This window comes from Aeromonas enteropelogenes, assembly GCF_000819845.1.
Lineage (GTDB): Bacteria > Pseudomonadota > Gammaproteobacteria > Enterobacterales > Aeromonadaceae > Aeromonas > Aeromonas enteropelogenes.
The window spans coordinates 7464-65134 of record NZ_CDCG01000040.1 but is presented as its reverse complement, the minus strand read 5'-3'; the positions used below and the strand labels follow the sequence as shown (position 1 = coordinate 65134).

Annotated in this window: 42 protein-coding genes (1 of these 42 only partly in view); 8 read left to right on the top strand and 34 right to left on the bottom strand. The window is 60.6% G+C overall.

Annotated elements, in window-relative coordinates; all coding sequences use genetic code 11:
- The 3 genes from BN1123_RS17100 to BN1123_RS17090 all read left to right on the top strand — a co-directional run.
- Positions 1-603 carry the 3' end of an efflux RND transporter periplasmic adaptor subunit gene (locus BN1123_RS17100; RefSeq protein WP_042028505.1) on the top strand. 912 nt of this gene lie to the left of the window's left edge, so 603 of the gene's 1515 nt are visible here — the last part of the coding sequence; its start codon lies beyond the left edge, outside the window; the stop codon is at positions 601-603.
- 73 nt (positions 604-676) lie between these two features.
- A complete protein-coding gene (locus tag BN1123_RS17095; protein ID WP_042028504.1) occupies positions 677-3826 on the top strand; it encodes an efflux RND transporter permease subunit in 3150 nt (1049 codons plus the stop codon).
- Positions 3827-3860: 34 nt separating this feature from the next.
- A complete protein-coding gene (locus BN1123_RS17090) occupies positions 3861-4223 on the top strand; it encodes a copper-binding protein (protein WP_042028502.1) in 363 nt (120 codons plus the stop codon).
- Between the two features lie 74 nt (positions 4224-4297).
- On the opposite strand, the gene BN1123_RS17085 is transcribed toward BN1123_RS17090, so the two are convergent.
- From BN1123_RS17085 to BN1123_RS17060, 6 genes are all read right to left on the bottom strand, one after another.
- On the bottom strand, positions 4298-5215 hold the full coding sequence (locus BN1123_RS17085) for an ABC transporter substrate-binding protein (RefSeq protein WP_042028501.1): 918 nt from the start codon (positions 5213-5215) through the stop codon (positions 4298-4300).
- 59 nt (positions 5216-5274) lie between these two features.
- On the bottom strand, positions 5275-6078 hold the full coding sequence (locus tag BN1123_RS17080) for an ABC transporter ATP-binding protein (RefSeq protein ID WP_042028499.1): 804 nt from the start codon (positions 6076-6078) through the stop codon (positions 5275-5277).
- On the bottom strand, positions 6078-7115 hold the full coding sequence (locus BN1123_RS17075) for a FecCD family ABC transporter permease (protein ID WP_042028498.1): 1038 nt from the start codon (positions 7113-7115) through the stop codon (positions 6078-6080). Before BN1123_RS17075 ends, BN1123_RS17080 begins: the two co-directional genes overlap by 1 nt.
- A gap of 7 nt (positions 7116-7122) precedes the next feature.
- A complete protein-coding gene (locus tag BN1123_RS17070) occupies positions 7123-8139 on the bottom strand; it encodes a FecCD family ABC transporter permease (protein ID WP_042028497.1) in 1017 nt (338 codons plus the stop codon).
- Between the two features lie 71 nt (positions 8140-8210).
- A complete protein-coding gene (locus BN1123_RS17065) occupies positions 8211-10184 on the bottom strand; it encodes a TonB-dependent receptor domain-containing protein (RefSeq protein WP_042028683.1) in 1974 nt (657 codons plus the stop codon).
- Between the two features lie 281 nt (positions 10185-10465).
- A complete protein-coding gene (locus BN1123_RS17060; RefSeq protein ID WP_042028496.1) occupies positions 10466-11269 on the bottom strand; it encodes a siderophore-interacting protein in 804 nt (267 codons plus the stop codon).
- 329 nt (positions 11270-11598) lie between these two features.
- Here BN1123_RS17060 and BN1123_RS17055 point away from each other — a divergent pair, with 329 nt between their 5' ends.
- Positions 11599-13116 carry an HD domain-containing phosphohydrolase gene (locus tag BN1123_RS17055; protein WP_042028494.1) on the top strand — a complete coding sequence of 506 codons (1518 nt, stop codon included), beginning with the start codon at positions 11599-11601 and terminating at the stop codon, positions 13114-13116.
- A gap of 96 nt (positions 13117-13212) precedes the next feature.
- Here the strand turns inward: BN1123_RS17055 and BN1123_RS17050 are convergent, their stop codons facing one another.
- Together BN1123_RS17050 and dnaQ are read right to left on the bottom strand one after the other, a co-directional pair.
- Positions 13213-14463, bottom strand: a complete 1251-nt coding sequence (locus BN1123_RS17050; protein ID WP_042028493.1) for a TIGR03503 family protein — start codon at positions 14461-14463, stop codon at positions 13213-13215.
- A complete protein-coding gene (gene dnaQ / locus BN1123_RS17045; protein ID WP_042028491.1) occupies positions 14460-15194 on the bottom strand; it encodes a DNA polymerase III subunit epsilon in 735 nt (244 codons plus the stop codon). Before dnaQ ends, BN1123_RS17050 begins: the two co-directional genes overlap by 4 nt.
- A gap of 75 nt (positions 15195-15269) precedes the next feature.
- Here dnaQ and rnhA point away from each other — a divergent pair, with 75 nt between their 5' ends.
- The gene (gene rnhA / locus BN1123_RS17040; protein WP_026457477.1) at positions 15270-15734 is read left to right on the top strand and encodes a ribonuclease HI; all 465 of its coding nucleotides are present in this window, start codon (positions 15270-15272) and stop codon (positions 15732-15734) included.
- Here rnhA and BN1123_RS17035 read toward each other — a convergent pair.
- Positions 15722-16444, bottom strand: a complete 723-nt coding sequence (locus BN1123_RS17035) for a methyltransferase domain-containing protein (protein ID WP_042028490.1) — start codon at positions 16442-16444, stop codon at positions 15722-15724. The two genes, rnhA and BN1123_RS17035, sit on opposite strands and share 13 nt — an antisense overlap.
- Positions 16445-16516: 72 nt before the next feature.
- Here BN1123_RS17035 and gloB point away from each other — a divergent pair, with 72 nt between their 5' ends.
- Positions 16517-17281 carry a hydroxyacylglutathione hydrolase gene (gene gloB / locus BN1123_RS17030; RefSeq protein ID WP_042028489.1) on the top strand — a complete coding sequence of 255 codons (765 nt, stop codon included), beginning with the start codon at positions 16517-16519 and terminating at the stop codon, positions 17279-17281.
- A gap of 70 nt (positions 17282-17351) precedes the next feature.
- The gene (locus tag BN1123_RS17025) at positions 17352-18908 is read left to right on the top strand and encodes a LysM peptidoglycan-binding domain-containing protein (protein ID WP_042028488.1); all 1557 of its coding nucleotides are present in this window, start codon (positions 17352-17354) and stop codon (positions 18906-18908) included.
- A gap of 79 nt (positions 18909-18987) precedes the next feature.
- Here the strand turns inward: BN1123_RS17025 and astE are convergent, their stop codons facing one another.
- Positions 18988-20013 carry a succinylglutamate desuccinylase gene (gene astE, locus BN1123_RS17020; RefSeq protein WP_042028486.1) on the bottom strand — a complete coding sequence of 342 codons (1026 nt, stop codon included), beginning with the start codon at positions 20011-20013 and terminating at the stop codon, positions 18988-18990.
- A 253-nt stretch (positions 20014-20266) separates the two neighbouring features.
- On the bottom strand, positions 20267-20476 hold the full coding sequence (locus BN1123_RS17015; RefSeq protein WP_026458132.1) for a DUF1127 domain-containing protein: 210 nt from the start codon (positions 20474-20476) through the stop codon (positions 20267-20269).
- 513 nt (positions 20477-20989) lie between these two features.
- On the opposite strand from BN1123_RS17015, the gene BN1123_RS17010 reads away from it, so the two are divergent.
- Entirely contained in the window at positions 20990-21883 is an 894-nt protein-coding gene (locus BN1123_RS17010; protein ID WP_042028485.1) for a DNA replication terminus site-binding protein, read from the top strand.
- 90 nt (positions 21884-21973) lie between these two features.
- On the opposite strand, the gene BN1123_RS17005 is transcribed toward BN1123_RS17010, so the two are convergent.
- From BN1123_RS17005 to tssB, 23 genes are all read right to left on the bottom strand, one after another.
- Positions 21974-25789: a DEAD/DEAH box helicase gene (locus BN1123_RS17005; RefSeq protein ID WP_042028483.1), complete on the bottom strand. Its 3816-nt coding sequence runs from the start codon at positions 25787-25789 to the stop codon at positions 21974-21976.
- A 433-nt stretch (positions 25790-26222) separates the two neighbouring features.
- Entirely contained in the window at positions 26223-27590 is a 1368-nt protein-coding gene (locus BN1123_RS17000; protein WP_042028480.1) for a tetratricopeptide repeat protein, read from the bottom strand.
- Positions 27591-27855: 265 nt separating this feature from the next.
- Entirely contained in the window at positions 27856-28584 is a 729-nt protein-coding gene (locus tag BN1123_RS20485) for a hypothetical protein (RefSeq protein ID WP_052449282.1), read from the bottom strand.
- A 147-nt stretch (positions 28585-28731) separates the two neighbouring features.
- A complete protein-coding gene (locus BN1123_RS20480; protein WP_052449281.1) occupies positions 28732-29460 on the bottom strand; it encodes a hypothetical protein in 729 nt (242 codons plus the stop codon).
- A gap of 1 nt (position 29461) precedes the next feature.
- The gene (locus tag BN1123_RS16985) at positions 29462-32452 is read right to left on the bottom strand and encodes a toxin VasX (RefSeq protein WP_042028478.1); all 2991 of its coding nucleotides are present in this window, start codon (positions 32450-32452) and stop codon (positions 29462-29464) included.
- Positions 32449-33288 (bottom strand): DUF4123 domain-containing protein, encoded by an 840-nt coding sequence (locus BN1123_RS16980; protein ID WP_042028477.1) that lies wholly within the window; start codon positions 33286-33288, stop codon positions 32449-32451. Before BN1123_RS16980 ends, BN1123_RS16985 begins: the two co-directional genes overlap by 4 nt.
- Complete coding sequence (locus BN1123_RS16975; protein WP_042028473.1) at positions 33288-35330, bottom strand: type VI secretion system Vgr family protein; 2043 nt, start codon at positions 35328-35330, stop codon at positions 33288-33290. Before BN1123_RS16975 ends, BN1123_RS16980 begins: the two co-directional genes overlap by 1 nt.
- A gap of 10 nt (positions 35331-35340) precedes the next feature.
- The gene (locus BN1123_RS16970) at positions 35341-35628 is read right to left on the bottom strand and encodes a type VI secretion system PAAR protein (protein ID WP_042028472.1); all 288 of its coding nucleotides are present in this window, start codon (positions 35626-35628) and stop codon (positions 35341-35343) included.
- A 289-nt stretch (positions 35629-35917) separates the two neighbouring features.
- Positions 35918-37348, bottom strand: a complete 1431-nt coding sequence (locus BN1123_RS16965; RefSeq protein ID WP_042028470.1) for a VasL domain-containing protein — start codon at positions 37346-37348, stop codon at positions 35918-35920.
- Positions 37349-37393: 45 nt separating this feature from the next.
- Complete coding sequence (gene tssM, locus BN1123_RS16960) at positions 37394-40879, bottom strand: type VI secretion system membrane subunit TssM (RefSeq protein WP_042028468.1); 3486 nt, start codon at positions 40877-40879, stop codon at positions 37394-37396.
- 41 nt (positions 40880-40920) lie between these two features.
- Positions 40921-42360: a type VI secretion system protein TssA gene (tssA, locus tag BN1123_RS16955; RefSeq protein WP_042028467.1), complete on the bottom strand. Its 1440-nt coding sequence runs from the start codon at positions 42358-42360 to the stop codon at positions 40921-40923.
- An 8-nt stretch (positions 42361-42368) separates the two neighbouring features.
- A complete protein-coding gene (vasI, locus tag BN1123_RS16950; protein ID WP_042028465.1) occupies positions 42369-42968 on the bottom strand; it encodes a type VI secretion system-associated protein VasI in 600 nt (199 codons plus the stop codon).
- Positions 42968-44506 (bottom strand): sigma-54 interaction domain-containing protein, encoded by a 1539-nt coding sequence (locus BN1123_RS16945; RefSeq protein ID WP_042028464.1) that lies wholly within the window; start codon positions 44504-44506, stop codon positions 42968-42970. The genes vasI and BN1123_RS16945 overlap by 1 nt, the downstream gene beginning before the upstream one ends.
- Positions 44507-44508: 2 nt before the next feature.
- Positions 44509-47145, bottom strand: a complete 2637-nt coding sequence (tssH, locus tag BN1123_RS16940) for a type VI secretion system ATPase TssH (protein ID WP_042028463.1) — start codon at positions 47143-47145, stop codon at positions 44509-44511.
- 21 nt (positions 47146-47166) lie between these two features.
- Entirely contained in the window at positions 47167-47946 is a 780-nt protein-coding gene (gene icmH, locus BN1123_RS16935) for a type IVB secretion system protein IcmH/DotU (RefSeq protein WP_042028462.1), read from the bottom strand.
- A 23-nt stretch (positions 47947-47969) separates the two neighbouring features.
- Positions 47970-49304 (bottom strand): type VI secretion system baseplate subunit TssK, encoded by a 1335-nt coding sequence (gene tssK, locus BN1123_RS16930; RefSeq protein WP_042028459.1) that lies wholly within the window; start codon positions 49302-49304, stop codon positions 47970-47972.
- 2 nt (positions 49305-49306) lie between these two features.
- Positions 49307-49822 carry a type VI secretion system lipoprotein TssJ gene (gene tssJ, locus BN1123_RS16925; RefSeq protein ID WP_042028457.1) on the bottom strand — a complete coding sequence of 172 codons (516 nt, stop codon included), beginning with the start codon at positions 49820-49822 and terminating at the stop codon, positions 49307-49309.
- The gene (gene tagH, locus BN1123_RS16920; protein ID WP_042028456.1) at positions 49822-51057 is read right to left on the bottom strand and encodes a type VI secretion system-associated FHA domain protein TagH; all 1236 of its coding nucleotides are present in this window, start codon (positions 51055-51057) and stop codon (positions 49822-49824) included. The genes tssJ and tagH overlap by 1 nt, the downstream gene beginning before the upstream one ends.
- A 40-nt stretch (positions 51058-51097) precedes the next feature.
- Positions 51098-52096 (bottom strand): type VI secretion system baseplate subunit TssG, encoded by a 999-nt coding sequence (gene tssG, locus BN1123_RS16915; protein ID WP_026457015.1) that lies wholly within the window; start codon positions 52094-52096, stop codon positions 51098-51100.
- Positions 52060-53826, bottom strand: a complete 1767-nt coding sequence (gene tssF, locus BN1123_RS16910) for a type VI secretion system baseplate subunit TssF (protein ID WP_026457013.1) — start codon at positions 53824-53826, stop codon at positions 52060-52062. The genes tssG and tssF overlap by 37 nt, the downstream gene beginning before the upstream one ends.
- Positions 53827-53829: 3 nt before the next feature.
- Positions 53830-54261: a type VI secretion system baseplate subunit TssE gene (tssE, locus tag BN1123_RS16905; protein ID WP_042028453.1), complete on the bottom strand. Its 432-nt coding sequence runs from the start codon at positions 54259-54261 to the stop codon at positions 53830-53832.
- 6 nt (positions 54262-54267) lie between these two features.
- Positions 54268-55749 carry a type VI secretion system contractile sheath large subunit gene (gene tssC / locus BN1123_RS16900; RefSeq protein WP_026457012.1) on the bottom strand — a complete coding sequence of 494 codons (1482 nt, stop codon included), beginning with the start codon at positions 55747-55749 and terminating at the stop codon, positions 54268-54270.
- Between the two features lie 37 nt (positions 55750-55786).
- Entirely contained in the window at positions 55787-56290 is a 504-nt protein-coding gene (tssB, locus tag BN1123_RS16895) for a type VI secretion system contractile sheath small subunit (protein WP_042028451.1), read from the bottom strand.
- Between the last annotated feature and the right edge of the window lie 1381 nt (positions 56291-57671).

Sequence of the window (57671 nt, the reverse complement as noted above, 5' to 3'; positions counted from 1 at the left end):
TTCGCCAAGGTGAGCATCAGCACCGGCAAGGGGGAACCCCGCCTGGTGGTGCCGAGCGAAGCGGTGATCCGCACCGGCAGCCAGGACCGGCTGGTGTTGGCGCTGGGCGATGGCAACTTCAAGTCGGTGGCCGTCACCCTGGGCCCCCAGTTTGGTGACAAGGTTGCCATCGACGAGGGGGTCGAAGCCGGTGACAGCATCGTCAGCTCGGCCCAGTTCCTGCTCGACTCCGAATCTGCCATCGATTCGGACTTCCAGCGCATGACGGCAGTGCGTCCCATGCAGGTGTGGACCCAGGGCCAGGTGCAGAACATCGATCTCGCCGGGCGCACCCTCGGCATCTCCCACCAGCCCATCCCCGAGTGGCAGTGGCCCGCGATGGAGATGGACTTCACCGTGGCCGACGGTGTGGACATCAGCCAGCTGAAACCGGATCAGACCCTGCATCTGCAGGTAGAGCAGGAGGGGGACGAGTACCGCATCATCCAGATCCATGTGGAAGATAAACCGGCCGCGGGCGACGCAATGAAAGAGACCAAGGGCGAGATGACAAGCATGGAGGGCATGGATCACAGCCAGCACCAGATGGGGGATAAATCATGATCCCCACCATCATTCGCTTTGGCAGTCACCACACCCAGCGGCCGATCCCGCACCAAGAGGGAGGAGTCAAACCATGATCCCGGCCATTATTCGCTGGTCCGTCGGCAACCGCTTTTTGGTGTTGTTGCTGACTGTCATGCTCACCGCCTGGGGCCTCTGGTCGGTCAAGCAGACCCCGGTGGACGCCCTGCCGGATCTCTCCGACGTCCAGGTGATCATCAAGACCTCCTACCCGGGCCAGGCGCCCCAGGTGGTGGAAGATCAGGTCACCTACCCGCTCACCACCGCCATGCTGGCGGTGCCGGGCGCCACCACGGTGCGCGGCTACTCTTTCTTCGGCGACTCCTTCGTCTATGTGTTGTTTGACGACAGCACGGATCTCTACTGGGCACGCGCCCGGGTGCTGGAGTACCTGAGTCAGGTTGCCCCCAACCTGCCTGCCGGTGCCCAGCCCCAGCTCGGGCCGGACGCCACCGGGGTGGGCTGGGTCTACCAGTACGCCCTGGTGGACAAAACAGGCAAGCACGACTTGAGCGAACTCACGTCCCTGCAGAACTGGTTCCTCAAATACGAGCTGCAGACGGTGAACGGCGTCTCCGAAGTCGCCACCGTGGGCGGCATGGTGCGCCAGTATCAGGTGCGGGTCGACCCGGACAAGCTGCGTGCCTACGGCATCCCGCTGTCGCTCATCCAGACCGCCATCGAGCAGGGCAACCAGGAGACCGGCGCCTCCGTCATCGAGATGGCGGAAGCGGAGTACATGGTGCGCTCCAACGGCTACCTCAAGAGCATCGAGGATCTGAAACAGATTCCCCTCGGCACCAATGTGCGCGGCGCGCCCCTGCTGCTGGGCGACGTGGCGGATGTAGTCACCGGTCCCCAGATGCGGCGCGGCATCGCCGAGCTCAACGGCGAAGGGGAAGTGGTGGGCGGCATCATCGTCATGCGCTACGGCGAGAATGCCCAGCACACCATAGACGGGGTCAAGGCGCGGCTGGCCGAGCTGAAATCCAGCCTGCCGGACGGGGTGGAGATCGTCACCGTGTACGATCGTTCCGACCTTATCCAGCGCGCCATCGACAACCTCTCCGGCAAGCTGGTGGAGGAGTTCGCCGTGGTGGTGCTGGTGTGCATCGCCTTCCTGTTCCACCTGCGCTCGTCGCTTGTGGTGGTCATCACCCTGCCCATCGCTATCCTGACTGCCTTCATCGTGATGCATCTGCAGGGGATCAACGCCAACATCATGTCGCTGGGGGGCATCGCCATCGCCATCGGCGCCATGGTGGACGGTGCCATCGTGATGATAGAGAACGTCCACAAACATATGGAGCGGGAGGAGCTTACCGACAAGAACCGCTGGCGGATCATCACGGAGGCGAGCATCGAAGTCGGCCCCGCCATCTTCTTCTCCCTGCTCATCATCACCATGAGCTTCCTGCCGGTGTTTGCCCTGGAGGCGCAGGAAGGGCGCATGTTCCATCCGCTGGCCTTCACCAAGACCTACGCCATGGCTGCCGCCGCCGCGCTCGCCATCACGCTGGTGCCGGTGATCATGGGCTACTTCATCCGCGGCAAGGTGCTGCCCGAGCAAGCCAACCCCCTCAACCGCTGGCTGAGTCAGGGTTATATCCCGCTGCTCAACGCCGTGCTGGCTCGCCCCAAGACCACTCTGGCGGTGGCGCTGGCGGTCACCGTGATCGGCTTCTGGCCGCTCAAGTATCTGGGCTCCGAGTTCATACCGCCGCTCGATGAGGGGGACATCATGTACATGCCCACTACGGCGGCCAACATCTCGGTGGGCAAGGCGCGGGAGATCCTGCAGCAGACCGACAAGCTCATCCGCACCGTGCCCGAGGTACAGAATGTGTTCGGCAAGGCGGGGCGCGCCGAGAGCGCCACCGACCCCGCCGATCTGGTGATGATGGAAACCAGCATCCAGCTCAAGCCCCGGGATCAGTGGCGCCCCGGCATGACCCCGGAGAAGCTGAAAGAAGAGTTGGATTCCCTTATCCGCTTCCCCGGCCTCACCAACGCCTGGGTGCCCCCCATCAAGACCCGCATCGACATGCTGGCCACCGGCATCAAGACCCCGGTGGGGATCAAGATCGCCGGCCCCGACCTCAAGGTGGTCCAGCAGATAGGCCAAGAGCTTGAGCAGATCATCGGCAAGGTAGAGGGGGCCTCTTCCGTCTACGCCGAGCGGGTGGCGGGCGGACGCTATGTGAAGGTGGATATCGATCGGCTCAAGGCGGCCCGCTACGGCCTCAACATCGCCGACGTGCAGGCGGTACTCGCCACTGCGGTGGGCGGCATGGAGGTGGGGCAGACCATAGAGGGGCGCGAACGTTACCCCATCAACCTGCGCTACCCCCAGAGCTATCGCGACTCGGTGGCGAGCATGGAGCTGCTGCCCCTGGTCACCCCCAAGGGTGAGCGGATCGCCCTGGCTGACGTGGCCCGGGTCTACATCAGTGACGAGGCGCCCATGCTGCGCAGTGAAAACGCGCGTCTGAACGGCTGGGTCTATGTGGATATCCGTGGCCGCGACATCGGCTCCTTTGTCGACGAGGCCAAGGCCGAGGTGGGCAAACAGCTGGTGTTGCCGGCCGGCTACGCCCTCAGCTGGTCCGGTCAGTACGAATACATGGAGCGGGCCAAGGCACGCCTCGCCTACGTGGTGCCGCTCACCGTCGCCATTATCGTACTGCTGCTCTACCTGGCATTTCGCCGCTTCCAAGAGGTACTGCTCATCCTCACTACCCTGCCACTGGCGGTGGTCGGGGGGATCTGGACCGTCTGGCTGCTCGACTTCAATCTCTCGGTAGCGGTGGGGGTCGGCTTTATCGCCCTCGCCGGGGTGGCAGTGGAGACCGGCGTGCTGATGCTGGTCTACCTCAACCACGCCTGGGACGATCTGGTGGCCAGTGGCAAACCGGACAAGGCCGGCCTGCACCAGGCGGTCATTCACGGCGCCGCCCTGCGTCTGCGCCCCAAGATGATGACGGTGGTCACCATCATCGCCGGCCTTCTGCCCATCATGTGGAGCCAGGGTACCGGCTCCGAGGTGATGCAGCGCATCGCCGCCCCCATGGTTGGCGGCATGGTGACCGCGCTGGTGCTGACCCTGCTGGTACTGCCGGCGGCCTACTACCTGTGGCGCGTCCGCACCCTGAAACGACTGGAACACGCTCCTGCGCAGACAGATACTCAGGCTGCGCCCTGATCAATCAGACAACACTGACAAACAAGGAAACATCATGAACTACAAGACATTGACACTGACCCTGCTGCTTGGCCTTGCCACCCACACCGGCGCACAAGCTGAAGAGATGATGAACCACGAAGGGCACGATATGAGCCAGATGGGTGACATGAAGCAGATGGAGGGCATGAAGGAGATGGTGATGACCAAGGGGGTCATCACCCGCATCGACGAGGCAAATGGCAAGGTGGGGATCAAGCACGAGGATATAGAGAACCTCAAGATGCCCGCCATGACTATGGTGTTCACCCTGGTCGAGCCGGCCCAGCTCAAGGGGATGAAGGTGGGTGACGCTGTCAGCTTCCATGCCGAGATGCGCGATGGCAAGCTGCTGCTGACCAAGATCCAGCCGCAATAAACCGTCAACAACGGCCATAAACAGAGGGAGGCGCAAGCCTCCCTCTTTCGTTTCATCGGCTCGGGATGGATTCGTCAGCCACGCTTTTGCAGCAGGGTCTCCACGTCCGTGATCACCTTGAGCGCCGCCTGGGGGCCGCCGGACGAGGTCCAGAGCGAGCCATCCACGGCGCCAAAACGCTTCTCCCTGATCACCGGCAACTGCTGGTAGGCCGGGGTCTGCTCGGCCTGGCGCATCGCTTCCACCGCATCGCCGCTGGCACTCAGGGTGCCGATCACCAGCCAGTCTGCATCCAGCAGATTGAGAGACTCCAGACTCAAAGCCGGGGAGTGAGGCGCCCCCTTGCCCTGCTGCTGGGCCGGGCGCACCAGCCCCATCGACTCCACTACGCTGCTGGCGAAAGTGCCCGGATACATGAAGCTCGGCCCCTTGGGATTCCAGCGCACTATGCTGATGCTCTCCCCTTGATGCCTGGCCAGGGTGGTGCGCGCCTGCTGCAGGCGAGCCTCGTATTGTTGCAAGAATGCCTCCCCCTCCTGTTCACGGTTGAGGGCGCTGGCGACACGGCGCAGCAACGGCAGCCAACCGTCGGTCCACTGGCCGGTCACCACGGTCGGGGCAATCTCCCGCAGCAGCGCCAGCTGCTCCGGGGTGGTGGGACCGGTCAGGATCAGATCCGGCTCCAGGGTGATCAGGGCCTCCAGGTTGGGGCTGCCAAGATCCCCGACCACGGGGATCCCCTCTCCCACCTTGTCCAGCAGATAGCGCGGCAGGGTCGGCTGACCGCGACCATTGACGGCACCAACCGGGGTCACCCCCAGAGTGAGGGCGCTGTCGAGATCGATCTCGCTCAAGGTCACCACCCGCTGGGGATTGGCCGGTACCTGGACGCTCTGGCCAAACGCATCGGTCACCTGACGCATCTCCTGCGCCTGAACCAGGGGCGCGGCCAGCATCAGGATAGTGGCGGCCAGGGAGGCAAAACGCTTCATCATCTCACTCCTTCTCTTGAGGTACTGCGTTGGTATAAAGGGTATTCAGGGTCATGGCTTCAACTCGCCCGGCGCACGGCTTCATCAGCATAGTGACGACGCGACACTATGATGGGGGCACCATCGCCGGGGGCGTGGAGGATATCGACGCTGGTCTGGTAGAGGCGATCGATAAGGGGCTTGGTCACCACTTCGCGGGCCGGGCCCATGGCAGCGATCTCCCCGTCGCCGATGGCGATCAGTTCGTCGCAATAACGGGCCGCCATCGCCAGATCGTGGATCACCAGCAGCACCGTCTTGCCTTCGGCGGTGATGCGGTGAATCGCCTCCATCACCTCGGTCTGGTGGCCGATATCGAGGGCGCTGGTGGGCTCGTCGAGCAGCACCATGTCGCTGTCCTGAGCCAAGATCATCGCCAGCCAGGCCCGCTGTGCCTGACCGCCGGAAAGCGACGAGGCGCTCTGGTGCCAGATCCCCTCCAGCTGCATCCGCTCGCAGGCCGATCGCACCATGCGCGCATCCTCCTCGCTCCACTGATTGAACCAGCCCTGATGGGGGTGGCGGCCGTACTGCACCAGCTGTTCCACCAGGATGCCGGCGGGCAGAGTCGGCCGCTGGGGCAGATAGGCGAGCTCCCGCGCCAGCCCCTTCATGGGGTAACTGGCCAGGGGCTTGCCCTTGAGCAATATCTCCCCGCTCTGGGGGGCCATCTGCCCACAAAGCAGCTTGAGCAGGGTCGATTTGCCGCAGCCGTTGGGGCCGACGATCCCCACCAGCTTGCCCTTGGGCACGCTGAAGGAGATATCGCGCAAGATGGTGGTCTGCTGATAGGCGAAATGGAGTCGGTTTACGGTGAGCGTCATTAGTCGGCCCTCTGGCGATCGTGAACAAGGAGAAACAGCAGCAAGAGGCCGCCGAGAATGCGGGTCATGATGCCGGTCGCCACCTCGTGGGGACTGGCCAGCACTCGAACCAGGGTGTCGCTGGCGAGCAGCAGCAGGGCGCCACTCAGCGCCGCCAGCCAGAGCGGCACAACTCTGTCCTTCACCAGCCAGGAGGCGAGGATGGGCGCCGCCATGGCGATAAAGACCACGGGACCGCCGATGGCGGTGCCAAGGGCCGCCACCAGAATGGCCTGGGCCAGGATCCCCAACTGCACCCTGTCGCCATTGACCCCGAGGGCGCGCGCCATCTCGGGGCCAAAACGCAGCACCGCCAGGGAGCGGGAGAGGTAGATGATCCAGGGGCAGAGCAGCAGCAACAAGATGACGATGGGGGTGATGGTGTTGTAACTCACCGCGATGAAACTCCCCATGTTCCACAGGTAGAGGGAGCTCAAGTGCAGCAGCGCCTTGGTGGACATCACGAACTGGCCGAGGGCCTCGAGCATCTCGGACAGACCAATGCCGATCACCACGAACAGGTAACCCTGTTCACCGGGTTTGCGGCAGAGGGCATAGAGCACCAGCGCCGCGAAGATGGCGCCGAGCGGCGCAGCCCACCAGGGCCAGCTGCCCAGGGTCAGGTAGAGGGAGAAGATGATGATGCCAAGGGAGGCGCCATTGTTGACCCCCACCATATCGGGAGTTGCCAGCCGGTTGCGGATCAGGGTCTGTACCAGACAGCCCGAAAGCCCCATGGCCGCCCCCGCCACTATCACCCCCAGAATGCGGGGCAGCCGGATCTTGAACAGGGTGATCCCATCGAGGCGCGAGCCCTCCCCCAGCAAGGTGTTGAGCACGCCGGCAAAACCCAGCTTGCCGCTGCCGACACTCAAGGCCAGCAGCATCAAGGCTGCCAGGACCAGGGCCAGCAGAGCCAGCCAGCGCCAGCTCGGCAGATGCAGCAGGATGGAACGTTCGCTCGCCCGCAGGCAGAGCATATCGGTCGGTGTAAGCATCAGCGCCTCACTTGACGGTCAGCAGGGTACGAAAGCCCCCGCTACGCACGATGGCGATCAGCACGGGGGCGCCGATCAATGCCAGGATGACCCCGTTGGGCAGCTCGAACGGCTGGATCAACCAGCGCGCCAGAATGTCGGCCACCAGCAGGAACAACATGCCGAACAGGGCGGAGAAACAGACCTGCACCGACAGCTTCACCGGCTCCACCAGGCGGCCACAGTAGGCCGCGAGGAAGCCGACGAAACCGATGGGACCGGCGATAGCAATGGCGCTGGCGGTCAGCAGGGTGGCGGCCAGCAGCACGCCGATCCGCACCCGGGTCGGCCGGATACCCAGCGCCTGGGCCTGACTGTCCCCCATCTGCATCAGGGTCAGCTGGCGGCAGAGCAGCAGGGTGAGGGCGAAAGCGAGCAGCACGAACGGCAGCACGGCGATGATGGCGTCCATATCGGCCCCCGCGAGGGAGCCCAGATTCCAGAAGCGGTACTGCTCCAGCACCATCTTGTTGGAGAGCAGCAAGAAGCTGGAGAGGCCGCCGAAGGTGGCAGACAGCGCCACCCCTACCAGGATGAGCTTGAGGGGATTGGAGCGGCCTATCATCATGCCGAGTCCCAGCACGATGAGGTTGCCAAGCAGGGCACCGAGTCCGGCCCAGAGCAGATAACCGTAGGCGGACTCGACCCCGAACCAGGTGAGCCCGATCACCAGGGCGAAGACGGCGCCGGCATTGACCCCGAGCAGACCGGGTTCGGCCAGCGGGTTGCGAGTGGCGCTTTGCAGCAAGGAGGCGGCAAGCGAGAGAGAAACGCCCACCACCATTGCACACAGGGTGCGGGGCAGGCGCAGGGTATCGAGCACCATGGCCAGCTTCTCGTCGCCGGCAAAGCGGGGATCCCCCGCCAGATAACCCATCACTTCACGGGCGCCATACACCCCGGCACCAGTGGCCAGGGAGAGGCAAAGCAGCATGAACAGGAGGAACAATCCCAGCCAGAGCAGATACGTCTGGTGTCTAAGCACCCTTGGCTCCTTTTGTTGATATGTGTGGTTGAAACAGGGAACAAGGGGAGCCCGCGGGCTCCCCGAACTCATCACAGCTTGTAAGCCACGCCGGCGTAGACGGTGCGCCCGTCGAGGATCTGATCCGCCTCGGTGGCGACCCAGTCACGCTTGGTGTTGGTCAGGTTGTTGAGGCCGAACTTCACATCAAGCGCCCGGGTGGCGCTCCACACGGCGCCGGCATCCAGGGTGTGGAAGCCCGCCGTGTTTTCATAGGTGGTGCCGCTCAGACGTGGCACAGGCAGGATCTGGCTGCCGGTGTAGTTCCAGCCAAGCCGGGTGCTCAGGGTGTCGATCACTTGCCACTCCAGGGTGGCGTTGGCGGTGTGCTCCGGCGTCTTGTAGAGATCCTTGCCGGTGGTCTTGTCTTCCCCGTCAATCAGGGTGAAGTTGCCGGAGAGGCTCAGCGTATCCGTGATATCGAACCAGCCGCTCAGCTCCAGCCCCTTGATGCGGGCCTTGCTGACGTTGCGATAGGTCATCACGGAGGGGCGCCAGGTGGAGGTCCAGCCCTCGCTCTGGATCTTGTCCTTGATGTCGTTGTGGAAGGCGGTCACCCCGGCCCCCCACACGGTGGCGTCATAGGTGGTGCCCAGTTCATAGCTGACGGCGGTCTCGGGTTTCAGGTCCGGGTTGCCCACCACGGCGCAGCGACCGCGACAGGCAGCAATCCCGTAATCGGCGTTGGACTGGGCGATGGTCGGTGCCTTGAACGCCTTGCCGATCCCCCCCTTGACCACCCAGTTGTCGGTCAGGCTGTAGAGGGCATAACCGCGCGGGCTGAACTCGGTGCCATAGGTCTCGTGGTGATCGACCCGGCCGCTGAGGGTCAGGGCCAGATCGCCGAAGCCAAACTCGTCCTGCAGATAGAGGGCACTCTGATCGACGCTGACATCACTCCCCTTGAGGCTGACGTTGTGCTTGAGCTCGGTGATGCGGTATTCGGCGCCGCCGGTCAACAGGTGGCTTCCAAGGTTGCCGCTCAGCTGGCCGTCGAAGGTGTGGTTGGTCTGGGTCACATCGCCGCTCTGTTTGGTCAGGACCCTCATCAGTTCGGAGTCATCGAACAGGTCGACCTGCTCGAAGGCGTAGCCAACCCGGCTGTCGAACAGATCCCAGCGCCCGACGTGGGTCGTGTTGAGCCCCAGGCGTTCCATCTGCTGGATATTGCGCGGCGTCTGGCCGTAGTTGTTCCAGTGCGCCTCCCGATCGTCCTTGGCATAGTTCATGCCGACATCCAGATCCTGCTGCTCGTCGATGAGCCACTTGACGTTGGAGAGCATACCGAGCTTCTCGCGCTGCTCGATGGCATCTGCCTTGGGGTTGATGCTCTGCTCGCTCTGCCAGGCATCCCTGTGGTTGCCTTCCACCACGAAGTTGGCCAGCAGCTTGTTGTCGATGAGCGCGCCGCCCACATAGGCGCTCGCCTTGTTGACGTCCCCGCCGTGACCATCGGTCGGATCGCTGAAGGTGTAAGTTGCAGCCGCCTCGGTCTGCTCCTTGGGCTGGCGCAGGATGACGTTGACCACGCCCCCCAGGGCATCGGCCCCGTAGAGGGAGGAGATGGGACCGCGGATCACCTCGATGCGCTCGATGGCGGCCATGGGAATGGCGGAGAGATCGAAGTCGTTGCCGTAACCGGAAGTCAGGGCATCGCGGGAGCTGATGCGCCGCCCATTGACCAGCAGCAGGGTGTAATCCCCCTCCAGCCCGCGCAGTTTGATCTCGCTGCGGCCATAGCTGGTGGCCGGATTGATGTTGACCCCGGGCAGCTGTTTCAGGGCTCCGGTCAGGTCATTGACGTTGAGCTTGTCGAGCTCGGCACGGGTCACGACCGAGACGCTGGCGGGCGCCGTCAGTTCACTGTGACGAGTCTTGGTCGCGGTGACCACCAGGGTTTCATGGGCGGGATCGGCCGCGCCGGTTTGTGCTTGTGCCACGGCCGGCAAGGTAAAAAGGGACAACACCAGAGGATGAACTGCAAATAGTCGGGATGATGTACGCATCATCAACACTCCACATAGAACAGGAAAAGGCCAACACCACCGACATCCCTGTCTGACCTTGCCAGACCCGGCGCTGAGTGATTGGGCTGCTTATGGCACGAGCACAGGCCCATGCTTCTTCGCCCTGATATCAGTCGGCTCGGGCAGGAAACAGCCTGGCCATCCAGGGCGGTTCCTTCTCTATACGAAGGCGCCGTACCGACCGATTTCGGAACGGCGCAATACTAAATGCAAATCATTTTTATTTGCAAGAAATGAATCAGGTATTCTTTCGCGTCCGCTTAATTATCCATCACTTCGTGACGCGCTTGATGGTAAGCCTCCTCGCTCTTGCCCCTGCGCCAGTAAGGCACCGCATAAATGGCCTGGCGATCGACCTCCAGAGTTCCGCGTACATGGCGACGCAGCGGCAACACCAGCGCCTCTTCCCCTGCCAGCCAGAAGAAGCCTCCTTCCCGTTCAAGGGGCAAGCCCATGACATGCTCCAGCAGGCCGCTTGCTTCAGGTTCGCCGACAAACCAGTGGCAACGCACCCCGGTGGGCAGGGAAAGCGGCAGGGCGTCGGCCTGATCGGGTACCAGAATGGCGATCTCCCCTCTGGCATCGGCAGGCATCACTTCGCACATCGCCATGATGGCGGGCAAGGCGGTCAGATCCCCCACCAGACAGTAGTGAGCTGCCGCTGGCAACATGGGATTGGGGCCACCGGGCGCAGAGAGGATCGCCTTGTCCCCCGGTTTGGCCTGACAGGCAAAGGCGCTGGCAGGCCCGCCATCACCGTGCAGCACGAAGTCAACATCGAGCTCCAGGGACTCGCGGCGAAAGGCTCGCAATGTGTAGGTGCGGATGATGGGTTTGTCTGTCGGCTGCGGCCAGCGCGGACCGTTTGGCGTCAGGGTCGGCAGCACGGGCTCTGCCTGGTGGGATTGTGCCAGCATCACCTTGATGTGGGCACCGCCGCAGGTGTAGGGGTAGTCGGCCAGCTCACTGCCGGTAAAACAGATCCGGCGCAGATTGGGGGTAATTTGGGTAACGGCTTTGACACTCAACAGACGAGGACGGTTGGGAGGCAGAGTTGGGGACACAGATGAATTCCTCTTGCAGTAGATTACCCATGCTACACGCAAACAAGAATCAGTATCAAATGCGATTTATTCCCGTTTCATCGGTTTGTATCAGGAGTGTGCCATCATAGTCACTGGAGCCAGGCTCGCGGCGCCATGACGAAGGGGGATTTCCCCCTGCAAGCCAGCCCCTGTTCATGGCTGTACGGCGGTTTTGAGAGAGCCTGGGCAGGCTGCCATGCCACGGCGCCCGACCACAGTTTTTCGCGATCAAATTTTATTTCTCAATAAGTTTCCTATCCTTAGTGAAGCAGTTAATGTAAGCACAAGATGCCAAACAGGATTGTATGATGGATGACCAGATCCTGATTATTGATGATGACGATATCGTCCTTCCCGATAGCCAACAGGCTGGCTGGAAGGTGATGATCGTGGATGATGAACCCGAAGTTCATCGCATCACCAAGATCACCCTGAACAAATTCGAGTTTGACAATCGTCCCATCGAGTTTCTGCATGCCTACTCCGCTGCCGAGGCCAAAGAGCTGCTCGCCACAACACCTGATGTCGCCCTGCTGCTGCTGGATGTGGTGATGGAGTTCGATCATGCCGGCCTGGATGTGGTGAAGTTTGTTCGCGACGAGCTGCAAAACAAGATGGTGCGCATCGTGCTGCGTACCGGGCAACCCGGCCAGGCCCCGGAAGATGACGTGGTCACCAACTACGACATCAACGACTACAAGGACAAAACCGAGCTTACCTCCCAGAAGCTGCGTACCCTGCTGCGGGCCAGCCTGCGTTCCTACCGGGATATCCGCACTCTGGAGAGTAATCGCCAGGGGCTGGAAAAGGTCATCGAGGCCTCCAAGGGGATCTTTGAAAAGCGGGCCCTGCGCCAGTTTGTCGAAGGGGCACAGGCCCAGCTGACGGCCCTGCTTCATCTGGGAGAAACCCAGATCTATGATCTCAAGCAGTCGGCCTATGAAGTGCGGGATCAGATACTCGAACCCCTGCTGCCCGGCTTGCCCCCGCTGCGATTGAGTGACGCCCCCGAGATATTGCGCCAGGCCATGGCCAGCCGAGCCAACGTCTACGCCCCGGAGCAGATGGTGCTTTACTGCCAGAATCCGCGCCACCATCTGCTGTTTCATATCGAGACCTTTCGCCAGCTCAGCCAGATGGACACGGGTCTGCTCACCCTGTTCACCGAAAACATCATAGTGGCGCTGGAGAATATCCGGCTCAACGAGGTGATCGCCGACAACCAGCGGGAGATCATCTATCGCATCGGTGAACTGGTCGAGACCCGCTCAAAGGAGTCGGGACTGCACGTCAAACGGGTCGCGCTCTATACCGAATTGTTCTGCCTGCTGCTTGGCATGAGCGAGGAGCAGAGCGAGCTTATCAAGCGCGCATCGCCCTTGCATGACATCGGCAAAGTGGGGATCCCGGACTCCATCCTGCACAAACCGGGCAAGTTAACCCCGGAAGAGTGGGAGATCATGAAAACCCACGCCCAACTCGGTCAGGACATGCTCTCCGGCAGCGATCTGGCGCTGTTCCAGATTGGGGCCACTATCGCCGGCAACCACCATGAAAAATGGAATGGCAGCGGCTACCCTCGCGGTCTGACAGGGGAGAATATTCCGCTGGAGGGACGCATCGTGGCGCTCGCCGACGTGTTCGATGCTCTCGGCTCGGATCGCTGCTACAAGAAGGCGTGGCCACTGGATAAGGTGCTGGCCCTGATAGAAGAGGAGAAAGGGGAGCATTTCGATCCGAGCTTGGTCGAGCTGATGATGGCCAATCTGGACAAGTTCCTCGAGATCCGCGAACAGTACAAGGATGTCTATATCGGCGAGCACTAGCCGTCCCCTTCCCACATTGGCCTGCGACAGACACAGCAAGGCGCCAGATAAAAAAACCGCCCATGGAGGGCGGTTTTTTTATCCCGATGGCCTGTGTCACTGCTCCGGCAAGTTGAGATCCAGCTTGGTACTCGTGTCAGCGGACTCCGGGCTCTTAGCCTGTACTGCCGCCAGCGCCCGCTTCAGGGCCCGGCGTTTTTGCAACACCACAAACCCGACTCCACCGAGCACCAGCAGCAACACGCCTCCCCCGGCCAGCACCCAGACCAGCCAGCCCATCTCCTCTTCCTGCGGCGCTTCAACGGGCTGCGCGCTGGAGACGACAGGCGCCACCTCAACCGGCGGGGGCGGCGGGAATATGTTGAAACTCTTGCCGGGCAACAGGATCTTCACTTCGCGCCCCAGCAAGTTGGTGCCATAGAGCGTGGCTTGTACCTCGTACTGCCCTGGGTCCTTGATCATCGACAGGTCGATATTCAGCCTTGGGGCGGCCCCCGTCTGGCTAAAGGGATAACTTCCCCCCTCCTTGCTCGTTACCTTTCCCTGGATCACCACGGAGGCTGGATCCAGTTCATCCCGATCGATGAGGAATGCCATCTTGGCCCCTTGCACGTCAGAAGGCGGCTCCAGGTTATAACTGAACGGATAGGGGTAGAGCAGCACATCCTGATAACGGGCACGTTCAAACACCTGATTACCCGTGCTGAACATGGCGCGGTATTTGCCGGTCGGAATATCTTCCAAGACCGCCTCTGCGGTCATAACCCCATCCCCCGGCTCCTCGTCAAGCCCCTTGCCATCGTCATGATACTGGCCGAGCACCTTGTCCAGCACCACCTCCTGCTGTTTGTCATCGCTGTACGACTGCAACCTGACGGTCATCCCCAGCTCGGAGAGATAGTAGTTGTCTGCAGGCTGCTCCCCCGCTATCTGCAACCAGGATTTGAGCTTGATCACCTCTCCCTGATAGAGCTGCATCGGCAGCGCTTCGATATCCAGCTTGATATCGGAGAGGATGCGTACCCGATTGTCCGGATCCACCTCCCCTATCGCCTGCCAGGGACCCGGCATGGGATTGCGCAGGGTGATGAGGTCATATTCGGGCAACGCCAGCCAACCCACATCGGCAGGCTTGACCCGGCCCACGTAAAGCTTGCTGCCATCGGGTCGCACCAGGATCACCGACGGGGTGCCCGCCTTGCGCTTGATGATGAAGGTGATCTCCTTCACCCCGTAGTCGATGCGAAAGCGGTTATCCAGCAAGGGGATGTCGGAAGGCGCAAACACCTCGGTCGCCGCCGCCTCCAGCGAACAGAGCAACAGGAGAGAAACCCACCACCTGCTCATTGCCGCCACAGACAACTTCCTCCCTTCTTTTGCACCAGATCCAGCCTCGCCTCGTGCAGCGCCTGCACCTCGGCGCTGGCCCGCACCACTTTGAGGGGCGGACGATGGCTTTCCAGCCGTCGGATGCTGGTGTCCTGGTTGCTCTCGCTCTCGCTGCTTTCGGTCGCCAGATTCAGTTTGGTCTGACCACCCGTCATCAACAGGTAGACGTCCGCCAGGATCTCCGCATCGAGCAAGGCCCCGTGCAGGGTCCGGTGGGAGTTGTCTATGCCGTAGCGATCACAGAGCACATCCAGGTTGTTGCGCTTGCCCGGGAAGAGGTCCCGCGCCATCGCCAGGGTATCCGTGATGCTGCAGATATCGGCGGTTTTGAAATCGAGTCCGAGCTTGCTGAACTCGTAGTCCATGAAGCTGACGTCAAACGGCGCGTTGTGGGCGATGAGCTCGGCACCGCGGATAAACTCGATGAACTCGTCGGCGATCTGGTTAAAGGAGGGTTTGTCGGCCAGGAAGGCGTCGGTAATGCCGTGCACCTGCACCGCTTCCGGGTCCACCAGCCGATCCGGCTTGATATAGACGTGGTAATGGTTGCCAGTCAGCTTGCGGTTGATCACCTCCACACAGCCGATTTCGATGATGCGGTGACCCAGATAGACGGGGCCGCCACCTGTGTTCATACCTGTGGTTTCAGTATCCAGAATGATCTGGCGATTCAGTTGGGGTGTGTTCATGATCCAATCTATGTCAAACTTCGGCTTTACCCGCTAGTTTACCCCAAGCCTTCAGCTAAAACAGATTGATTACTCATGTTAAAACAGATTGATTTATTCACGGATGGCTCCTGCCTCGGCAATCCGGGCCCGGGCGGTTACGGTGCCGTCATGGTTTATGGCAAGCATCGCAAAGAGATCAGCGCCGGTTTTCGGCTCACCACTAATAACCGGATGGAGCTGATGGCCGCCATCATGGGCCTGCGCACCCTGAACGAGCCCTGCCAGGTTCGCCTCACCACCGACAGCCAGTATGTGCGCCAGGGGATCACCCAGTGGATCATCGGCTGGAAGAAAAAAGGGTGGATGACGGCCAATCGCCAGCCGGTCAAGAATGTCGACTTGTGGCAGGCGCTGGATGCGGAAGTGAGCCGCCACCAGATCGAGTGGCTCTGGGTCAAGGGGCACTCCGGCCATCCGGAGAACGAACGCTGTGACGAGCTGGCCAGAGAGGCAGCCTGCAGCAAGCAGTTGGCCGAGGATACCGGCTACCAGCCCTGACGCGCCATTCCCGGTGTGGCCAGCGATTTTGGCAACTGCCAGCGGCGTCGCACCGGGATGAGTGGAAAGCGCCGCTTACGGGCGGCAATCACATAGACAGAGGCAAATCCCCGGCAATAATCTCGTCCCAGGCTCTCCCGCCACCAGCTATGCCAGCTTTGTCGCCCCATGAACGAGTAGCCAAAGCGTTCATCGAACATCACCTCGCACCCCAGCAACTGCAACCAGTCCGTGACCCGTCCCGGGGTAAACATCCGTGCCGACCAGGGTAACCTGCGCCGCAGCACCGGCATGTAATGCCCGATCCCGACCAGACTCAGCGGGTTGTAGCCGCTGACGATCAGCCAGCCATCGTCGGTCAACACCCGTTCGGCTTCGCGCAATACCTGATGTGGATCGGCAGAGAAATCGAGACAGTGGGCCAGCAGACAGGCATCGACGCTGCCGGTACGCACCGGCAAGTCCAGCGGATCGCCGTACATGTCGAGCAGCCGACCTTCGGGGGCGACACCGATCTGGTGGCGAATGGAGGAGCATTTGCAGGAGAGCTCGGCGCTCAGGGCACCTATTTTCAACAGATGATAGCCAAACAGGTTCGGGCACCAGTTGTCGAGCCGCTCCTGAATTTCACCCGCCACCCAGTCCCCCATGGGCAATGCGGACCAGCTGGTCGGGATCTCGATTTGTTGTTCGGTACGTGCCACCTGCATAATAGGGCTCAACTCGGGGTTTCGAACGCCATCCTGTTATATAAGATACCCTCCCTAAAGAGAAGCAGACTCATGTATCCAGTGATCACAGTTCCAGCCTTTAACGACAACTACATCTGGTTGATCCGACACGAAAATCATTGCCTGGTCGTCGACCCGGGCGACGCGGCTCCGGTGCTGGAGCGGCTGGCCGCACTGGAGTTGCAGCTCGATGCCATCCTGCTGACCCATCACCATCACGATCACGTCGGCGGCGTTGGCGAACTACTCGGCCACTTCCCCCACGCCAAGCTGTATGGGCCCAAACTGGACCCCATGCCGGATCACCACGGCCAATGGCTGGAGGATGGCGATCAGATCAACTGGCATGGTCTCGCCCTTGAGGTGATCCATGTACCCGGCCATACCCGTGGCCACATCGCCTATTACAGCGAAGGCATGCTGTTTTGTGGTGACACCCTCTTCTCCGCTGGCTGCGGACGCCTGTTCGAAGGGACCGCGGAGCAGATGTATCGCTCGCTAAAGCGCCTTGCGGCCCTGCCCGACGACACCCTCATCTATTGCGCCCATGAGTACACCCTGTCCAACCTGCGTTTTGCCTATGCAGTCGAGCCGGACAACCCTGCGATCCAGCGCCAGATCGGGCTGATCAGCAAACGGCGTCAACAGGGACTGCCCAGCCTGCCCAGCCGGCTCGGAGACGAAAAGTCATTCAACGTTTTTCTGCGTTGCGAGGCGGACTCGGTAAGATTTTCTGCTGAAAAACATGCACTAAAATGCGTGGAAAATCCGGTAGATACCTTCACCATCCTGCGCCAATGGAAGGACGTTTTTTGAGCAAACCTTGATCAGGGGGACGTTGCCCCTTATGATGCGGGCTGTTTTTGTTACAAATGACCGGAACGAGATGAAGGTACGAACGGCCTTATTGGCAGCGCTGTTGCTCAGCGGCTGCCAAAACCTGAGCCATCAGGATGACCGGGCGCTAACGGCAATCGAGCCGCTCAAGTCCCCCCAGGTCAATAAAAAAGCGAATAAAAAACATGCTTCACGTTTCGTTTTCGGCGATGAACAGCTGGACGAAATGGAAGATACGGACAATCTGTGGGTGCGTATCAGCGATGATATGCAACTGGATACCCCGGATAACCCCCGCATCAGGAAGCAACGCGAGTGGTTGCTGCGCAACGACAAGCATCTGGCGACCATTGCCAGCCGGGCTGAACCCTACCTGTATCTGATGGTGGAGGAAATAGAACGGCGTGAGCTGCCAATGGAGCTTATTACTGTTCCGATGATCGAGAGCATGTTCAATCCTCGTGCTCGCTCCCGCAGCAATGCGGTCGGTCTGTGGCAGTTTGTACCCGCCACCGGCCGAAACTTCGGCCTGCGTCATGACAACTGGTATGACGGTCGCCGGGATGTGCTGGCGTCCACCAATGCGGCGCTCGACTATCTGGAATACCTGAACCGCTTCTTTGATGGTGACTGGCTGCAAACCCTGGCCGCCTACAATGCCGGTGAAGGGCGGGTTCGCAACGCCATCGTGCGCAACCAGCGTGCCGGTCGCCCGACCGACTACTGGTCCCTCGATCTGCCGCGGGAAACCCAGATGTACGTGCCCAAGATCCTGGCCATGGCGGACATGCTCAGCAATGCGGACAAGTACAACATCAAGTTGCCGGTGCTTGCCAACCAGCCCAAGTTGCGGGTGGTCGAGACGGGCAGCCAGATCGATCTGAACGTGGCTGCCCAGCTGGCAGGCCTGCGCGTCTCCCATCTCAAGGAGGTCAACCCGGCCCTGAGTCGCGGCGTGATGTCCCCCCGTGGCCCCTACCGGCTGCTGGTACCGGTCGAATACGCCGATACTCTGGAGCTGGCGCTGGCGGATCTGCCCAAGAGCGAGCGTATCCGTACCCGCTCCTATCAGGTGGTCAGCGGAGACACACTGTCGCGCATCGCTCAGAACCATGGTGTCAGCGTGAGCGAGCTGAAACTGGCCAACAACCTGCGCAGCAACAACCTGCGCCGTGGCCAGCAGCTGGTGATCCCCCTTGGCGGCAAGGCAGTGGTCAGCAGCCAGGCCACGGTTGCCAGCAAGCCGCAGCAGCTGGCGAATCGTGGGAGCACGTCGAAGAACAAGGTGAGCTACAAGGTGCGCTCCGGCGATACCCTGTGGAGCATCAGCAAGGTTCACGGCGTCTCTCACAACGAGCTGGCCAAGTGGAACGGCCTGAATGCCAAGTCGGCCCTCAAGCCGGGCATGAATCTGGTGGTCTATCCCAAGCAGGGGAAGAGCAACAAGTCGGTGGTCTATCAGGTTCGCCGTGGCGACTCCCTCTCCTCCATCGCGGCCCGCTTCCAGGTGGCCATCAACGATGTGATGCGCTGGAACCAGCTCGACAAGGGGGACTACCTCAAGCCGGGCCAGGAGCTGACCCTGTTTGTGAACAACAACAGCTAAGCGCGACCCACGCCTTGACCCGATACAAAAACGGGGCCAGTCAACTGACTGGCCCCGTTTCTTTTCAACGCGGTAGCGACTAGTCCCATAGCCGGGTCGGCACCACCAGCAGCACGGTACGCTGCCCCACCTCCACGTTGGCATTGGGGAAGACGATGGCCTCGCGCGGCTTTTCGACCGTGTATCTCAGATCACCATCCTCAGCCAGCACGAACCCCTGGGGGAATTCGGTGAAGTTGTCCACGTCGCTGGCGAACAGGAAGCGAAACTGCTCGGATCGCTTGTTGATCACCCGATCGATGGCAAACAGGGTGAAGTCCTCGGCGCGCCAGGGCTCCAGTGCCAGCTCGTCCCGGGTCACCAGCTCCTGCAACGCGACCTTGGTCTCGATGAAGCGGGTCATGTCGTTCTCGCCAAACGGGCGTACCTTGCCAAGCTCCACCGTGAAGGCGTGGGCTCCGTGCTGGTGAGAGCTGTAATAGCTGAAGGTGGTGGTGGGGCCACCGGAGAGCAAGATGGTCCTCACTCCGCAGGCACCGAGAAACTGAACCTGCTCCCGGCAGTGGGGGCGCTCGTGGGGGAAGGGATAGACGGCAAACTTCTCATGGCGCGAGCCACGAATGGCGGTGTGCAGATCGTAGTGATAGCGCGGGCGGTCCGGATCGGCGAAGAAGCGGCTCACATACTGCTCGAGGCGCATGGCGCGGATCCGCTCCCGGTTGCACAGCCCCTCCCCCTTGCTGTGGGCGCCAGAGAAGAGGCGGTTCATGTTCTCCTCCACCTCCCGCACCCCGAGGTTCATGGCGGCCGGATTGCCAAACAGGAACAGGATCCGGTGACGGGCCTGCAACTCCCCCTCAAGCAATCGGGTCAGCAGCTGGTTGCAGATCTCGATGGGGGCCGTCTCGTTGCCGTGAATGCCACAGGAGAGCACGATATCCTTGCGCCCACCCGGTTGATCACCGGCCCCGGAGGCGGGCTCGAGGCAGAGCACGCCGGTATCCCAGACACTCACCCTGTCGCCATTGGCCAACGCATAGGAAAAGGGCTCGAGCTGCCACTCATGGCTGCGGGTCAAGGCCAAAAAATCATGCTGGGGAATCATCCATCTCACCCTCTTGGTCTGAAACACTAGGGTGGATTATACGCAAGGCGACGCGGCTTAAAATCCGTTTTTTAAACAAATTCAAACATTAATGATACAAGTTAGCGAACAGGCTGGCACAGAAACCAATAGGATCAAGAGCAAGCATTAAAAGGTTGCTGGCGGAGAAAAACAGCGTGGTGCAGCCGCTCGATCACTGGCTGGCAAGGGGGATGGGGATCAGCAGAACAACGAGGCATCCATGCCCGGTCGATTAACCACGCCAGAACGGCTTGGTGGTTTCCTGATAGCGATCGGCTTCGCTCAGACCGATGTCCTTGAGCAGGTACTCGGGCAGCTCGGAGAGCTGGCGACGGCTGCGGCTGCGCTCCAGCCAGGTCAATACGGTCATCTTGGCACGAGCGATCAGGTTCAGCTCGCTGTCGTGGTGATAACCGGCTTGGGTATAGGTCATGTTGGCCATGGTATGGCTCCTCCGGGTTCTGATGTTTGCGCACTGGGCTTGAGTTTGATGCGCAAAGCTTAGTCAGGGGCCGGATCCGTCTCAATTGACGAATTTTGATACATGACATTAGCAAAACTAATGGTTAAATACGCAACGATTTAAATTTAACTTATTGAATATAAAGGATTAATAAAACACGAACAGCAACCGTATGCTGCCACAGCATATTGTGCTGGGCAGGAGCCCTCTATATATGCAATTCAGCACGCATCCTATGCACTCACAGCATGCCACCCCTGCGCCGATAACCTCGTCTTTACAGCATCTTGTTAAATTATTGATCTTTCATTGATCGTTATTTAACCCAATGACACACAAAAGAAACCTGCCTGACGCCGTCTCTTTCCCATGCATGAGGCCAGCAGCCATCCACGACTTGGCGCCTCGCCGCCATGCTGGTATGGTTATTTATACAGTGGTTTACCTATCACCGAGCCCGCGCCAAGGCCGGATGCGACAACAGGATCATCGATGGACACCTTTACCCCTACCGCCGCCCTGCGCCAAAAGATGGAGGCGATTGAAGATTCACTGGCCCGACTGGCCGCGCTGCTGCGCCAGCTCGAACTGAAAGAGGCCCATGTCTATCCCCTGCCCCCAGTCCCGCAGGGAGAAGAGCACGACCCCATCGAGCGGATCGAGGTGGGCTATCTGTGCGGGGAGGAGGCGCTTGCCGCCACCCTGGCCGCCTATCAGGACCACAGCGCCCGCCCGGGTTGCTCCACCAAGGCGACTCATCGCCTGCCCGGCTGGCTGCGCTTCCCGGCCGCCGCCGCCCCCCTGCTGGCCCCTCTGATTGAGGAGGTCAACCGCCACAAGCTTGAGTTCAAGGGACTGGTGCAGCAGGCCGGCGGGCGGGACGAGAAGTTCGAACTGGTCCACACCGCCCTGCCCGGCGTCATCACCCTGCAGGTCTATCGCAAGCTGACCCTGCTGAATGGAGAGCTGCAATCATTGGGATTTACCTGGGCCGACAAACAGACCATCAACCGCCTCAGCCGGGAACAGGTGCTGGAGATGCTGGAGCGCAGCCGCCGCTACGTGCCGGCCCTCTCCAACAACGAGGAGTGGAGCAAGATGGTGGATCAGGAGGTGTATGACATCCGTCGCCTGCCCGCTGATGCCGAGCTGCGGATCCGCCGCCCGGTCAAGACCCACCCCATGATCAACCTGTTGTGGCAGGCGCGCACACCCCGCAAGCAGCAGATCAAGGCGAGCCTGCCCCTGCTGCTCTGCGCAGACAGCTCCCCCGCTGTGACTCATCTTGGCCACTACCCGCCCAAGAGCCGGCAGGCGCGGCGTGATCGCAAGATTGGCGGCGAGCCCATCATAGAGCGGCTCCACCTCTACCTCTATCAGGGGTAAGCGGCGTCCGACCCTGTGCAGATTGACCAATAAAAGAGAGGGGAGCATCCGCAGATGCTCCCCTCTCTTCTTGCCCTTGGCGGCGCGATCTTAGCTCATCAGCAGGGCCCGCAGGCTCTCCACATCGAGGCCACGCACCTCGGATTGACCGCTCAGCAGGCCATCGGCCAGCGCCCGCTTCTCGTCGTGCAGGGCGACGATCTTCTCCTCCACCGTCTGCTCGCACACCAGGCGATAAACGGTGACCGGCTGGGTCTGCCCCATCCGGTGCGCCCGATCGCTCGCCTGATCCTCCACCGCCGGATTCCACCAGGGGTCCAGGTGCAGCACAGTATCGGCCTGGGTCAGGTTGAGCCCTGTGCCCCCCGCCTTGAGACTGATGAGAAACAGCGGCACGGACTCGCTGCGAAAACGCAGGATGGAGTCCTGACGCGCCTTGGCCGAGCAGGCTCCATCCAGGTAGCAGTAGTCCCACTCTCGCTGCTCGATCCGCGCGCGCAGCAAACTCAGCAGATCGACAAACTGGCTGAACACCAGCACCCGGTGGCCGCCGTCGATGGCCTCCTCCAGCAACGCCATCGCCTCATCCAGCTTGCTGCTGGTCTGGGACCACTCCGGCATCACCAGCTCGGGGGAGCAGCAGAGCCGGCGCAGCCGGGTCAAACCGCTCAACACGTGCATCAGGGCGCGGCCATCGGCACTTTGCACCTGCTGCACCACCTCGCGCCGGGTCGCCTCGTAGAGCTGGCGCTCCTCGGGAGAGAGGCTGATGTGATGGATGATCTCGGTCTTGTCCGGCAATTCGGTCAGCACCTCCTGCTTGAGACGCCGCAGGATGAAGGGGCTGATCACCGCCCGTAGCAGCGCCATGTGCTGGGGATCCTTCACCGCCTTGCCAAAACGGCGCTTGAACTCGCCGAGGCTCCCGAGCAGGCCCGGGTTGATGAAGGTAAACAGGCTCCACAGTTCCCCCAGATGGTTCTCGATGGGGGTGCCGGAGAGGGCAAGACGAAAATCCCCCTCGAGCTGGAACAACAGCTTGGCCCGCTGGGTACCGGCGTTTTTGATCTGCTGCGCCTCATCCAGCACGATGGAGGGCCAGCGGCGGGATTTGAGCGCCGCCGACAGGCCGCCGAGCATGCCGTAATTGAGCAGGATCACCTGACCTGCTTTGGCCTCGCGGATCACCCCTTCCCGCTCGGCAGGATTGTCGACGGTCACCACCTCCAGCTCGGGGGCGAAGCGGGCCACCTCCTCCTGCCAGTTGGTGACCACAGATTTTGGCACCACCACCAGCGCAGGGCCCAGATGCTGGCGCATGCGCAGCACAATGAGGGCCTGCAGCGTCTTGCCAAGGCCCATGTCGTCAGCCAGACAGGCGCCGAAGCCGTGATGGGCCAGGGTCGCAAGCCAGCGCACGCCATCCTTCTGGTAATCCCGCAGCGCCTCAAGCAGCTCGGCCGGGCACTCGACCTCCTGTTGCCACTCCTGCTGGAGGTTCTGCCAGGCTGCATCCCCTTCGGTGGTGATGACGGAGAGCAGCCGGGTCAGGGGATAGGCCAGCTTGTTGTTGATCCGCTGATCTTCGTCCAGCATGGCCCCCAGCATAGTGAGGCGCTCTACCAGCTTGTCGCTCAGCATCAGGCTGGTCTTCTCGTCGAGCTGAACGGTGCGCTGACCCGGGGTCATCTGGCGCAGGATGAGGCGCAGATCGAGGATCTGGTGCTCATCGAGGGACAAGGCCCCCTCCACCTGGAACCAGTCCTGGCGCCGCTCGATACGAAGACTCAGGGCCGCCTCATCCAGGCTCTTGAGGCGGGAGCTGTCCTGATGCCAGTGGATGACCACGCCGTTATCCACCAGCTCGGGCAGGGCATTGACCAGCGCCAGCGCCTGCTCCCCCTCGAGTCGCCACTCGGTGCCGGGCAGGCCGATAGGCAGGGCGGCGCGAAGCACTTGGGCCTGCTCCTTCTCGACCGCCAGATCCCGCTGCCAGTAGCAATACTCCTGGATCCCCTGGCGCACGATGGCCTCCCCCTTGCCAAGAGGCTGGGGGGGAACGTCATCGAAGCGGGTCACCAGCCTGACCGAGAGCTGGCCATCCTGCCAGTCCAGTTGGACCGACGGGATCCCAGGCCAGGGGGCCAGTTCGGCATTGCCCTGCAAACCGGCCACCTGGCTGTGCCAGGGCAGATCCGGGATGGCATCCAGGGTCTGTTGCAGCTCAGCCAGCCCTTCGGCGGGCAGCAGAGGGATGGCTTCGAGGGCCGGCAGACGATCGAGCAGAGGCTGGGGGGTGAGGATAAGCTGCCACAAGTCCTGGGCCAGCGGCATGATATGGGCCCCGCGCGCGGCAGCGGCCGGGATTAGGTGGGCGCTCATCCCCTGCTCCACCGCCACTATCTGCAGCAGGGGCGCGGTCAGCGCCAGCTGCAGCTTCTGCCCTCTGGCATTGAATAGACGCGGATGATTGGCAAGGGGCGCCCACACATCCCGGGGCAAGCGGCTCATCACCCGCGGCAGGGCGCGCACCAGCGCCCAGTCGTGCTCATCGAGCAGGGCCGCATTCTGGGTGGAGAGCAGGGTGGGATCGACTCGGCGACCGGCAGTCCACTCCCCCTTGGTGCTGAGCTTCTGGATCTTGCACTCGAGCTCGGGGCCGTCGGCGTGGAGCAGCCACACCAGCCTCTCTTGGGGCTTGCGCACCCCGCTGGCACGCCCCAGCCCCTGCAACCAGTTGAGCCAGTTGGCGGACGCCGCCGTCTTCTCCTCGTCGCTCTCGTCGTCATCCTTATCGCCCTCCTGCAGCTGGCACAAGGGCGCCCCCTTGACCGTCTCCTCCAGCAGCAGGCGCAGCAGATCCTGACAAAAACCCATCAGCCTGTGATGAGGCTCGGCATCCAGCAGATGGGTGAGATCCCACTTGTGCAGCATGGCCACCTGGGGACTCTGGGTGCCGTGGCGAGCCAGGGCACAGAGATCGAGCCAGAGGTAGCCCCAGTGCAACTCATCCACCGGCAGTTGCAGGGTATCGAACAGACCCACGGCCTGGCCGTGGCGCTCCCCCGCCCATTGGCTGAGCAGGTCACCCAGCAAGGGGAACTGGCCCGCCAGGCTGCGCTGCCACTTCTTGCGCTGTTCGCTCGCCACCACGGGATCGGCCTGCTGCAACCAGCCCAGCCAGAGCAGGGCGCTGAACGAACGGGGCCACTGCCCGGCCTCATGACTCCCCTGCCACTGGCCGAGGGCAGTCAGCAGGCGCTCGCCAAGCGGCCCCTGCGACTCTATGGCCAGTGCCTGCAAGGCGGGCCAGTCGGTGCTCACCCCGTCATCATCTCCACAGAGCCAGCGCCACTCCGCCTCGAATGCCCGTGCGAGGGGTTGCACCTCGGGGGCGCAGCGATGCAGCTGGCCGGCCAGCGGCCACTGCGCTTCATAGGGAGCATCGAGCAGCAGTTGCAGGGAGAAGTGTTCCAGCAGCAGCTGTTGCCAGGCGGGGCTGGAGCCTGCCAGCAGTTGGTAGGCGCCCGGCGTGTCGAGCAGGGTCAGCAGTTCGCTGGCCGAGAAGTAGGCCGGAACCTCCCCCGCCTTGCCGCGACACAGCTCGCGCACCAGGGCGTGGGCGAGATCCTGACCGGTCAGGGAGGAGACCTTGTGCCAATCCGGCGCGGGACAAAACCCGCCACGCACTCCCAGGATCAGCGCCAGCGTTCCCTCGGCCGTCAGGCTCCACTGCTGCTCCCCCCGCAGCCTCACCAGTCCGACATCTTGCAGCCGGAGCAGGTCGCCAGGCAGGGAGTGACCCGGCCCCAGCTGCTCTTGCAGCAGGCGGGTACTGGCAATGCGCTGCAGTTGCAACGCGGTGAGCAGGGCATAGCTATCCGAAGAGAGAGTGGAAACAGACATCAAGACTCACGGGCAGGTGCAAAAGCGGAATTTTAACGGTAAAGCGCCAGCGGCTCGACCCTTGACAACGAAATAACGCAAAAAAAAACGGCCATCCATTGATGACCGTCGAAAGTAACGAAGGAAATAGCTGGATTCACCAGTTACCTCCCACAGCGGGAAAATCGGGAGCGTTAGCCCCTAATTCGTGGTGCCAATGCTAGAGGTTGACGCACGAAAAAGCTTTGAAGCGGATCACAGTTGAAAAGGATTTCTGAAAACGCTTTCACTTTTGCCCCGCGAAAACAGCCAAATGGAGCCAGATATAGGGGCGTTCTGACACATCAAAAAGACGATGGGATAGCCCCTGCCGGGCCATCCCATCTCTGGTGATTCAATCACCACCCGCCGTGACACAGGAGTAAAAAACGTCAGGCCAGGCGCGGTCTTCGGTCTAGCTACCTTGAGCCTCTGTCGTCATCTTCCCGAACCAGTGCTCCGACAATTTTTGAGCCTTTTTGACTTCCGGCTTGGTCATCGCCGCTTCCAGCTCATCCCGTGCCTGCGCCGCCTCGGGCATTCCTTCCGTTGCAGCCAGCGACAACCAGGCATAAGCGTGGATCCGGTTGCGCGGCGCACCCAGCCCCTTTTCACGCAGGGCGCCCATGCGGTATTGCGCCATCCGATTGTTCTTCATCGCAGCCAGACGATACTGCTTGAGCGCCAGGGCATAATCTTCCTGGCCCCCCTGGCCCAGGCGCAACATCTCCCCATAGGCGTATTGCGCCTGGGTATGCCCCTGCTGTGCGGCCTTGCCATAGCTGGCCCTGGCTTGCTCCAGCTCCCCCTGTTCCTGTTGCAACTGAGCCAACTCGAACCAGGCCTTGGTCACGCCCCCTTGTGCCGCCTGAGTCAGCAGCTGGATGCGATCGCCCGGCGCAGTCTGTTGCAAGCTCAGCTGATATTGCGCCTCGTGATTGCCGTGGCCGGCCGCCAGCTCCAGCCAGTAGCGACCAAGGGCCGGATCCGCTTTGACTTGCTCACCCGCCAGATAGGCCATACCCAGCCAAAGCTCGGCCTCGGTGGAACCGGCATTGGCGGCGCCTTGATAGGCCGCAAACGCGTTGGCAGGCGCTGCCTGCTTCGCCTGCCAGAGCAAGGCATCCGGCTGCTGCTGGGCCGCCGCCTTGTCATACCAGCGCTGTGCCAGATCCCGTCGCTTGGCTACCCCCTTGCCCTGCTCATAGCGCAAGCCAAGTTGGTACTGGGCATCGCGGTTGCCAAGATCGGCTGCTTTTTCGAGCCACTTGATGGCATCTTCGTCGGCACCACGCTGCGTGGCATACCACTGACCCAGAACCAGTTGTGCCTCGGCATGCTCCCCCTTGGCGGCCTGCTCGAACCAGTCGAGGCACTCGCTCACCAGCTTGCCCTGATGCTGTTCCCGACACGCCACCCCCAGCTGATAGCTGGCATTGGTATTGCCAAGGCGCGCCGAACGCTGCCACCACTGGGTCGCCTGCGCCGGATCCTTGGGCTCGCCCAATCCGGCCTGATACCACTCCCCCACTTGCCAAGCGGCGCTGGCACGGGTCTGCCGATCAGCCGCCAGGGTACCGCTCTCCCGGGCGACCTGCTGCATCCAGTGCATGGCATTGGGATAATCCGGCTTGGCGGCAAGCCGCTGGGCCAGCTCGTACTGGGCCTTGCCATCCCCCTGCCTTGCGGCTTGGGCGAGTTCGGCCTCGGTGAGTGACGGGGTTGTCGTGCAGGCGGTCAGCCAGCTGGTCGCCAGCGCCAGCCATAAAACGCGATTTGTCATAGCTTTTGTCTACAAGTAAGTAAAAAGAGGCGGTAGGTAAATAGTCGCCATCAAACTGATATAAAATTGACGGGGAATCGGGTCCCCTATCTTTTACTATCAGTAATCCCTTAAGCCAAACAGCACGATATACTGCTGTCAAAACGGTGGGTATACCAGTGTCTGTCCCTCAACCCAGCTCTCGATTGAAATTCGATTTAAACGTGTCAGCATGACTGTGACTGACAGATGGGCAGAAATGAGGCTACTCATCTATTGCACCCAATTAATAACCAAACTCTTTACGGGTAGCGGCTTCAATCACTTTATATTCCGGTAAAGCATTAGTGATATCACCCAATACTTTGTCATATTCATTTGGACGGGTAAAAATCAAACCATACTCACCTGTTTCTGCTGGCAACCCCCAGACCTTTATTCCACGAATTTCTCTAAAGATGGATATCTCACCAGTGCCTTTGAAGATACAACCATAGTGGTGAATTTCCGGTTTCATATTGGTGATTTTAAAGGCCAGAAATGCACCGGCGCCAGCACCGGCCAGTGCCAGCGGGCCCACCAAGCCGACTGCTATGATGCTGCCCACAATCAACAAACCACCTATCCCACGCATAATGGTGTAAGCCACTTCCGGGATCTTGTCCTGCTGGGTGTAGTAGATCCCCTTGGCCGTCATTCGGTAGTGATAGAGCTGATTAGGGGTAAAAAGATAACGTCCCTGAAGTACAGCCAATATTCCGAACACAATACAAAACAAGGTTAACTGCCAAGCTTTTTGGCTATCACTATTAATTAAATTTAACAGCCCTAAGAACCACAAAAAACCACCAATGGCAATTGGAAGCTCCCATGCAAGTCTCTGACGATGATCTATCTGCCACTCATATAAAACAGGCTCCTTTTGTAACTCAAGGTACTGCTCGCTGTAGTAGTGGTTGGCGCCATCAGCCTCTACACTCTCTACGTTCTGATTGTGCTCTGGGGTGTCACTCATCTTATTTCAACTCTATCAAGGTGCCACGGGCTATAAAGCACAGGGGTTGGCCGCTTAAACGCTCTGCCACTGGGTGGCCTATCTTGCTCTGTTATTAGTCAATCAAAGGACAAAGAAGCTGAATTACAGCTTCTTTGTCCCCATGTCTCAATAACCAAACTCCTTACGGCTCGCAGCTTCAATCACTTTATATTGCGGTAACGCTCGCGTGATATCACCAAGTACACGTTGATATTCCTCTGGCTTGCTAAATACGAGAGCGTATTCCCCCCCGCTATACGGGATCTCCATGATTTCCATACCGCACAGCTTGCCAAAAACTGATACTTCACCTGAGCCCTTAAAAATACACCCATAATGTCGGATCCTTGGCTTCATATTGGTGATTTTAAAGGCGAGAAATGCACCGGCGCCAGCACCGGCCAGTGCCAGCGGGCCCACCAAGCCAACAGCGATGATGCTGCCCACAATCAACAAGCCACCAATCCCACGCATAATGGTGTAAGCCACTTCCGGGATCTTGTCCTGCTGGGTGTAGTAGATCCCCTTGGCAGTCATTCGGTAATGATAGAGCTGATTAGGGGTAAAAAGATAACGTCCCTGAAGTACAGCCAATATTCCGAACACAATACAAAACAAGGTTAACTGCCAATCTTTTTGGCTATCGCTATTAATTAAATTTAACAATCCTAAGAACCACAAAAAACCACCTATGGCAATTGGAAGCTCCCATGCAAGTCTCTGCCGATGATCAATCTGCCACTCATATAAAACAGGCTCCTTTAGCAACTCAAGGTACTGCTCGCTGTAGTAGTGGTTAGCGCCATCAGCCTCTGCACTCTCTGCGTTCTGCTTGTGCTCTGTGGTGTCACTCATCTTATTTCAACTCTATCATGGTGCCCTGGGCGGGCAGTTTATCATCGATTTCAGCGGTCAAAACCACCCCTTTGGCTAGGGTACCGCGGGCCATAAAGCGCAAGGGCTGGCCACTTAAACTCTCTTCCGCCGGGTAACCTATCTGCAACTGCAGTTCATCCCCCTGATTGGCGGCGACCACCAATGTCACCTGTCCCGCCCCTTGGCTGGTCATCTTGATGGCGGCCTCTTGCGCAGGCCCTAATACTGCGCTCACCGCAGGGTAGCTTTGGCCGGAGGGCGCATAACCGAGACGCCTTATCGACAGCTGCAGGGTGATGGTGCGCAGGTGCGGCGGCAGCTCCACGGTCAGCTTCTCCTCCTTGAGTGCCACTGTCGGCTGACAGGCAACCCGCTCATATTGGAGCAGCTCTTCAGCCGCTGACCACCCGGCCGGTTTGGTACCCCAGGTGGAGTGCAACAGCCAGCGCTCGACAGGCAGACGGCTGTAGCGAGCCAGTATCACGGTGGCGGCCAGATAGAGCAGGGTGCCGATACCAATAGATGCGACCATCCAGGTAGCCCATGTAGCCCCTAGCGTTGCACCAAATAGCAAGCGGCCAAACGACACAACGGCTGGTATCCCCTGCGCCCCCAAGCCCCCCAGCTTTAACCAGTAACCAAATTGCTCCATATCTGCATTGGTATCATCCTTTAGCTTGGCGCGTGTTTCCCACGCCTCCAGCCCCGCCGCCAGCAGCCCCAGCCCGGTCATCCAGCCGGTGGTGAGCGCAAAGCGACGCACCAGGGCGGGGTTCTCCTTCATGGCAAGAGCCAAGCGTTTCTCAAGAAGATGGTCAGGCACCACCACCTGCCCTTGCTTGATGGCCACCATGGCGCTGCCGGTCCAGGCAGCGGTGTAGGCCAGATTGCGGCTCAGCTCCAGCTGGGCGGCTGGGTTGCCCTGCAGTTTGCGCGCGCTCTCGTCATACCCTTGCAGCGCCACCGTCAGGTTAGCGATGTTGAGCAGGGCTGCCAGCCCGCCAAAGTTGCCCCATTCTTGCCACACCTTGGCGGCCGCTTGTGCCCCTTTCGCCCCTTGCCGCTGCAAGGCAAGGTAGCTGCTCATCTTGCGTTCAAAATCCTGCTGCAAACCACCTTCCAGCAATAACAGGCGGGGCCATTTCAGCTGTTGCCACTCGGCACCCGCCGCCTTCATCCGGCCAAGGTGGCCCTCTGTTATCTTGCCGGGCGTTGCCAACTTGCCAAGCAGGTTGCCCTGCACCTGAGCAACAAAGGCCTTGCTCTCGGCCACAAATGCCGGGTTGATGCGCACCTGCTGGCCGGTGTGAATGGATTCGAGTACCACCAGACTCAGAGTGCGGCCAAGTTTTTCACCGCTGAGCAGATGGGGATGCAGCAACTCGCTGAGCTGTTGCCATGGCTTGATGGCCGCCCCGGCGATGGCCCCTTTAAGAGCGCTCATGGTCGCCTTGGCCGCCTCATGGAGCCAGCCAAACAGCTTGCTATTGCTCAGAAGATCGTTACTGGCTATCGCTTCCATCGCCGCCAGCGCATTGGCGACACCGGTGATATTGCCCACCCCAATCCAACCGGGATTGTTCTCGAGCTCTTTTTTAACTTCGACATCAAAGCCGTAGTATGCCAGCGCGGGCAGCGCCCCCTTTTTCAAGGCATTGGTCAGCGCTGCCCCCCGTTGGGTATCGGGGGCAAAAAACAGGCTAAAGAGCCACTGACTACTGCTGGCCAGCAAGAGGGTCTGGGCATCCTCCGTCTGGCTATCAAGACCCAACAGCAGGGGGGAGGTCGGTAACACTTGCAATAGCTGCAGGGCATCGTCATAGGTAGCCAACCAGCGCGGGCGCAAGGCATCCACCCCTTGCGCGTATTGCTGGATAATCCCTTCCAGCCCAGACCAGTTCACTTCATCATCAAAGCGCACCCCAGGCCAGCTGGCCCACTGGTCGGGGTTGAGGCCCAGCAGCTTGAGTTCAGCATGCTGCGCCATCAGGTGCTGCTCGGCACCGAGGTCAATGTAGTGATTACCACTCCCCTGACGCTCTTTGTAGTCATGTTTGGCAACCAGATATGACTGCAACTGCTTCTTAAGCTTAAATGTCGCCAGACGGTCGCCCCTGGCTGAGACCGGCAAACTGCTCTCATCAAGCGGTGGCAGGGCCAGCATCTCGGTGATACCGGCCATGGTCCAGCGGTGGCGGGTGTTGTCGTCATTAAAGGGATGTTCATAGCGGAGGATGATGTCGCTCAGGCGCTCGGTCACATCGTGCATATCCGAGATAAGGTCGTCGAGTGCCACCACCAGAGCGCTTTTCAAATCTGGTATGCCAGCCTTGCTAGCCTCCGGTGAGCCTGCAGGTTTGTCGTGCCACAGCTTGCCGGGTTCAACACCTGCGGGAGCCTTGAGAGGGGCACAGCTGCCGACGAATCCCTCGTTGGGCAAGCCCATGTCGGCCACGTGAGTAGAGAGCAAATCCAATAATCCCGCATGCTCGCCCCCCATCTTGCTAGCCAAAGAGGAGAGATTGAAACTGCGCATCCCTTTGCTGCGCAGGCCGCTCTCTTTGCGATACGCCTTTTTCAGCCGCTCGGTCCAGCGCTGGTGCGAAAAGGCTATCGCCACCTTGTGGTTGGCCGGATAGAGCAGATGTCCCTTACTCCCCTTGCTCTCGTGGATAAATTGGCTGCCTTTGACCTCATACTCGTCGAGCATTTTTGTCTTTTCATCAAAGACATAGAGCCAGCCATCGCGCAACTGGCGTAAAGTGTAAGGGGTAGATTTGAGAGCCAAAGCCCCCTTGAACCCTTTCGACGGAAGAGGATGAGGTTGGGTGGCTGGCGCGTCAAAGATCTCATCCAAGGCATAACGCACCGGCACCAGAGCAATCTCTTTGTTTTTAAAGGGGCAAGTGCCAACCGGGCTTTTGCAATCCTTGTTGCTGGCCGCGCCAGCCGCTTGATTGGGGGTGATCATGAAGATCTTTCCTGTGCATTGACGTGTAGCTCTGCCCAGTTGGCAGCCTGTTCAACACGTTGTGACGGGGTCTGTGCCGAGGCGGTAGTCAACAACTTGGTCACGACCGGATAGGCATCGCCCTTCCACCATGACTCTCCCAAAAATCCCAGCACATTGAAAAACAGCAGCACGTCGCGTTCGGTCTGAAATCCCAACTGGTAGGCCTGCTTGGCCCAGTGGGCAATCCAGGCCCCTGAGTCACTCTGCTCGGCCAGACGAGCCGGAAACCACTGTTCCATATGGCGATAAGTGCTCTCCAGCTGATTCTGCCAGCTTACCTCGCCCAGCCTCACCCACTGGGGATCGGTGAGCTTGCATTTTTCGCCAAGGGGCGTTGCGAGATCCGCCTTGGCCAGCCAATGTTGCCAACCATCGCGTGTGGGCAACCAGACTTGTGCAACGCCCTGCCACAGCCAGGGCTCCGGATCCACCATCAGGCACGCCATCGTCTCTGGTGCGGCCAACTTGAGCAAAATGCGGCTGCCATAGGGGCTTTCGACTTCGATCAGCTGACGAAGGCGATCAGCCAACGGCAATAATGGCAAGGGAGAGGCTAGCAGCCACCCTGCGTTGGTGGGCTGCGCCTGAAACCAGGTGAGAAGCTGGCTATTTGCTTCCACCAAACAGGGAGAAACTTCCCGCAGGCCATCCCAGGGGGCATAGAGATAAAGCGGTTGATAGGCCGGCTTATCTGTCATGTCAAAGAGTTGTCGCTCCAGCTCGGGGATCTGCGCCCCATCGAGCAGCAGGTAGAGATGCTCCCCCTTGGCCAGGTCAAGTTCGGGCAAGACCATTACTTGCTCTCCTCCTTGACCAGCTGTTCGCAGATCTCGCAGACGGGCTCTGCCGATTTGAGGGTCGCAATCTGACGAACCGGATCCACCGGGGGTGGCGGCGGCACCACCTCCACATCATCAGGCTGGATCGGCATCTTCCCCCCCCAACCGGAGCCGGAGCCGGGACTGCCGCCCGAGTTCATCTTGATGGAGCCGCCAGAGAGGGTGACGCCGCTTGGGTCGATTTTGACAAAACTGCCCCCCACCTTGAGGGTCAGTTCGGCGCCGGCCTCCATCACTATCTTCATGCCCGCCTTGTGGTGTACTTCGCTGCCCGCCTCAACCAGCAACGACTGCCCCAGCTTCTGATGCATGCTGGCATCCACTGTCAGCGAGTGGTCACCCTTGATATGCTCCCGCTTCTCACCTTCCACCGTCAGGTGGTCATTGGCCTTGATGCGGGTCACCCGCTCGTTGTCGATGTCTCTGTGCTCGTCGTGCTTGATATGCCAGGCCGCATCATTCTCAATCAGCACGTTCAGGTCTTTCTGACCGTGCAGGTAAATCTCTTCCTGCCCCGCCTGGTCTTCAAAACGCAGTTCGTTGAAACCCTCACCCTGGTGGGTCTCGGTGCGCAGCACGGTGCGGGTCTTGTTGGCCGGCAACTCATAGGGCGGCCGGTTGGTGGCGTGGTAGGTACGCCCGGTGACGATGGGCTGGTCCGGGTCCCCTTCCAGGAAACTCACAATCACCTCGTGGCCGATGCGCGGGATGGCCATCATGCCGTACTGGCCACCGGCCCAGCCCTGGCTCACCCGCACCCAGCAGGAACTCTGGTCGTTACTCGAACCGTAGCGGTCCCAGGGGAATTGCAGCTTGACCCGGCCGTGTTCGTCGCAGTAAATCTCCTCCCCCTCCGGCCCCACCACCATGGCAATCTGCGGGCCATCCACCATGGGTTTGTGGGGCGCTTGCGGGCTGCCAATACGGGCCCGCCAGGTGGTGCTCGCCTTCACCACGCCAAATTCGTTGTGATAGACGGTCGGGCCGCTGCTCCCCTCCTCTTCCAGCGCCTGCGGCTGTTGGCCGGTGTGACGGATATGGACGATTTGCCAGTCGCTGTTGAGACTGCCGTTCGGGTGCTCGGTCAGCGAGAAATACTGCCCCGGCAGCAGGGCGGCACTGTTGGATTTGCCTTGGCCCGTTACGGCGTCATTGCGCAGGGCATCGAGCCGATGCTGGGAAAACGCCTTGCCGCTCGGGTCCTGCTTGTAGCGGCCCGGGTAGTCGAAGTGCTGGTAGTTCTGACGTTGATGCTCGAGTTCGGCCCCCAGTTTCTTGTGGGAGAGCCCATAGGCCGGGGTCTTGAAGCTGTAGTCTTTGAGCTCCACATCCGAGGTGCGTACCGCCTCGCGATAGTGGAACTGACGCACGTAGGGGCCTTGTTCCAACGAGCGGTTGCCAAGGTTGAAGAACAGCTCGGGACCGGCAGTTAATGCAGCCGCGTCGTCGGCAAACACGGGACGGTGTTTGCCTTGCTCAAACTCAAAGAAGTAGAACATCCCCTCTTCTGCTGCCAGACGGTTGAGGAAATCGAGGTCGGTCTCCCGGTACTGAACGCAGTATTCCCGCTGGGTATGTTCATTTTTGAGGGCAAAGGCATAGTCGGTGATGCCGTGCTCCTGCAACAGGATGCTGAGGATTTCGTCGGGCTTTTGCGCCTGGAAGATACGCGAGTTGTGGCGCAGTGAAAGCCGCCACAGGGCCGGCTGCACCAGCAGCTGATAGCGGGTGCGGCGAAAGCCGCTGTCACCCTGCGCCATGTCACTGACCACCCCGCACACCCGGCGCTGCAGCTCGCCGTTATACCACACCAGCAACTCGCACGGCTGGTCCAGCACGGCGGCAAAGTCGATGTCCGGCTGGGGACTCGCCAACTCAAGGCGCAGCTGGAACGGGCTGTTCAACGCCTCTTCCAGGGCAAACTCGGCCACCACGAAGGTCCCCTCGGGCAGCGCCCCCACCTTGACGGTAAATTGTAATCCTGTGCTGTCAGCCATCACGGGCTCCTTATCCTGCCTGTCCGCTGCCAGATCCAATCACCACGCCGCCACAACCGACGGCAGTGCCCGTCACGGCAATGGGCTTGCCGTTGACCAGCACTGAGCCGACCCCGCCCGAAATGCTGCGTGGATGAGGCGGGTTGTTGGGTTTGTCGTGAGGGGCCAACGGGTCGCCCTGGCGAGCCACCGGCTTGCCATCGAGAAAGACATCGGGACTGGCGGCAATCACCGGAGAGGGATGGAATCCGTCGTGGTCGGTGCCAATGTCACCGAGCAGTGCGATAGCGGGGCACATAATTATTCTCCATATGAGCGGGGAAGCGCAGTCATTGCGTATCCCCACGCCCCTTTGCAGCAGTGACAATCACGGGGCCTAAAACAAGCAGAGTGGGCCACAGCACAGACCATGCCACTCGAAAAAACCTGATATTTATCAATAAAAACAATACATTAAATAAAATATTGCGAGCCATCAGGCCATAACTCGCAAGCTCTTGCGCAAAACCGGCCACAACTCTGCAAGAGCTTGCTCTGACAGTGAATTTCACCAATGCGCACGCAAAAAATTGCTCAACACAGAACAATCAACTGCTAGTTTGTGCCTGTTGTAGCTGATAGAGCCGGATATTGAGCGCTTTGAGGTCATTTTCCAGCCCTTTCAACTCGGCGGCGGTAATGGGCTCTTGCGATGCTTTTCGCGCCTCCAGTTCACTCAGGCGCAGGCTGAATGGAATGTCCTGCATCAGGTTCTTCTGCACCTCGTAGAGCTGGGACTTGAGGTAGGAGATGGTCACCGTCTTGCGCTGGCGTTCGAGCTCCAGCAGTTGATCGATCAGGGCATCCACCCCGGCCCGGGCATCGAGATAGGTCGGCACCCTGTTGTTGTTCACATCCTGGCTGGCCAAGGCGTTTTGCCACTGCTTGTCCAGCGCCTTGACCGCCAGCGAGTCGGGGTAGAGCATCTGCAGCGAGCTGCGCAATCCTTCCCCGTAGCGATACCAATAGAGCGGCGAGGTCTGCTCCAGCCGGCTCAGCTGGGCCTGGTAGCGGGCCACCAGCTCGCTCTCCATCCCTTGCAGGGTCTGCTCACCAAGGACGATGCGTGCCTGGCGGATATCGTCGTAGCTGAGTGCCCTTGGCAGCTCGGTGGCAGGTTGTTGCAACCGCTCGGCTGCCACTATTTTTTCCTGCTGCTGGTGCTGCCAGCCCAGCCACCCCATCACCGGCAGGGCGCAGCTGAGCAGGCCACAGCCAAACCAGAACCAAGCCGGACGGGGCTTGCGGTGCTGCTCAATCTTGAGCACAGTCGGCTTGACCTGCCCCTTCTCGCGGCCCACCAGTATGCTGCCCTGAGGCAGGTGCGGCGTGGCGGATGCCGATGAGGGGCCGGTGTCGTGCTCCATATCCGGCTTGAAGAACACCATGGGCGGGATCTGCAGATCCTCCTTGAGGCCGGGTTCATCGGAGACGATGACGATCTCGGTCTCATCGAACAGGTGGGTATACCCCTCGATGAAGTGCACCAGATTCTCGACTCGGGGAATGCGGCTCAGGCCCGCGTTGTGCAGCTTTTCACTGATGAGTTGCAGTGCCCGCTCGCAGCGATAGACCAGCCGCTTGTCTTCGTGGCTGATCTGGTACTGGCGGATCACGTCGCTGATGCGGGCGATGAACCAGTCCAGCATCTCGACACGGGCCCGCTCCTGATGCACCGGCGGCCAGAAACTCTCCCACTGGGTCACGATCAGGTTGGCCAGAAACTCGCACCCTTCGGTGAAGCCGCTCAAGCCCTGCAGACGGGAGCGCGCCAGGGTGAAATAGATGGCAGTTTGCAGATCCACCCCGTGTTTCTCGAAGATCTGGCTGGCAAGCTGATGGATCTTGAGCCAGTCCACCTCGGGTCGGGAAGCGTGACTGAGCTTGTTGATTTCGGCGCGCAGCGCTTCATATTCCGGCAGCATCCGGGGATCCCGTCCCACCTTGAGCGCCTGCTGGCCTTGTTGATTTTGTGACATGTCGACTTCCACAGCTTGTAGGGGGCACCGGGTGCCCCCGCTTTATCAATAGAGGGATTCAGGCAATCTGAACTGGCTGAACAGGCCCCCGGTGAAGGGGTTCTGCACGCTGTCGGTATAGACGCGATAGGTCATGGCCCCCTGATCCACCGGGAAGCGCACATCGAAGGTCGCCTCGCTCACCTGGGTCAGCTCCCCCTTGTCCATCAGGCGGAACATGGCCCAGGGGCCGATGAAGCCTTCGCTGCGCGGTGAACGCTCGCGGGCGGCCGGCACCAGAGTGATCTTGCTCTCGGCACCGTCACGCATGGTGTTGGGCCATACCAACGGGATCTTGGTGCGTCGGCCATGGGCGTACTCCAACAGCTGGCCATCCAGATTCAGCACGCTGCGCCGCTTGTTGGCGGTGAGTTCGATGGGCTCGACGGCAAACTGCACTTCCAGGTTGCCCTGCTGGCTGAAGAAGATCTGGCGGATGCGCGCGGCTCTGTCCAGCTGCTTGACCAGCTCGGCCTGCACCGGGGAGCTGAACTCCCCTTCCATCAGGCCGCTCTCCACCATGGGTTTGAGGTTGACCTGATAGAAGCTGTCGAGAGTCCCGTTGGGAGCAAAGAAGCGCTCCATCTCGGAGAGGGGCACATCCTTGGCAGAGCCCGGGTTGAACGGATAGCGATCGGCCAGCTGGCTGTTGAACGGGGTCAGCACCTTGTCCTGCCACTCCTGGTTGAGGGAGGACATAGCAAGATCGATCACCAGTCGCGAGCTCTGATCCGCCAGTTGCCCCACCCAGCGATCGAGTGGCGCCGGCAGGCCGCGGGCGTACTGCTGCAGCGCAAACACCGGGTCTGCGTACTTGTTGGTCATGCGCAGCTGCACTGCCTTGAGGGCCGACTGACCAGGCTCGGTGGCGTTGACGATGAGCTCCAGATAGTGCTGCAGCTCCATCAGTTTCTGGTTCACCTCCTGGATAAGCGGCCCCTGCTCGCCGCGACCGCTCAGGGTGGCATTGGCCGCCATGAAGGGACGCCCGATGCGGGAGGTGATGGCCTGAGCCGGATCCCCCTCCACATCGGAGATCTTGCGGATACGGGTGTTGTCATCGAGGGTCGCCAGCACCCGCTGGAACGGCTGATCGTTGCCCGTAATGGCCGCCAGCACATCGAGCGCCTGCTCGGGACTGGCCAGGGTCTGCACGTCCAGGTTGTTCAACAGTTTTTGCCACTGGTTGACGTAGTCGGTGACGTAGCGGTCGTTGACCTGACGGGTGATCTCCTTGCGATCGGCATCGCTCAGCTGGCTCAGCTTGCGCTGGCCCAGCACCCAGGCGTCCATGGCAGTAAGGTCGATCAATGCCTTGTCCTGCTTGAGGAAAAAGTCGCTGAAACCGGGCCAGGTCAGCAGCCGTGGCAGCAGGCCGGCGTTGTCGCTGCGCAGGGCAAAAACGGTGTCAAAGGTCGGCCCCACCTCGTCGCGCACGTTGAGATCCGGCGCCAGCACATCGTCCGCCTTCACCACCAGGTTCTGGTAGACCCGCTGATACATGGGCAGTTTGCCAAGCTCGCGCTGGGCGCCATAGATAGGCTCCTTGAAGGGAACGAATGCGGTGATGGCCGCCTGATCGCGGGCCGCCCGGGCCGCATACCAGTTGGTGTGATCAAGGGCGTATTCGAGGTGCCCCATCAATTGCTCCTGCACCGCACCCTGCCCCGGGAAGGCCTGCTGCCAGCGGCTCGCCATATACTGCTCCACCAGCGCCTTGTTGCGACCGGAGGCATCGTCGAGCATCCGCATCACCCGCAGGATGGCGAGTTTCTCCTCGCTGCCGGCCGGCGCCTGGTTGAGATCCGCCAGCAAGCCCTGCATCTGGGCCGGCAGGAAGCGCAGGCTCAGCAGTTGCAGATAGGATCCTTCCACATAGGGGCCAATCTCGTCCCCCTGATAGAGGCCGAGGTCGGCCACCAACGGCATGCGCTCACGGTAGTTGCCAAAGGAGAGGGTCGCCTCGCGAATGAGGTTGAGTCGCGGCAGCTGGCTCACACCGAAGGCGTGTTCATCGGCCACCTCGTTGGTTTCCATAAAGGCCTGGGCCTTGGTCAGCACGTTGCGCCCCGCCTCTTCGTTCACACGATAGAAGTAGTGCCAACCGCCGATCAGGGCCGCCGAGAAGAGCGACAGGCAGCCAAGGCCGATGGCCATGCGGCGACGGCGGTAAAGGGTGTGCAACCGGTTCTCCCCGGCCAGATGGGCCTCGGGGAAGATGATGCTGGAGAACAGCTGGCGCACGAAGTAGGTGTTGGACTCCCCGCGCAGGGCCGAGTGGATGGGCTCCGGCAGGTTGTAGCGGCGGGAAGCCGCCTGGGCAAACGCATCGAACGGTACCCCCTGCTGATAGACGGAGCTGATGTAGACCCCCCGCACCAGCAGCGGCTTGCTCTCTTCAATAGCCAGGGTTTCATCGAGCAGGCTGGTCACATAATCCTTGAGGCCAGCCAGCTGGCGCACGAAGGAGAACAGGGCGTTGCGCTGGGCGGCATCGAGCCTGGCCAGCATCAGCTCGGGCAGATTGCGGTTGAGGTTGTCCACCCACTGATCCCAGAACAGGGCCAGATCCTGCTGCCAGTCAGCGCCCGGGTTGAAGGTCACCCCCAGCACAGCCTCACGGGCCTCCTTGTCGAGCTGCTCGTATACCACATCGAAGCCACGCAGCAGATCGAGCTTGGTGAAGGTGACATAGAGGGGCAGTCGGGTGTTCATGGTGGCCGACACCTCCTGCAGGCGGGAGCGCATCAGTTGGGCATAGGCCTTGCGCTCGGCCACGCTGGCATGGGAGAGCCAGGCCAGATCCACAGTCAGTACCAGACCGTTGAGGGGCTGGCGACGACGATGTTCATTGAGCCAGTTCAGCAGATGCAGCCAGAGCCGCTCATGCTTGCGAGCCAGAGGATCCAGCTCGGGTTCGGATTGGGACAGGAGTTCACCGGCGGGATCCAGCATCACCGCCTGCTCCCCCAGCCAGCAGTCGATCAGCTGATCCTGCGCCACGTCGCGCAGTTCGGTGTCGAGTCTCGGGTTGAGTTTGTTGGCCGGGTTGGCGCGATGGATCAGGCTGCTCTTGCCGCTGCCGGGCAGCCCCAGCACCAGATACCAGGGCATGGCATAGAGTGCCCCCTTGCCCAGATGGTCATTCAGTGCCTGCAGCCAGCGGTCCAGAAACAATGCCTGCCGGTCGATGATCCCCTTGACCGGATCCTGCTCCAGCAGGACCTCGGTTTTGCGCTCGGCCTTGAGCTGCTGCATCTTGCGCCACACTCGCCAAGAGATGACCCCCAGCAGCAGCCAGAGCCAGAGCAGGGTGAACACGACCCGTCCCCACAGCGGCTCAAGCGGCTTGGCTTCGCGGAGCTCGAGACGGGGTCCCAGCCACCAGGCCAGGATGAGGGCGACGGCCCAGAGCACCACACCGAGCAGGGGCCAGGAGGGCTTCAATTTCGGCAGCTGTTGCCGCAGAAAGGTAAAGATGGTTTTGAACATAAAATGTGATCCAACTCCGACTCAATGACTCATTTCGGCATTCATTTCGACAACGGGGCCACATGGCTTTCCAGGCGGCTGACCAGTCCCGGTTCCCATTGCGCCAACCCCAGCCGGGTTGCCTCTTGCCACAAGTGTTGATAGTGCTGGCGCGCAAGCGCCTCCATGCCTTCCTGCGCCAACAGCTCCGCCTGCACCAACTGGGCATGGAAACGGTCTCTTGGCTCTTTCAGCTGTGCCATTCGCTCGTCGAGCAGGGCCAGGGCCGCAGCCACTCCCTGCTCCCCATGGCTCTGGGCCACCTCTTCGGCCAAAGAGGATCCCCCTTCGCTGCCGCTTCCTCCCTTGGCCGGCTGCAGCCAGCGGCTGCACTCGGGGGAGAGGAACGCAGAGCCATCGCTGAAGGTGAGCTCCCGCAGGGCCGGCAGGCGCTGCAAAAAGCCGTCGAGCTCCTGCATGATGGCCTGGGCGACGGCAGCAAATCCCAGCTTCTGCGCCACCTCGGCGGAGAGGCGATGTCCCTCGAACCAGTAGGGGGCCAGGGTCAGGCTCTGCTCGATGCGCTGCCAGAGCGCCAGGTCCGGCGAGCTCATGGCGGCGCGATACTCATCCACCATGTCCACCGACATGGGGGCCAGCTGGGTTTTGTTGTCCCGGCTCGTCATGGGCGGCGTGGTGATCCCGGCCCAGATGGCGTGGCGGCGCAGGCGATAACCCACTGGCGCCTCCGACTGGCGCTCGATCAACAGCTCGGCGACCTTGAGCTGGGTCTGGCGCCAGGCGCGATCATTGGAACTGTCGATCTCGACACCGGCACTGCCGCCGCCACCGCCGCTCAGCACCATGGTTGCCGCCGTGCCGGCTGACGAGGCCGTTGCACTCGCGGCCGCCGGCGTGCCTTGCTGCGGCTGTTGGGCGGCATCGGCCTGAGCTTGTGTGGCCTGCTGGCGCTGGGCTCGCTTCAGCCCCATCAACAGCGGATCGAGCAGCTCTCCCTTGTCGGGACACTGGGCCAGCCAGCCTGTTTCCAGCTGTTCGGCCTGCGCCAGCAACTGGGCCAGCTCGGCTACCGAGGCGCTTTCGCAGACCCTTGGCAGCGCCCCCTCGAAGCGCTTGACGATCTGCACCATCAAGCGCTGCTTCTGGGTGGCATTGCCGGGCCAGGCCAGCAGCCAGTAGCTGCCGATCCAGGCTTCCAGCAGGCTGAGGGCAGCGCCGAAAGGCGTCGCCTTGGCCGGATGCTGCAGACAGCGCAGCAGCTGGGCCAGCACCCGCATGTCCTTGGTGCGGTTCTCCAGCAGGAAGAGACAAGCGTCAGCCACCGCATTGAGATCCACCTGGCTGTGGGCCAAAGAGCCCAGCTTGACCAGCTCGGTCTCTACATAGTCCCAGCGCGGCTCGTCGGCCTGTACCTGGCCCTTGATCTGTTCATCCGGCAAGCTGGCCAGCAGGCGTTCACACCAGGGGTGTTGATAGCTCATCGGGCCCCCTACCAGCGACACTGCTGGCGCAGGGGAACCAGCGCCTCTTTCAAACCGCTCAGATCGATGCGCAGCAGGGCACCGTTGTCGGCCCGCACCTGCAGCTCGCGAGACCCAAGCCAGCGTTTGAGCTCCTCGATGGCGGGCAGGCCGCGACCATATTCGAGCAGCAACCCCTGATCTCGCACGAACCAGCTTTGGGAGGCGCGGCTCGGTTGACCATCGAGTTCAATCTGCACCCGCTCCCCGACCCAGGGGGTGTCCAGTCGCAGCCTGACGTGAGTGATGCTGTCGACGCAACCGATGGCCAGGGTCGCCCCGCGCAGGGCCGGACGGGTCAGGGTGACACTGCCCTGCCCCTCATCCTGCACCAGCAAGAAAGGAGGAGTTTGCGGAGTGCGAGCCTGCTCCTGCGCCCAGATGGCCTGCCAGGCGGGGGAGCGGGCGGCCCCCTTCTCATTGGTCGGCGCCTGATCGCTACCGATGGCGTCATAGCAGGCGAGACGCACCAGCGGCGAGGGTTCCTGCCGGCACGCCTGCCAGGCCTTCATATCCGGCGCCGCGGCACCACTGGCCAGCAACAGGGGCAATAGGGCGATGACGCTCATCAGTTCACCTCCAGTTTCTGGCACTTGTGATCCAGGGTGCGTTTGGGAATGTTCAGGCTCTCGGCCACCAGCATGCGGTTGCCCTGGAAGTAGCGCAGACGCGCCTCAATGACAGAGGCCTCGTACTGCTGCATGGCCCGGCGCAGATCCCGAATGTGGTTGTAATCATCCAGCATGCTGGGCAGCAGGGCGCAGATCCGCTCCCGCAGCTCCGGCGGCAATGCCTCCAGCATCACCTCTTCACCGTGACGAGAGTGGGCACAGGCCACCTCCAGCAGGTTGCGCAGCTCGCGCACGTTGCCGGGGAAGTCATAACTTTGCAGCTGTTTGAGGAACTTGCGCTGCAACCCGGCGAGCGCCTTGCCATCCTGAGCGGCAAACTGGGCCATGAAGTGCTGGCACAGCATGGGGATGTCTTCCATGTGCTCGCGCAGGGGGGCGATCAGCAGCAGACACTGGCAGAGACGGTGGTAAAGGTCGGCACGAAATACCCCCTCCTCCACATGACGGGTGAGCGGCTGATGGGTCGCGGCGATGAGGCGAAAATCGGAGTGACACTCCTGTTCGGAACCCAGGGGGCGGTAGCTGCGGGTTTCGAGCACCCGCAGCAACTTGGCCTGCATGGTGGCGGGCATGTCGCCCACCTCGTCCAGGAACAGGGTGCCGCCATTGGCCTGGGCCACCAGACCGACCTTGTTGGACAGTGCGCCGGAGAAGGCCCCCTTCTGGTAACCGAACAGTTCGCTCTCGATGAGGTTCTCCGGGATGGCGGCGCAGTTGATGGCCACGAACGGCTTGGCGGCGCGATCGGAGCACTGGTGCACCAGGCGGGCGACCACCTCCTTGCCACTGCCGGTCTCCCCCTGGATGAGCACGGTCAGCTTGTGGCGACCGGCCTGGCTTATCTGCTCGCGCAGCCCGCGGATCACCGCCGACTGGCCGACCAGCTGGTCGCCGAGCAGCTTCTCGTGCTGACGCAGCCGCTCCCCTTCCCCCTTCATCTGGCGCAGGGAGTCGCGCAATACGGTTTGATCCCGACGGCTACGCCCCAGATCGCGGATAAGGGTGAGCTGGTTGCAAAACACCTGGGAGAGCTGGGCCAGTTCGGTACGTTCCGCCCACTGCTGCAACACATCGCCATCATCCATCATGGCCAGCACGGCAAACGGCTTGCCATTGGCATCCTTGAGGGGAAAGGCGTGCAGGCCGCACTGTTGGCCAAGGTTGGCCAGCAGGGCCCGAAACCCTGCGTGCTCGATACGCGCACCGCCATAGAGGGAGTCCCAGGTTCGGGACTGCGCCTTGTGCAGCACATAGGCAAGCGGATGGGAGAAATCATCCACCGCCAGCGCCAGGGACACTTCCCGCCCCTTGACCCAGCCTTTGCATTCGAGCTGGCGACCACTCACATCCAGCATGCCAAGCAGGATCCCCTTGGGCTGGAAGCTGGCATCGAGAGTCGATGTCCACCAGTGGCACAGATGCTGCTCGTCCCGCTGCTCGGTCAACGCAAGGGCAAATGCGAGGGCTTGTTCCATGGTCAGCCCTCCACCTCGGCGACAAACTGGTGATCGGCCACGGAAAAACGAACCCGGTTGATGGGCTCACCGGCCGAGAGACGCTGCAACAACTGCAGGGAGACCGGCGGCAACAGGGCGCCATCGATGACGGATTCGAGCATGCGGGCCCCGTTCTCGCTGCGATTGGCGCGCAGCAGTATCTCTTCGGCCACGGCCTCTTCCAGTACCACCTCGGCCCCGAAACGCTCCTTGAGCAGCTTGACCAGACGGTTGAGTTTGCCCCCCACGATCTGCACCAAGGTATCGTGGCCGAGCGGCAAGTAAGGGATCACTTCCATCCGTGCCAGCAGCGCCGGTTTGAAGAAGGCGGCAAGCTCCGGATAGATAGCATCCTGCAGCTCGTCCGGCCGCTCGGCGTAATCGACGATGGTCTGGAAGCCGAGGTTCGAGGTGAGGAAGAAGACCACGTTCTTGCAGTCGATGATGCGCCCTTCCCCGTCCGCCAGCTCGCCCTTGTCGAACGCCTGATAGAATAGGTTGAGCACGTCCGGATGGGCCTTTTCCACCTCATCCAGCAGCACTACGGAGTAGGGCTTCTGACGAATCGCTTCGGTCAGTATGCCCCCCTCACCGAAACCAACGTAGCCAGGGGGCGAGCCGATGAGGCGCGAGACGGTGTGCTTCTCCTGATACTCGGACATGTTGATGGTGGTCAGATACTGGCGCCCGCCAAACATCAGCTCGGCAATCTGCAGCACGGTTTCGGTCTTGCCGACCCCGCTCGGTCCCACCAGCAGGAAGGCCCCCAGCGGCCGACCCGGGCGACGCAGATCGGCGCGGGCAGTCAGCAAGTGTTTGTGCAGGTGGGTCACCGCCACATCCTGCCCCTTGATGAGATCCCCGAGGTACTCGGGTAGCCGGGTCACCACGTCGAGCTCCCCCTGGGAGATGCGATTGAGCGGCACCCCGGTCCACTCGGCGATCACCGCCGCAATCTGCTTCTTGTCGACGTGGGCGGAGACCAGCACTTCCCCCTGCTGCAAGGTGGAGAGCTCGTACTCGAGCCCGGCCAGCATCTCGGCAGCGGCCTGGGGATCGAGCGGGGCATCCGCCAGGTCCAGGGCTTCCCCTTGCTCGTCGGCCAGGAGAGCCGCACGCAGCTCGACGATCTGGTGGACCAGCGCCTGCTGCTGCTGCCACCGGGACTCCTGCTCGCGCAGGGCATCACGGCAACGCTGCTGCTCGGCCTGCAGCTCGACCAGTCGCTCTTCGTTGTCACCGAGCCCGATCAGGCTCTGGCGCTCCAACTGGCGGATCTCCAGCTCGCGCTGGCGCAGCTCGTTTTGCAGGTGGCTGACGGCGCGCGGCGGCGTAGTCAGGTTGATGGCCACCCGGGCACAGGCGGTATCGAGCACGTCGATCGCCTTGTCCGGCAGCTGACGGCCAGAGATGTAACGGGCGGAGAGCTGGGCGGCGGCCTGCAGCGCCTCTTCATCGATGAGCACCCCATGGGCTTTCTCGTAGATGCTGCGCAGGCCGCGCAGGATCACGGTGGCCTCGTCGGCATTGGGCTCGCTCACCTTGACCAGCTGGAAACGGCGCGACAGGGCAGCGTCTTTTTCTACGTACTTCTTGTATTCGCTCCAGGTGGTGGCGGCGATGGTACGCAGCTCACCCCGGGCCAACGCCGGCTTGATGAGGTTGGAGACATCCATCCCACCGGCCTGGTTGCCGGCACCGATCAGGGTGTGAGCCTCGTCGATGAAGAGGATGACAGGACGCACTGAGTCCTTGACCTCCTGCATCACTCCCTTGAAGCGCTTTTCGAACTCCCCCTTGACCGAGGCACCGGCCTGCATGGCGCCGAGATCGAGCGTCATCAGCTCCACCTCGCGCAGCTTCTCGGGCACCTGGCCCGCCACCATGCGCAGGGCCAGCCCCTCGATGAGTGCGCTTTTACCGACACCCGCCTCGCCAACCACGATGGGGTTGTTCTTGCGACGGCGGGAGAGGATGTCGATCATCAGGTCGATTTCGTGATCCCGGCAGAGCACGGGATCCAGGCTGCCCTGACGGGCCTGCTCGGTCACGTTGACGGTGAAGCGGGCCAGCAGGCTGGCATCGGCCGGCAGGGCAGCCCCAGTCCCACTCTTGGCGGCACTGCCGCTGGCAGCCGCCACCTGGGTCTCGGCGGATTCCTTGACCCACTCGTCAAACTGCTGGCGCAACAGCTCGCGGTTGACGTTGGCCAAGAGGCGAGTCACGGAGCCGGGCAGGTAGCGCTGCGGGGTCATCAGGAGCACCAGCAGCATGACGCCGCTGCGAAGCTGACCATGCTGCAACTCGGCAGAGGCGAGCAACCAACTGTCTTGCAGCCACTCGACCAGCAGTGGCGAGAAGGAGGGATAACCCTGACCATAGCCATTGTCAGCCGCGGAGGGTTGCAGCAGGGTCTTGAGCTCCTCGACCTCCACCTCGGCCATTTTCAGGATCTGGCGTACATCGCACAGGGGCGTTTCCAGCATCTTGAGCAGCAGGTGCTCAATGCGGATCTCGGCTCCCTGATGGTTGACGCAGAGGGCCGCAGCCTCCTCCAGCATGTGACGGCAGATGGGGTTGAGTCTTTCCACCAGTACCGGTAGCTCTATACGAATCAAGGCGTGCTCTCCTTAAGAAAATTATTTTAATAATTCGCCCAGTTGACGCAGCACGTCCTGGGTCTGGTTATTGAGTTGGTAGTGATAGAGACCAAAGATGATGGCCAGGATCAGGGCTCCCCCCATGAACAGGCTGCGCAGGGAAATCTGCTTGCGCAGCTGATAGCGGGAGGCCTGACGGCCGAGGTCCAGGTGAAACACGCTGGGGGCTTCGGCGGCGCTCTCGGGGGCCAGCTGTCTGTGCAACTGCCGGACGATGCGTTCGAACTCCCCTTGCCCCTTGTTCATCACCTTGTAACGCCCCTCGAAGCCGAGACAGAGGCACAGGTAGATGAACTCCAGGATGTCGCGATAGCGCTCGGGGTCTTCCTGCAGGCGGGCGAGCAGCACGAACACCTTCTCGCCACCCCAGGTCTCGTTATGGAAACGGGCCAGCAGGGAGTGCTGGGACCATTCACTCTGACTGCCCCAGTCGCGACCCATCACGGCCTCGTCGATGAAGGTGCAGAGGATGTAGCGAAACGAGAGCACTACACCGTTCTCGTAGCCCTGGGCCATCAGCTCCTGCTCGATGGCCTGGATCTCGGTCACCACCCGCTGGTAGAGCTCGGGCACCCGATCGTAGCGTGACAGCAGGCGCACTCGCTGCACCAGCCCCAGCAAGGGGGTCACCGCATCGATCATGGGATTGATGCTCTGGCCGCGCAGGCGGAACCAATAGTCCGAATCCATGTCCAGCTGCTCGGCATGATCGAACAGCAGGTCGCTGAGTTGCTCGTTCTTGATAATGTCCGTGGTCATCTCTGCTTATTCCTTTGATGCGATCATTGGCTGCGGATGGCCCAAAGCTGCATGTCGAGCTCGGGGAAGTCGCCGGCAATGTGGAAGGCAAGGGTGTTGCTGACCGCCAGCATCTGCCAGGCCGGGCTCTGCTTGTCGAGCTGGAAGTAGCTGTAACCGGCGTGATAGGGCAGCTGGCGCGGCGCCACCGGCAGCGGCAGCAGCGGAATGCCGGGCAACTGCAGACTGATGAGCTCGCGGATCTTGTCGCTGGAGGCCACCTTGGTCTGTTGCAGCAGCTGTTTGCGCAGTTGCTCCTGGGGCATGCGGGCACGCACTGCCAATACGAAATCAGCGCTTTGCATCAGCTCGCTCTCGTTCACCATGGCCACCACTATGCCGTACTGGTGCTTGCGCAGCTGGATGGAGACGGCGCGCGGTGACAGCACTGTGCTCAGCGCCTGGCGCAGGGCCAGCATCACAGGCTCGAAGCTCACCTGTTGATCGTCGTGCCGATAGGCCGGGAACTCCGGCGGCAGGCGAGACTCGTCGGTGAAAGTCATCAGCTCGCCACAAAGTTGCACCAGGGCCTCGTGCAACCGCTCCGGATGCAGGGTGCCAAGGCGCGCCAGATGCGAAAGCTGGGGCTGGGCCCGGTTCAGGAGCTGCAACATCATGAACTCGGCCACATCGGCCACCCCTTGCTGGCCGGGCGCTGCGATGCGTTGGGAAAGGCTGCGCGCCCGCTCCGCCACCAAACCCGCCGACTCGCCGAGGAAGCGTTTGAGGGCCGGAATGGCCGACACGCTGATGCTGCAGGGCATGAAGTTGGGATCCAGGACCAGACCGCCATCGGGGCGTTTGTCCAGAATGCGGGCGATGGCCAAGGAGGCGTAGGCACTGCGATCTTCGCGCTCCAGCATCAAACGCAGGCTGACCCGCCCCACTTCGAGGGAGACCACGTCTCCCCCTTCGCTGTGAAGATCGCGCACATCATGGCGATGGGCCTGCAGCCGGGTAGCCACCTGGCCGCCCTGCCCCACCTCGTTGACGCCACTCACCGAGAGCGGCAGCGCCAGATAGACCTTCTGGTTGGCCACCGAGGCATCGGTGACTTCCAGCGGCGTCGGCAGCACATCGTCGTTGGGGATGTTAAACACGGTACCGTCCGGCAGTATGCCGGTGGCCCCCACCAGGGCGATGCGGCCAAAGCCGAGGTAATCCTCGTTGATGGCGAGCGACTGCAGCCCGTAGAAATAGTCGGACAGCGCGCTCAACCTGGCGTGCAGCGCGTAATCCGAATGTCTTTGTTGTTGCTGGAAGTGCTGGGGCTTGATGAAGAGCCCCTCACGCCAGATAACCCGATTTCGACTCGACATAATTATTCTTCTTCTTTCTTCAGTTCCACTTCATCCAGACGCAGATGCACCAGGATTTGATAGGCGCGCCCCTTGCTCTTGACCTTGATGACCTTGCGCCATTCGGCGCTGTCCGGATCGGCGTAGCGGGCAATCACCCCGATGTAACGCACCTTCTCGTCAAGCTTGACGGGAGGCAGGTATTTGAACTGGCCCGGCAGCAGGGTGTAGTCCTGATGGTCCAGGTAGTTCTTGCCAAGGGCCTTCTCCACGTCCTCGGTCACCTGGTCGTAATCGGTGGCGAGCAGCTTGGAGTCTTCCGCCAGCACCACCACCTGAAACTCGATGGGCGCCGCCTCCCCGCTCTCGTTGGGGTTGACGTCCGGCTCCGCCAGCAGGCTCAGCCCCAGGGTGGACGGTTGATCATCATTGCTGCCCACCTGGATGTCCGGGTTCATGGCCACGTCGGCCATCTTGCCCATGGTGGTACAGCCCGCCAGGGCCAGCAGAGCCGCCCCCAGCATCAGCGCGCGTATCATCAAATCAGTCCCTGTTGCTGACGCACGGCCTGGTCATAGGCCTGGGCATAAACCTGGTGGAACAGCTTGTCGAACCCCTGCTGACGGGCAGAAGTGAGTTCGCGGTAGTAGTGCTGGTACATGTTCCAGGCCCAACCCTCGTCGGCCACGCCCGGCGCCCCGCTGCGGCGGTAGTGTTCGAACCGGCCGAGCAGCGCCTGGGGCGAGAAGGCTTGCAGTATGCTGTCCAGCGCCGCACCGATGGCCTGCTGGTTTGCCACGTGGTGAATGCGCACGTTGTGCAGACTCTCGGCCACCGCCGCCGGGGCGCTCAGGTGGACCGGGCTCTTCTGCTCGGCAAACATCACCGCCAGGGTCTCGTCATAGTCGAGCCCCAGACGCAGCGGATTGTCCTCGATGGGGCGCAGGTGCTTGTCAGCCAGCGCCGCCTGCTCCTGTTGCAGTTGCAGCAGCCCTTCCACCATGGCCCGCACCGTCTTGCCCATCTCTTCGAGCATGTCGTGGGCCTGCTGGGTGTCCTGCAGTTGCAGGGATTGACCCAGGCCGCGCATCAGCGGCGTCAGGGCCACGTGGTCAACACCATCCAGGGAGGGCTGATAGTCGGGATGGGTCTCGATGTTCGGCATATCCAGAAATTCTTGGTTCATGGTGTTCTCGACGGCAGAAAAGGGGGCCAGGGATACGGGATCCGTATCCGGTTGGGAGTGCAACTGCGCCTGCAGGCGGGTATCCGCCAGCGGGGCCGAGGCTGCGCGCTCCTGCTGCAATGCCAGCAAGGGATCGGCAGCCAGGGTGCGTGGATCGTCCATGGTCCGGGCGGGTTCATCCCCGGCCAGCCACTCGTCGAGCTGCTCGGCGGGGCGAGTGCCCAGCACCTGCTGCAGGCTCTGTTCGGGAGAAACGGCGCCCAGATAGGCTCGCAACCGGAACGGGCCGACGATCAGCTCGTCGCCCTGTTCGAGGTGTACCTTGCGGGCCCGCCCGATGGGCGAGGTGGCACCATTGATATAGGTCTGTCCGCTCAGATCACACAGGCAGAAGCGACCGTCATGCAGTTCGATCCGGGCATGGGCCGGCAACACGGCCCCCAGTCTGTCCCGCAGCGGCCAGTCATCCTGCTCGGAGGCTCCCAGGGTGCCCCCCGTCTCGTCGAAGCGGTACTGCACCTGCTGGCTGCCGTCGAGCTGTTCGCTGTTGAGCACCACCAGGGATAGTTGCTGGTTAAAATCGTCCACATTCACTCCTGCACTTGTTCCTACACTTAATTTCCTGCGCTTATTCCTGTACACAGATGGTCACGAACGGATCACTCGGTGGCTGACCGAGAAAGGTACTCCACCCCAGGCGCGCGCTCTGCTCCTCCCCCAGACGCAATCCCCTGGCCTGTTCCTGGCCGAAGCCAAGTCGCAGATCCCAGGCCAACTGGTCTCGCAGGATGAAGGAAACAAAGGTCACCAGGGCATGGAAGTGCTCCCCGTTCGGGAGAAACCCGAGAAACTGGCTAAAACTCAAATCGTTGATCTTCAATAAAAACTTGCCAGCACAATCGTTCACCTTGTCGCCGATGACGAAATCCCCTCCCAGGGTGGCGCAGGCCTGGCCCAGTCGGTTTTGCTGATCCGGATGGATGGGCACCTTGCGCCACTGCCAGGCACTCACCTCTACATCCGCCAGATCGAAACAGTGGGCCACCAAACCAGCTACCACTTCGGGGGAGCGGCTGGGGCTGGCCAGGAGCCCTGCATAGGAGAGCATCTTGGCGCGGTTGACCGGCAGGCTGCGGCAGACGGCCTCATTACCGAGCCCCACCAGGGCGAACATCAGGCGGGAAAAACCATCCTCCCCGTTGTCCTGAAAGCGCACGTGGTAGCGATACTTGCGCCAGAGGCGGTGCAGCAGGGTCAGCAGGCGGTGGTGGAAAAAATCCAGAAACAGGCCGAGCTTCTGCTCCCCCTGGGCGTATTCCCACGCCAGGGAATCCAGGTAGTAGCCGGGCATGGGAGACTGGCTGCCGTGCAGACCGAGAAACGCCACTTCCAGCTCGTGGCGTCCCTGTGCGTCCTGGCCAATCTGCAACACGTCGCTGGTGGGAAAGCCCAGGGAGGCAGTCGCCTTGAAACGGATGTTCTCGTTCCCCGGCAGATAGTCGAGCCCTCGCTCCTGATCGGCACCATCCAGCCGGTTGAGCAACTCCACCAGCTGGAAGAAATTGAAGCGCGGTGCGTCCTTGCCGGACGTCACATCAGGGAGTGTTGACCGATCTGGACTGGCCACTGGTAACGCTCCTTGTTGTCGAGATTGACCACCTCAAGCAGGTGGAAGGCATTGACGCTGGCATACAGCGAGAAAAAGTGGGCCAGCACGGTACTGAAGAGATAAAGCTCCCCTTCGCTGCCAAAGGCGGACTGGCGAATGGAGAGCTGTGACTTGAGCCCGCGCACCGGCATGCCGCGCACCAGACGGTCAACCGGATTGGTCTTGATCTCCTCGATCCCCGCCAGGCGCTTGCGCGACGCCTGCTCCGCCTGTTTGTCGTGCAGCGCGGGAAAGTCATAAGTGCGCAGCACCTGCACCAGCGCATCGCGCCGCAGCAGGGAGACATAGTTGAGCGACAGGTTGGAGATGAGGGTCCAGTGCAAACTGCCGTCGAGGGCCGGTCGCAGTGGCCGGGTCGGCCTGATGAGATTGCGAAAGGTGGCAAACGAAGGAGAACTGCCGGTCGGCACACAGATGCTGCCCACCTTGAGCCGCGCGGCGCGGGAGCGGTTGGTACAGGTCAGGGTGACCGAGATCGACTCGTCAAGCTCATGAGTGACCGTCTCGTCCCCGCGCACGAACGACAGATAGTGATCAAAGCCATCCCCGCTCACCGACTCCTTGACCCGTACCCGGTAGTAGAGCGCCAGTCGCTGCTTGGCCCGCTCAATCTGGTGCTGGAAGCTCTCGAACGGTTGATAGATGCGCGGCGTACCGCGCGAGCGACCCAGGTTGCCCTCGACCCACCCCTCGACGTCGTCGACCGAGAAGATCTCGAAGCTGTCCGCGTGGCGATAGCTCGCCTTGAGCGGATACTCCGCCTGACGCCCATTGAGATTGACCGGTTCGCTGTCGTGCTGGAACAGGTTGATGGCCGGCACACAGTTGAGCATGAAGGAGTCGGGACGGATCTTGAGCTCCGCTGGCAGGGGCCGATCGAAGCAGAAGTGAAGTTTGAATTCACTCACCGGCAACGGTTGTTTCGGCCAGTCACCACCGGCGAGTTCGAAGAACAGAAAGCTTTCCGGGAAGCAGAAATATTCCTGCAGGATCCGGTAGCCGGAGTAGACGTTGTTCGGATAGGGCAGCAGCGCATCGTCGCGCTCGAAGCCAACCGGTTTAAGCGCACTGGCCTCCTGGCGAAAGCGCTTTCCGTCGATCTCGAGCTCGATATGGGAAAGCTGGTTGGAGAGCCAGAAATAGAGTTCATAGGCGGTGTAGCTGTCACCACCGAGGTACAGGCGCAGCTTGTCCAGTTGCAGCTCGCTCAGCGGCAAGGGGGCATGCAGGGCGATGTCCAGCGAGATGGTGGAGAGATCGTTGCCGCTCTGGGCCGCGATATGACGAATATCCGCCGGGTAGACCCAGGTATCGTGACAGGTACGGAAATGACAGGTCACCTCGTCCAGAGGCAGACTGTCGAGCTGGCATCCCTGCTTGACCAGCGCAGGCTGGGCGATGGCCCCCGGAATGACCGAAAACTGCATGATGGTCATGCTGGGCACGGGACGCAAATAGTTGGGCCAGAGCATATTGAGCAGACCATGGGTCAGCTCGGGAAACTCATCCTCTATCTTGGCGCGCAGATTGCCGGTGAGAAACGCGAAGCCTTCCAGCAGGCGCTCCACATCCGGATCGGAATTTTGCTCCGACAGAAAGCGGGTGAGCTCGGGATGGCTATCTGCAAATTCGCGCCCTTGCAGGCGCAAAAATGCCAACTCATCCCTGAAGTAATGTTCCAGCGACATTGATCAGACCATGCGGTAGTGACGGTGACTGTCCATATGGACGTTGAACGAGGTAACCTGCTCGATATGCTCCAGCCTCACGTGGGCCGTCACCTGAAACGACATCTCAAGCGGAGTCGCCTGATAGTCGGGTGAACGGACATCCACATGAATGATCCGCGGTTCATAACGACGGATGCACTGCCGGATCGCCTCGCGGATCCGCCCCTTGATATCCGCACTGCCCTGGGTCGCGTCATTGAGATCGATGACACCCAGATCGGGAGCACTGCGGCAGTTGCCGGGACGGGTATTGAGGATCTGTTCGAGCTGCCGTTTGACAGACTCGACCAGCTCATCCGCTTCCGAACGGGGGGAAGAGACCAGCCCCTCCCCCCGGATACGATCAAACAGACTGGCCGCATTTCCTCTATCCCAGGAAGAGAGATGCGGCATAGGGCATTATTCCTTGTCCAGTCGACCTACCAGAGACAGCTCGAAGCTGGCTCCCATGTACTTGAAGTGCGGGCGCACGGCCATGGCGACCTGATACCAGCCCGGTTCCCCTTCCACGTCCAGCACCTTGATCTGGGCGGCACGCAGCGGGCGACGGCTGCGTACGTCTGCCGGCGGGTTCTCCTGATCGGCAACGTACTGCTTGATCCAGCCATTGAGCTCGCGCTCCAGATCCTGACGCTCCTTCCAGGAGCCGATCTGCTCGCGCTGCAGCACTTTGATGTAGTGCGCCAGACGGTTGATGATGAACATGTAAGGCAGCTGGGTACCCAGCTTGTAGTTGGTCTCGGCCTCTTTGCCTTCCTTGGTGTTCGGGAAGACCTTGGGCTTTTGCACCGAGTTGGCGGAGAAGAAGGCGGCATTGTCGCTGTCTTTGCGCATGGTCAGGGTGATGAAACCCTCTTCCGACAGCTCATACTCGCGACGGTCGGTGATCAGCACCTCGGTCGGGATCTTGGCTTGCAGCTGACCCATGGCCTCATAGACATGCACCGGCAGATCATGGATGGCACCACCACTCTGGGGACCGATGATGTTCGGGCACCAGCGATACTTGGCGAAGCTGTCGGTCAGGGAAGTGCCCATCAGGTAGGCGGTGTTGCCCCACAGATAGTGATCGTGATCCGAGCTGATATCTTCCCGGTAATTGAAGCCCTTGATGGGGTTCTCGGTCGGATCATACGGCAGACGCGCCAAGAAGCGCGGAGCGGTCAGCCCCAGATAACGGGCATCTTCGGATTCACGCAGTGAACGCCACTTGGTGTAGGCCGGGCCTTCGAAGACCGACTTGAGATCCTTGATGGAGGGCAGATCGGTGAAGCTGTCGACACCGAAGAAGGCGGGCGCAACGGAGGAGATGAAAGGCGCATGGGCCATGGCACCGACGGCGCTGACATACTGCATCAGCTTGATATCGGGCGAGCTGTGGGTAAAGGCATAATCGCCGATCACGGCCCCGATGGGCTGACCACCAAACTGGCCATAGCCAGTGGAGTAAACATGCTTGTAGAGACCGGATTGAGTGATTTCGGGTGAAAATTCGAAATCTTCCAGCAGCTCTTCCTTGGTCGCATGAAGCACCTGGATCTTGATGTTTTCACGAAAATCGGTGCGATCCACCAGCAATTTCAGCGAACGCCAAGAGGACTCCATCTCCTGCAGCTCCTTGGCATGCAGGATAACGTCCATCTGCTTGCTCAGCTTCTTGTCGAGCTCGACAATCATGCTGTCGACCAGCGCCTTGTTGACCGGCTCAGCCGTGCTACCACTGTCCAGAATGTTGGCGATCAGGGCGGCGACGCCTTGTTTGGCAACACTGTATCCCTCGTCAACCGGGGTGATACGAGCCTGCGCCATGATTTCGTCCAGCAGGGAGGACGAGGAGGCGGCACTCGCCCCCGCTTGAACCTGTTCTTCGACCAAAGACATGTTTATTCCTTTCTCGTCAATCAATACAACCCGCCGATCACTCGGCTGGCTTAATCAAATCCAGCTCCTTGAGCAGCTGCTCACGAGCCTCATCACTGGACAGCAGATCCTGCAAACGATTGCGGAAGGCAGGAATATTCCCCAGCGGCCCTTTCAGGGCAACCAGCGCCTCGCGCAGTTCCAGCAGCTTGCGCAGCTCGGGAACCTGCTGGGCCACGCTGTCAGGGGTGAAGTCTTCCAGAGACTGGATCTTGATCGACACCGGCAGTTCGTCCTGGCTGTTCTCCTCCAGGCGGTTGGGAACAGCAAACTTCAGCTCCAGTGCAGACTCTTTCATGACGGAAGAGAAGTTGTTCTTGTCGATTGAAACGGTTTGGCGCTCCTCGATGGGAGTGTCTTCGGTACGCCCTTTCATATTACCGACTACCATCATGGTCAACGGAAGTTCTATTTCCGCTTGCTGACCACCGGTTGCCGGTACATATTTGATATTAATACGCTCTTTGGGCGCGACAGTGGCGCCATCAATTCCTTTTCCCATGCTCTAAATACCAAGTTAAGGGTCACATCAAGGCCCTAAAGCTTATAGCCAACATCCTCCCCATCAACTGTAAGATATGACAGTTGACGGCCACGCCGATATAACCGACGAAAGATTCATTGGCCGACGGTGCATTTTCGACACACTAAAGCAAATGCTCTAAATATCGAACATGCAATATCTTCTTGTTATCTATAACAACAACCCGATTACGCCTCTATTCTGTGTTAGAGGTCATTAGGCATAAGAGCCATTTGCGCCGCATGGTATATGCATGCATTATTTGCAGTCAATTGATTATTTATTGATGATGCAGTAACCAGTAAAACACATGCATACAAAGAACTTATAAAACAAACACTTACAACACCTCATGGCAAGTTAAAAATAAATAATCACGTTCAAGCAAAATCTACCAATTGCACACAAATATTGAGTGCTTTTGCCGATTTAAACGTCAATAAAGGTAACTGTCATATAACCATTATCATCATTGCGACAAGAGTGGACGCAGCAATGCTGAGCACCAACAACAAACTGATAACACAATAAGGTTGTAGACCTTACCATTCATGATGATAAATGATTACTTCACTGCACTTATATTCCCCCCTGGATAACGCATTATTCAACGCCATATCGCTTTATTGACAAGATGATAAAATCATCTGCCATCATAACAATCTCAGTATCCCATGGGGTTGTTATCAGACATCCAACGACCTTCACAGACTTGACATATCCATGTCATTTTCAGCCCGTCTATATCCCTTCTTTATTATTTCTGTGGCCACTCAAAAAAGTCGCGGGGAACAATCCAGAAGATCACCCAAGAACAGCGCCTCATACGAGGACCTTCTAGATCACGGTAGAGTGGCTTGCTTATCGTGTCAGGAAGGAAGAGCTGTACTTGGAAGCAACCCAGCCCAAAAGGGATCGCAATGGAGCCATTCATGATAGTGAGTGAGAAGATTTTTGAGGAAGCGCGATTGGCTGTATCTCTCACCCCAAGGCAGGCACCACTACTCAGTTTTTGAACGAATCAAGTAGGACAAGGGGCTGTTCGAAACTTGCTGAGTTAAAGATGGATTATCCTGCTGCCAAGTATATTGGAGTATATAGGTCAAGTCTTCGCCTGAATAATATATTGTTCCGCTCTTGCTCCAAGTAGTATATGAAACACTAAAGGTGCAGTGAAAATATCGAGTACATGCCTACCAAAATGGATTTTCATGGAGATTAACCACTTTCTCACTGCCAGTGAGAAAGTGGTTAATCCATGGTTTATAAATACTAATTTATTTACTACAACTTTGATTGGTGTTGTTCTTTAAATCATTAGTCCGGCCTGCGTTAGCGATAAGACAAGACAAGACAAGAC

What these genes read in the sequence shown, in the direction of transcription:
- BN1123_RS17095 (WP_042028504.1), top strand. Translation starts at nt 677, where the DNA reads ATGATCCCGGCCATTATTCGCTGGTCCGTCGGCAACCGCTTTTTGGTG.
- BN1123_RS17090 (WP_042028502.1), top strand. Translation starts at nt 3,861, where the DNA reads ATGAACTACAAGACATTGACACTGACCCTGCTGCTTGGCCTTGCCACC.
- BN1123_RS17085 (WP_042028501.1), bottom strand. Translation starts at nt 5,215, where the DNA reads ATGAAGCGTTTTGCCTCCCTGGCCGCCACTATCCTGATGCTGGCCGCG.
- BN1123_RS17080 (WP_042028499.1), bottom strand. Translation starts at nt 6,078, where the DNA reads ATGACGCTCACCGTAAACCGACTCCATTTCGCCTATCAGCAGACCACC.
- BN1123_RS17075 (WP_042028498.1), bottom strand. Translation starts at nt 7,115, where the DNA reads ATGCTTACACCGACCGATATGCTCTGCCTGCGGGCGAGCGAACGTTCC.
- BN1123_RS17065 (WP_042028683.1), bottom strand. Translation starts at nt 10,184, where the DNA reads ATGCGTACATCATCCCGACTATTTGCAGTTCATCCTCTGGTGTTGTCC.
- BN1123_RS17055 (WP_042028494.1), top strand. Translation starts at nt 11,599, where the DNA reads ATGGATGACCAGATCCTGATTATTGATGATGACGATATCGTCCTTCCC.
- BN1123_RS17050 (WP_042028493.1), bottom strand. Translation starts at nt 14,463, where the DNA reads ATGAGCAGGTGGTGGGTTTCTCTCCTGTTGCTCTGTTCGCTGGAGGCG.
- dnaQ (WP_042028491.1), bottom strand. Translation starts at nt 15,194, where the DNA reads ATGAACACACCCCAACTGAATCGCCAGATCATTCTGGATACTGAAACC.
- rnhA (WP_026457477.1), top strand. Translation starts at nt 15,270, where the DNA reads ATGTTAAAACAGATTGATTTATTCACGGATGGCTCCTGCCTCGGCAAT.
- BN1123_RS17035 (WP_042028490.1), bottom strand. Translation starts at nt 16,444, where the DNA reads ATGCAGGTGGCACGTACCGAACAACAAATCGAGATCCCGACCAGCTGG.
- gloB (WP_042028489.1), top strand. Translation starts at nt 16,517, where the DNA reads ATGTATCCAGTGATCACAGTTCCAGCCTTTAACGACAACTACATCTGG.
- BN1123_RS17025 (WP_042028488.1), top strand. Translation starts at nt 17,352, where the DNA reads ATGAAGGTACGAACGGCCTTATTGGCAGCGCTGTTGCTCAGCGGCTGC.
- astE (WP_042028486.1), bottom strand. Translation starts at nt 20,013, where the DNA reads ATGATTCCCCAGCATGATTTTTTGGCCTTGACCCGCAGCCATGAGTGG.
- BN1123_RS17015 (WP_026458132.1), bottom strand. Translation starts at nt 20,476, where the DNA reads ATGGCCAACATGACCTATACCCAAGCCGGTTATCACCACGACAGCGAG.
- BN1123_RS17010 (WP_042028485.1), top strand. Translation starts at nt 20,990, where the DNA reads ATGGACACCTTTACCCCTACCGCCGCCCTGCGCCAAAAGATGGAGGCG.
- BN1123_RS17005 (WP_042028483.1), bottom strand. Translation starts at nt 25,789, where the DNA reads ATGTCTGTTTCCACTCTCTCTTCGGATAGCTATGCCCTGCTCACCGCG.
- BN1123_RS17000 (WP_042028480.1), bottom strand. Translation starts at nt 27,590, where the DNA reads ATGACAAATCGCGTTTTATGGCTGGCGCTGGCGACCAGCTGGCTGACC.
- BN1123_RS20485 (WP_052449282.1), bottom strand. Translation starts at nt 28,584, where the DNA reads ATGAGTGACACCCCAGAGCACAATCAGAACGTAGAGAGTGTAGAGGCT.
- BN1123_RS20480 (WP_052449281.1), bottom strand. Translation starts at nt 29,460, where the DNA reads ATGAGTGACACCACAGAGCACAAGCAGAACGCAGAGAGTGCAGAGGCT.
- BN1123_RS16985 (WP_042028478.1), bottom strand. Translation starts at nt 32,452, where the DNA reads ATGATCACCCCCAATCAAGCGGCTGGCGCGGCCAGCAACAAGGATTGC.
- BN1123_RS16980 (WP_042028477.1), bottom strand. Translation starts at nt 33,288, where the DNA reads ATGGTCTTGCCCGAACTTGACCTGGCCAAGGGGGAGCATCTCTACCTG.
- BN1123_RS16975 (WP_042028473.1), bottom strand. Translation starts at nt 35,330, where the DNA reads ATGGCTGACAGCACAGGATTACAATTTACCGTCAAGGTGGGGGCGCTG.
- BN1123_RS16970 (WP_042028472.1), bottom strand. Translation starts at nt 35,628, where the DNA reads ATGTGCCCCGCTATCGCACTGCTCGGTGACATTGGCACCGACCACGAC.
- BN1123_RS16965 (WP_042028470.1), bottom strand. Translation starts at nt 37,348, where the DNA reads ATGTCACAAAATCAACAAGGCCAGCAGGCGCTCAAGGTGGGACGGGAT.
- tssM (WP_042028468.1), bottom strand. Translation starts at nt 40,879, where the DNA reads ATGTTCAAAACCATCTTTACCTTTCTGCGGCAACAGCTGCCGAAATTG.
- tssA (WP_042028467.1), bottom strand. Translation starts at nt 42,360, where the DNA reads ATGAGCTATCAACACCCCTGGTGTGAACGCCTGCTGGCCAGCTTGCCG.
- vasI (WP_042028465.1), bottom strand. Translation starts at nt 42,968, where the DNA reads ATGAGCGTCATCGCCCTATTGCCCCTGTTGCTGGCCAGTGGTGCCGCG.
- BN1123_RS16945 (WP_042028464.1), bottom strand. Translation starts at nt 44,506, where the DNA reads ATGGAACAAGCCCTCGCATTTGCCCTTGCGTTGACCGAGCAGCGGGAC.
- icmH (WP_042028462.1), bottom strand. Translation starts at nt 47,946, where the DNA reads ATGACCACGGACATTATCAAGAACGAGCAACTCAGCGACCTGCTGTTC.
- tssK (WP_042028459.1), bottom strand. Translation starts at nt 49,304, where the DNA reads ATGTCGAGTCGAAATCGGGTTATCTGGCGTGAGGGGCTCTTCATCAAG.
- tssJ (WP_042028457.1), bottom strand. Translation starts at nt 49,822, where the DNA reads ATGATACGCGCGCTGATGCTGGGGGCGGCTCTGCTGGCCCTGGCGGGC.
- tssF (WP_026457013.1), bottom strand. Translation starts at nt 53,826, where the DNA reads ATGTCGCTGGAACATTACTTCAGGGATGAGTTGGCATTTTTGCGCCTG.
- tssE (WP_042028453.1), bottom strand. Translation starts at nt 54,261, where the DNA reads ATGCCGCATCTCTCTTCCTGGGATAGAGGAAATGCGGCCAGTCTGTTT.
- tssC (WP_026457012.1), bottom strand. Translation starts at nt 55,749, where the DNA reads ATGTCTTTGGTCGAAGAACAGGTTCAAGCGGGGGCGAGTGCCGCCTCC.
- tssB (WP_042028451.1), bottom strand. Translation starts at nt 56,290, where the DNA reads ATGGGAAAAGGAATTGATGGCGCCACTGTCGCGCCCAAAGAGCGTATT.